The following is a 54,110-nucleotide window of genomic DNA, read 5'->3' as shown; positions in this document are numbered from 1 at the left end:
GGCCAGCCGACCCTCGGCATGGTGTCGCTCGGCTGCCCCAAGGCGCTGGTGGACAGCGAGCGCATCCTGACCCGGCTGCGCGCGGAAGGGTATGGCATCTCGCCCGATTACGCCGGCGCCGATGCGGTGATCGTCAACACCTGCGGCTTCCTCGACAGCGCCAAGGCGGAAAGCCTGGAGGCCATTGGCGAGGCGCTGAAAGAAAACGGCAAGGTGATCGTCACCGGCTGCCTCGGCGCTGAGCCGGACTACATCCGCGAGCATCACCCGCGCATCCACGCGGTGACCGGCCCGCACCAGTATGAACAGGTGCTGGACGCGGTGCATTCGGCGGTGCCGCCCAGCCCGAACCCTTACGTGGATCTCTTGCCCGCGGCGGGTGTGAAACTGACCCCGCGCCACTTCAGTTACCTCAAGATTTCAGAGGGTTGCAACCACAAGTGCAAGTTCTGCATCATCCCGGACATGCGCGGGCTTCTGGCCTCACGCCCGGTCCACGCGGTGCTGCGCGAGGCGGAGAAGCTGGTGGAGGCAGGGGTGCGCGAACTGCTGGTGATCAGCCAGGACACCTCTGCCTATGGTCTTGACCGCAAGTATTCCGGCCACCCCTGGAAGGGGGAGGACGTGCGCAGCCATATCCTCGACCTCTCCCGCGAGCTGGGCAGGCTGGCGCCGGCGGATGAGCTGTGGGTGCGGCTGCACTATGTCTACCCCTACCCGCATGTGCGCGAGCTGATCCCGCTGATGGCGGACCCTGAGAACGCGCTGCTGCCCTATCTGGACATCCCCTTCCAGCACGCCCACCCGGATGTGCTGAAGCGCATGGCCCGCCCCGCCGCCGCTGCCAAAACGCTGGACGAAATCCGCGCCTGGCGCGAGACCTGCCCCGACATCACCCTGCGCTCCACCTTCATCGTCGGCTTTCCGGGCGAGACGGAGGCGGAGTTCCAGCATTTGCTCGATTGGATGGACGAGGCGCAGCTGGACCGAGTGGGTTGTTTTAAATACGAAAACGTCGACGGCGCCCGCTCAAACGACCTGCCGGACCACGTGCCGGAAGAGGTGAAACAAGAGCGCTGGGAGCGGTTCATGGAGAAGGCCCAGGCGATCTCCGAGGCCAAGCTGGCGGCCAAGGTCGGCCAGACGATGCAGGTCATCGTGGACGACATCGACGAAGACGGCATCGCCACCTGCCGCACCAAATCGGATGCGCCGGAGATCGACGGCAACCTGTTCATTGATGAGGTAATCGACGGGTTGCAGGCCGGTGATTTGGCAACCGTTGAAGTTGATGAGGCGGGGGAGTATGACTTGTGGGGACGCGCAAAATAGCTTTTTGGAGAAATGTTTGCTGTACTCAGTAGTTTATGGATTTGAAATCCTGCACACTTACTCCCTAAGAAAATCAACTATCTACCCTCTCTTTCAAGACACAAAGGCTCTTAAGGAGGCGTCAAAATCCACTTTCGATGCCCCAGCCACGGCAGTCATTGAAGTTCCATCAGAAAACCGAGAATATTTATTCTGGCTGGAGGTTGTTTTTAGCTTCATTGATGGGCGCCAGTCGAAAGTCACTCACCCTTTTCAAGCAGAATCAATAGACGAAGCCGTCTCAGAGGCGATGAATGATCGCTGGAGTTTCGAAAGGCCTTTAGGGACTGGAAAAAGGATACAATCTGATATTTTTCAGCCAACATCTAGGGCGCAGTTTATTGATTTGGCGTTAAACGTAATTGAGGACATAGCCTCACCTACTAACAGCGAGTTTCGCCAACTTCTCCATAAAGTGTCACTCTGCTTCTCAGGCGGCTCATCACAATTTATTGATGTTCAATATTACCTTCTTTTCTCTGGCCTCGAAGCACTGGCAAGAAAAGAATTGAACATTTCAGGCTCGAGCGACACCGCGAGAGCTATAGCGGAGTTTTCTCAGCTTCACGGTTTTGACATTGCTCAACAACGTGACGTCGACCTTTTCAGAAGTGCACTCACTTACACGTTCCTAAGAAACTCTTCTTTTCACAATGGGGAACTTGAGGCGATCTACAAGCCGACTGGCGAGCTACTCAAATTGACGAAATACAAAGCCCAGTTCGAACGCTTGGTTTGCCTACTAATTCTTAAGCACGTAGGTTTCGACGACGGGCATACTAACTGGAACTCGTGGTTAAGCCGAACCCCATTCAAGTAACTTGCAACCCAGCGCCTGACCCTGGGTGGGTGCGAAGCGCCCTCCCGTGGGGAGGGTCGGGCGCTAGCCCGCGCTTTGCGCGGGCTACATTGCAACTTACAACCCAACCAGCACCACACCCCACGCAACGCCTGCAGCAACCGCTGTCACTGCCACACCGGCGCTGCCTGCATCCTTGGCACGGCAGGCCAGTTCGTGGTGGTCCTTGGAAATGTAATCCACCGTCCGCTCAATTGCAGTATTCATCAGCTCTGCCGCCAGCACCAGAATGCCCAAGGCCAGGATCAGCGCGCGCTCAGGCCCCTCCAGCGGCAGCCACAGGGCCAGGGCGGCGGAGGCCAGGTTGGTCCAGACCCAGGTGCGGAAGGAATGCTCATTGGCCCAGGCGTCGCGGCAGCCGGCCCAGCTCCAGATGGTGCGCCGTTTCAATTGGTTCAGAAAATACGTCATCGCGGCACTTTGGCGGCAGCACCGGCGGGGTTCAATAGGCGATGGCGACGGAAATGCCGCGGCGGATGGCCGGGCCCGGACTTGACCGCCTCGTGCGCGGAGGCCACCCTTTGCGGGAGACACCAGCCAGGGGGAGCGCCCAGCCATGCCAAGCGACAACACAGACACTCCGGACATCGCCCAGAAAGCCCCCTTCCCCGTCGAGGTGACCGAGGGAAAGACCTATTTCTGGTGCGCCTGCGGCAAGTCGCAAAAGCAGCCGTTCTGCGATGGCTCGCACAAGGGCACGGAATTCGCGCCGGTGAAATACACTGCAGAAAGGGACGGCAAGCTGTTCTTTTGCGGCTGCAAGCACTCCGCCAAAAAGCCGCTCTGCGACGGCAGCCATTCCAAGCTCTAGGGTCAGGAACCGGGCATCAGTTGCTTGATCACCTGGGCGCTGGGGCAGAATTCCGGCACCGCGGGCGCATTTTCGCGGCGGGCGGAGAGCCACAGGGCGCAGGACTTGCTGCAGCCGGCGCCGCGGCAGGTGGTGACCATGCGGGCATAATCCAGGCCGCTGAGGCGGCCGGCGCGCATTTCCTGGTCCAGATCGACGCCCGCGGCCTGAGCCACGGCGCGCAGCAGCCACAGGTGGCGGAAGATATTGCCGAGGCCCTCTGCCTCCGCTGCCATGTCCTTCATGCGCGGCAGCCCTTCAGCTGCATCAGCTGATCCGCATTGCGGCAGCCGGGCATCGGCGTCTCTGCACGCTCATGGGCGGCCAGGAAGGCCTCGCACTGCTGCGGCGCATCGCAGCCGCGGCAGCGGGTGATCATTGCGGCCCAGTCCTCGTGGCTGATCTCGCCCGCAGCAAAGGCGGCGGAGAGGTCAACGCCGGTGGCCTTGCCCATCCGGGCCATCAGGCGCAAGTGGTAAAGCGGGTCGCCCAGCGGCTGCATGGTTTACGCTCCTGTTATGCCGTCTGCTCGTTCAGAAAGCCGAGCAGGTCGCGGTTGCGGCAGAAATCGGGGGCCTCGGCACCGGGGCGCGGGCCCTCAGCCAGCCATTTGCGGCAGGCGCCGACACCGCCGCAGCGGGTACAACGCAGCACCGCCTCGGCGATCTCGTCAAAGCGCAGGGTGCCGGTGACCGCCTGCTCCTCCAGGTCCAGGCCGACAGTAGTGGCCATGCGGTCGAACAGTTCAGCATGTTTTTTCAGATCGGCATGGGCGGTCATCGCGCGGTCCCCCGGAATCATTCATTTCCGGTACAGCTTAGCCGCAGCCGCCGCCGCCCTATTTGACACAGGTCAAACGGTATTGATTTCAGGCGGATTTCCCGCTCAGGTGGCCGGTATACGCACGCACTGCATCCTGAACGCGCCGGAAGCGGTCGCCGCCCAGCTTCTTGCCGCCATACCAGCGCGTGACGATGATCACGTGATCCGTCAGGCCCTCGCGCTCCATCATCCGCAGGATCACCATGCCGGCGCCGGGCTCGCCGTCATCAGCCTTGAGGCCGCCGGTTGGCAGCACCGCCGCCCAGGTGTTGTGGGTGGCCTTGGCGTAAGAGCGGTCTGTCTTGAGGTCCGCCAGCACCGCATCCACCTCCTCCCGCGAGGTGACACGGGCGCCGGTCACCGCGTATTTCGAACCGCGGTCGGTCAGCACCACGCCGAGCATGGTCAGCGCCGGAGCGCCCTGGTCCTTGGCGGCCATGCCTCAGTTCAGCCCGTGGCGGTCGATGGCGGCCTGCACCACCCGCACCCGGTCCGGGTTGGCCGGGTGGGTGCCCAGGAACCGGTCGCCGGGATCCGGCAGCCGGTTGAAGAAGCGCACGCCGACGCTGGGCCGGTAGCCGGATTTATGGGTGATGATGGTGCCCAGCTCATCCGCCTCCAATTCGAAATCCTTGGAATAGGTGCGGGCGCCGACAAAACCGCCGACATCCTGCGCAGTGGAGACGGTGGCGGCGCTGCCGCCCGCCAGCGCGGTGATCAGCCCGGCGCCGACGCTGACCAGGGCAGAGTTCTGCGCCTGCCGCGCCAGGTGGCCGCGGATATGGTGGGCGGCCTCATGCGACATCACAAAGGCCAGCTCATCGTGGTTTGCGATCTGCCCCAGCATCCGCCGGGTAAAGGTGATCACCGGGCGGCCATCGCGCTGCAGGCTTTGATAGGCGTTGGGGGCGGCGTTCGGATTGGGGTCGATGCGGATCAGGAAGTCGCAGTTCAGGCCCTGGGTGCGGCTGCGGCATTCGCGTTCGGCGACCGGCTCCACCCGCCGGGTCACGGAGGCAAAGGCGTTTTGCGCCTCCCCCGGCGCCATGCCCTGCACCCGCGGCGTTTGCACGGCCGGCGCAGATTGCGGCGCAGGCTCAATCGCCACGTCACAGGCGCTGACGGTCAGGGCAAGCAGGCACAGAAAACGGCGCATGGCAGATCCTTTTGCAATTCGGCGGCAGTTTACCGTGCTCTTTCAGGGGAAAGCAATCGCCGGGCAGCGGAAGTTTGCCGGATCCGCGCGAATGAACCTCTGCAATTGCAAGGCCTTGCCAGCAGGCGGGCCGCAGTGCAGGCTGGCCTTATGTTTACCATCGAACATGAATTCGACTCGACGGTCATCACCCTGGTGGACGAGGACGGCACCCCGCTCCAGGAGGATGTGACCATCAATTCCTTTGCCGAGTGCGTCACGGTCGAGCAATACGACCCGCGCACCGACAGCGTGCAGAAAATCACCCTCTCGCACCTTATGGTGCGGGATCTCGCCGCCGCTTTGGACCTGCCCGAAGGCGTCTACCGCTTGGTGGGCGAAGACTAGGGTCAGGATCCAGTATAGGCAAACACCTTGTCGCGGGAGGTAGCGCCGCGGCGCAGCTCCAGGTTCGACGCTGCGGTGCCCATCGCCATGGCCAGAAGGCTTCGGATGGCCTCGGTTGCCTTGCCGTTTTCCGGCGCCGCGGTGACAGAGATCTTCAGCACGCCCTCTGCCTGCACGATGGCATTGCGTGCCGCCTTGGGCGTGGCGCGCACCGCGATTTCGGCGCCCGGCACGCACAAATGGCGCAGATCCGGCAGGTCTTTCTTCCTTGGCTTTCCCATATGGCCACACATGCCCTGTGCAGGCTGCGAAAGCCATAGACTTTGGCCGCCTCCCTTGGCTATCACCCTGCCAGCGAAACCCAAGCCACCGCCGCCTGCTGCATTTCCGGCACACCCGGCGCGCCAGGCCCTTTGGCTCTTGAAAAGACACCCATGGCCGCCGAAATAGGCGGCACCAGATGTAAAAAGGTTTCACATATGCCTGCACGCAATGACGCCGCCCTTGAATTCCTGCTGTCGCGCCGCTCGCGCCCGGCCAAGACGCTGGTGGCGCCCGCACCTTCGCGCGCGGAGCTGCTGCCGATCCTGACCGCCGCTGCCCGCACCCCCGATCATGGCAAGCTGGAGCCCTGGCGTTTTATCGTGGTGGAGCAGCCCGCGATGGCGCGGCTGGCAGCGCTGACAGAAGAGACCGGCCAGCGCCTCGGCAAATCCCCGGAGGATATTGCCAAGGGCCGCAGCCAGTTCGATCAGGGCCAGCTGGCCGTGGTGGTGGTAGAGGTGCAAAAAGACAGCCCCAAAATACCACCGCTGGAGCAGACCTATTCTGCCGGCGCGGTCTGCCTGGCGCTGCTGAATGCGGCGCTGGCGGCGGGCTGGGGCGCCAACTGGCTCAGCGGCTGGGCCAGCCATGACCGCAGCTTCTGCGATGCCGCCTTTGCCCTGGCGGAGAACGAGCGCATCGCCGGCATCATCCACATCGCCACCGAAAGCTCCGCCCCGCCGGAGCGGCCGCGCCCGGACCTTGAGGCCATCACAACCTGGATGAGCGCATGATCTTCACCGCCTTTTTCAAGACCCTCGGCCAGACCGGCGACCCGCGCTTCCGCAAGGTGCTGTTCCTTGGGCTGGGGCTGACCATCGCCCTGCTGATCGCGGCTTATGCGGGCTTCCTGATGCTGATCCAATGGCTGGTCGGCCCGGAGGCCACGCTGCCGGTCCTGGGCGAAGTCACCTGGCTTGACGATCTCCTGTCATTCGGATCGCTGTTCTTCATGCTGTTCCTGTCGGTGTTCCTGATGGTGCCGGTGGCCTCTGCCATCACCTCGATGTTCCTCGAGGAAGTTGCCCAGGCGGTGGAGGACAAGCATTACCCCGCCCTGCCCCCGGCGGCCAAGGTTCCGTTCTGGGACGCGGTCAGGGACACGGTCAACTTTCTCGGCCTGTTGATTGCCGCCAACATTCTGGCACTGTTCCTTTACGTGCTGTTCCCGCCTGCGGCGCTGTTCATTTTCTGGGGGCTGAACGGCTTCCTGCTGGGCCGGGAATATTTCACACTCGCCGCCGCCCGCCGGATCGGCACGGCGGAGGCCAAGAAACTGCGCCGCCGCCATTCCACTACCATCTGGGCCGCAGGCACGCTGATGGCGGTGCCGCTGTCGGTGCCGCTTTTGAACCTGGTGATTCCGATCCTGGGCGCAGCAACCTTCACCCATATCTACCACGCGCTGGTCCGCAGATAGGCCCCCACCCCGGCCTTCACCGGGTCAAGGCCGGCGCCAGCCGCCGCGCCCCCCCGCGCGGTTCAGCCTTGACGCGGTGAATGCTGGGATACGATCGAAATGGCGCCTTGAGGGGCAAACCTGCACCTCAAGCGCTTCTCAGCAATACACATTTGGAAACGGACCCCACCCCGGCCCATTCCAGCCCAGCGGGCTGGCCGCAACCGCGCCGCGCAGCCGCGCGGCGCCACGCCCAACCGGTCCCGAGGCATCATAATGCTTCCCGGACCGGGCGGGAGACCCTGTTGTCTTGCTGGTCGGATGCGGAATCGGATCACTGCCGTTCCGGCAGCATGCCCATCCAATCGAAATCACGCACCGAGACCGCACCGGAGATGACGATCCCGCAGATCACCGCCCACAGCACCGCGGCAACGCCGGTGGTGATCCAGGCCTTCTGCTTCAGGAAATGCTTTTCCGGCGCGCCGGCATGGGTGCCGGGCACCACTTCGCCCTTGTCGCCCTGGGTCTGCAGCCGGATCGGAATCACCACCAGGAAGGTCAAGAACCAGATCACCGCATAAAGCACGATCGCTGAGGTAACACCCATCTTGCTGCTCTCCCGGAGTTGCCCTGCCCCGCATCGGGGACAGGGTGCTCATAGCCTCAAACTTCCTCGAGTTCCACCAGGCAGCCGTTGAAATCCTTGGGATGCAGGAACAGAACCGGCTTGCCATGGGCGCCGATCTTCGGCTCGCCGGTGCCCAGCACCCGCGCGCCTTCCGCCTGCAGGTGGTCGCGGGCTGCCAGGATGTCCTCCACCTCATAGCAGACATGGTGGATGCCGCCGGCCGGGTTCTTCTCCAGGAAGCCGTTGATGGGCGAGTTTTCCCCCAGCGGATAGAGCAGCTCAATCTTGGTGTTGGGCAGTTCGATGAACACCACGGTGACGCCGTGATCCGGCTCATCCTGCGGCGCGCCCACCTTGGCGCCCAGCGCGTTGCGGTACTGCGCCGAGGCCGCCTCCAGGTCCGGGACAGCAATGGCCACGTGATTCAAACGTCCGATCATCTCTGTTGTGCTCCTCTCACAAATAGTCCTCCGCTGCGGTTATGGGGGCTTTGCTGCGCCGCGGCAAGTGCGCCAATGCGCACGGGCCGGGCCGCGCGGCAGCGGCGGGCGCGGCGTTAACGAGTAATTAGCCTCGAATCCCTAGCGTCGAACCATATCCCGCAAGGAGCTTGTGTTATGGACGATTCGGAACTGTTTGCTGCTGCCCAGCGCCTGCCCACCACCCGGCGCCCGCTTCTGGGGCTGACCATCCTGGTGGTGGAGGACAGCCGCTTTGCCTGTGAAGCCTTACGCCTTCTTTGCCTGCGCAGCGGCGCACGGATCCGCCGCGCCGACTGCCTGAAATCCGCCCGCCGCCACCTGCAGGTCTACCGCCCCTCGGTATTGATCGCAGACGTTGGCCTGCCGGACGGCTCCGGCCTTGACCTGATCCGCGAGCTGGCAGAGGCCAGCCCGCGCCCCAGCGTGATCCTGGCCACCTCCGGCGACCCCAGCCTGGAAGAGGCCGCGCTGGAGGCCGGCGCCGCAGGCTTCCTGGAAAAGCCGATCACCTCGCTGGCCGCCTTCCAGCAGAAAATACTGTCGAACCTGCCGGCCGACCGCCAGCTGCCCGGCCCGCGCGCGCTGCAAGATGAAACGGTGGAGCCCGACCTGCTGGCCTACCGCGACGACATGGCCCATGCCGCCGATGTGCTCAGCATGAGCCAGGAGGAAAAGACCCTGGCCTACCTGGCGCAGTTTCTGGGCGGTGTGGCCCGCAGCGCTGGTGACAGCCCGCTGGCAGAGGCCGCAGATCAGCTGGCCCGGTCCCGCCGCAAAGGCAAGCCGCTGACCCGGGACACAGCCGCCCTGGCAGGGCTGGTGCAGGAGCGGCTGGAACGCCGCGCGGCGATCTGACATGCTCGAAGCCTGCCTCATCGCCCTCGCCACGCTTGTTATCGTACTCTACGGCCAAACCCGGCTGGAGGCCCGCGCCATCCGCCGCAACCGGTGCAGCGATACAAACGGCCGCGCCCTGCTCCTGCACCGCAGCAGGCACTAGGCGCAAACAGTACACGGCTCCTGACCGCCCTTTTCGGGGCCCCAGCCCAAACTTGCCCAGCCGTGCGCTGAGGCCCTGCCGCCCGCTGAGACCCTGCCGCCTGCCGCGCCTGTGCCGGCTGCTGCACCCGGAGCCCGCGCACCCCGCGCCCCGCGCCCGGCGGCCTGCACGGCCGGCCCCTTCTTCCCTGTCTATTCCCGCAGTTCTCCCGCGCCCGCAGAGGCACGGCTTGCGCCGCCCCTCCTCGCGGCCTTGGGCCCGGCACCGCCTGCAAGGCGGTGCCGGGCCCAACAGAACGGACCGTTCACTGAACGGGCCGGGCTGGCGGGAGCTCCCTCGCTCCTTTGCGAAAATCTCAGTCCGGGCGGGAGGGGGCCTGCGGACATCAGCATGGGAAACACTGCCGCTAGAGGCAAAGCCCATTCCCCGGCACTGCCGACGGAACTGGCTTGCCCATGACGCTGCTCAGCTCCGCAGGGCCAGCAGTGCTGGCTCAAACGGACGGAAGCACTGCTCTAGCGCAAAGCCCGCCGCAGCCTGCAGACGCGCAAGTCGCAGCAAACCGGCAGTTTTGAGAAAACGGAACCGGCGACTCTAGTCCCGGCGCCTACCCCTTCACAGATCCGGTGCGCGCCTGGGCAGCGGCACAAGAGAACCGCCCCGCCTTGGGGTCAGGACCCATTCATCCTGCAAGGCTGGCACACAAATAGCAAGGAAACAGGGGTTTTGAGCGCACCGGGACTGGCGGTGTCATTTCCAAACGGTCAAAACCGCTGCTTTGCAGCGGTGTTCGCGTCCGCAGTTCAGGATGAATGGGTCCGGCGCCTAAAGCAGCAGCCCGGGGTCGCCGCCCATGGACAGCCCGGGGAACACAGCGGTTTCCAGGCTGCTTTTGCTGGCGCCGGTCAAACCGTGCAGCAGCCAGGCCAGATGGCTGCGGACGTCGCCGGTCGGCATCAGGTCGCGCCGGTCATAGAGATCCGCCTCAGCCAGACCCGGCCATTGCCCCAGGACCCTGCCGCCGCGGATCGCACCGCCTGCCAGCAGCATGGCGCCGCCGGTGCCATGGTCGGTGCCGCCGGTGCCATTCTCCCGCACCGTGCGGCCGAATTCCGTGACCGCGGCAATTGCGGTCTTGCTCCAGGCCGCCTCTCCCAGCCCTTTCTTCAGCGTCAGCACCGTGTCAGAGAGCCGCCCCAGGGCCGCGTTCAGGCTTCTGGCCTGTCCGGCATGGGTGTCCCAGCCGTTGATCGAAAATGCCGCAATCCTGGTGCTGCCGCGCAGCTGTTCTGCCGCATAGGCCGCTACTTCCCTATGCGCTTTTCCCTTCGGCTCCGCCATCATCGTGGCCATCATGCCGCCGCCGTCCCCGCCGCTGCCTTCAGCCGGGTCCGCATTCCCGCCGCCCGCCAGCGCGCTGTCCTGCCGGGTCAGTTCCAGGGCATCGTTGAGGGCGGCATGGAACAGCGGGTCTTCCTCCATCAGCAGGCCCGCCAGCCGCTCTGCCTGCGGGCTCATCGCCAGCCCCGCCCCCGGCGCCCATTGCGACACCGGCGCCGCGCCTTCCAAGAGCAGCATCCGCTCCTGGCCGATGGCAAAGGCGGTGCGCGCCTCTGCCTCCGGCATCTGCTGCAGCAAGCGGTTCAGCCAGCCGTCCCGCGCCTCGCCCAGCGCCGCGGTGCCCGCCTCCAGCAGGTCCTGGCCGTCGAAATGGCTGCGCCGGTCCCGGTACGGGGTGGACACCGCCTGGACAAAGCCCAGCTCCCCCTTGCGCCACAGGGTCATCAGCGGCGCCAGGCCCGGATGCAGCGCATAGAAGCCGTCCAAATCCTCCGCCCCGGTGCCAGGCCCGCCCGCCAGCTTCCGGCGCAGACCCGTATAAGCGGGATCGCCATAGGGCTGCACCGCATCCAGCGCATCCATGCCGCCGCGCAACAGGATCACCACCAGGCGGGTGTCCCAGGGGGCAGCGGCCAGGCTAACCGGCGTGACCAGCGGGCTGGCCGCCAGGGAACAGCCCAGCACAGCAGAACGGGCCAGCAGAGAGCGGCGGGTTAACGGCATCTTCCTATCCTCCCTTCAGCGGCGCTGAAACGCGGGCGCGGCAAGCACCAGCCCAACCGCCTCGGCTCCGGTTTCGGCCGCGCTGGCTGCAAATCTTACGCGTTCATTGGCAAACCGGCCCAGCGCCGAACCGGCAAAGCTGCGCGGGTCCGGCAGTGGCTGCGCCAGCTGCCGCGGCGCCGCCATTGCCCAGCGCAGCCGCGCCGCCAGCGCCTGCGGCGTGACCCAGGTTGTATCTTCCTCCGGCCAGCCGTCCGGGCCGCCGGCAAACTCCCATCGCTGCCCCATCGGCGCCAGCGGCGCCAGCAGCAGCCGGTTCAGCTTTCCGGGTTTGAAGCCCGACAGCCTGTCCTGCGGCACTGCCAGCGCCCGGCAGGCCGAGGCGACATAATCAAACGGCGGCTTGACGTTGCGCAGCTCCGGCTGCCAGGCCGCAGGGTGTTCCAAGAGCGCCCCATAAACCGCCATCAGATCACCGCCGCTCTGCTGCCAGCGCTGCGCCAGATGGGCCACCAGGCCGGGATCGGGTGTGTCTGCGGTGAAATGCACCGCCAGTTTCCAGGCCAGATGCCGCGCCGTTGCCGGGTGGCGGGCCAGATCCCGCAGCGCCGCCAGCACTTGCTCCAGCTCCGGCTTGCCGCCGCCATAGGTCTTGCCCAGCACGGTCTCGGCGCCGGGCTCTGCCATGCCGGGGCGGAATACAAACCCCTTCTCCCGCGAGACCGACATGCCGGTGAACAGCTCTGCGAGCTGCCGCACGTCCTGCTGCCCGTATGGCCCGTCCACCCCCAGGGTATGCAGCTCCAGAACCTCCCGGGCGAGGTTCTCGTTCAGCCCGTCCAGCCGCTTGCGGCGCTTGGCGGCCCGGCTGCCTGGCCCGGCAGAGCGGGCCTGATCCAGGTAGTGCAGCATCAGCGGGCTGGTCACCGCGGCAATCAGCAATTCCTCAAACCGGCCCGCCACATGCGGCCGGATCACGCTCTCGGCATAGGGCGCGGCCATGATGCGCAGCGCGCCGTTCTTGCCCTGAGCGGTGAAATGGTCGGCCCAGAACAGCACCAGCCGCTCGCGGAACCCATCACGGGTATGGATATGGCGCTGCAGCCGCTGGCCGTTCCACCGCAGGCGCGTCCGGTTGTGGTCCCGGCGGTAGCCCTTGAACGCCTGATCCGCATCCGCATAGCCGGATTTGCCCTCCAGCTTCTTGCGCGCTCGCCGCAGCCTGCGGAATTCCCGGGCGCGGCCATAAGCCTCCTCCAGGCTGCTGACCGGGAACCGCAAAGCCATCTCATCGGCGCCGCGGAGCCGGGCCAGCATGTCCTCAGCAGAGGCCGGAGCCGGATGCTGCGGTGACAAGCCCGCACCGAAACGTATCTCTGCCAAATCTCCGTCGAATTGCATCGTCTTGATCCCTTTGGACGCGCCGCATCCCCTGCAAACTAGCCCATCACAGCACAAGTCCACAGCTGAATTTAAGGTGATACGCAGGTCCCGGCGGTCTCCGGCGCCAGGCCGGCAGATTTTTGCAGCCGTTTCCCGGCACGGGAAGCGGCCAGGAAACCACATGTTTTCCTGGCCGGAATTTTCGGAAAATTCCGGCCCCGGCAGCAACGGAAAAGGCCCGGGGCAAGCCCGGGCCTTTTGCAAAAAATCCGTGAAGCGGTTACTGATCCTGCGGGATCACGCGCAGGCCCAGCTCCATCAGTTGCTCGCTGAGCGGCTCGGAGGGGGCCGACATCATCAGGTCCTCGGCGCGCTGGTTCATCGGGAACATGATGACCTCGCGGATGTTGGCCTCATCAGCCAGCAGCATCACCATGCGGTCGATGCCGGCCGCGCAGCCGCCGTGCGGCGGGGCGCCATACTGGAAGGCGTTGACCATGCCGCCGAACCGCTTTTCGACCTCTTCCTTGCCATAGCCGGCAATCTCGAAGGCCTTGAACATGATTTCCGGCTTGTGGTTCCGGATCGCGCCGGAGACCAGCTCATAACCGTTGCAGGCCAGATCGTACTGGTAGCCCTTGACCGCCAGCGGATCGGACAGCAGCGCGTCCATGCCGCCCTGAGGCATCGAGAACGGGTTGTGCTCAAAGTCGATCTTGCCGGTTTCCTCGTCCTTCTCGTAGATCGGGAAGTCGACGATCCAGGCAAAGGCAAAGCGGTCCTTGTCAATGAGGCCCAGCTCTTCGCCGATGACAGTGCGGGCCTTGCCTGCGACGCCTTCAAACGCTTTCGGCTTGCCGCCCAGGAAGAAGGCCCCATCGCCGACACCCAGGCCCAGTTGCTGGCGGATCGCCTCCGTGCGCTCGGGGCCGATGTTCTTGGCTAGCGGGCCTGCGGCCTCGATGCCTTCGCCCTGGTCGCGCCAGAAGATATAGCCCATGCCCGGCAGGCCTTCGCCCTGGGCAAACTTGTTCATCCGGTCGCAGAACTTGCGGGAGCCGCCGGTAGGCGCCGGGATGGCGCGGATTTCGGTGCCTTCGTTTTCCAGGAGGTTGGCAAAGATCGCAAAACCCGAGCCGCGGAAATGCTCGGAACAGTCCTGCATCTTGATCGGGTTGCGCAGGTCCGGCTTGTCGGTGCCGTACCATTTGGCCGCGTCCTTGTAGGAGATCTGCGGCCAGTCGGCTGCGGCGTCCACCTTGCGGCCCTGCCCGAATTCCTCGAACACGCCTGCCATCACCGGTGCGATGGTGTCAAAGACGTCCTGCTGGGTCACAAACGACATTTCCATGTCAAGCTGGTAGAAGTCCGCGGGCGAGCGGTCGGCGCGCGGGTCCTCGTCGCGGAAACAGGGTGCGATCTGGAAATACTTGTCAAAGCCCGAGACCATCATCAGCTGCTTGAACTGCTGCGGCGCCTGCGGCAGCGCGTAGAACTTGCCCGGGTGCAGGCGCGACGGCACCAGGAAGTCGCGCGCGCCCTCGGGAGACGACGCGGTGATGATCGGCGTCTGGTATTCGTTGAAGCCGATGTCCCACATGCGCTTGCGGATCGACTGGATCATGTTGGCCCGCAGCACCATGTTCTTCTGCATCTTCTCGCGGCGCAGGTCCAGGTAGCGGTAGCGCAGGCGGGTTTCCTCCGGGTATTCTTGCTCGCCGAAGACCATCAGCGGCAGCTCGTCGGATTTGCCCAGGATCTCGATGTCGCGGATGAAGACCTCAATCTCGCCGGTGGAGATTTTCGGGTTCACCAGGCTCTCGTCGCGGGCCATGACGTTGCCGTCGATGCGGATGCACCATTCGCTGCGGACCTTCTCGATCTCGGCAAATACCGGGCTGTCCGGGTCGGCCATCACCTGGGTCACGCCGTAGTGGTCGCGCAGGTCGATGAACAAGAGGCCGCCGTGGTCACGGACGCGGTGGACCCAGCCCGACAGGCGGACGGTTTCACCGACGTTGGATTTGTTCAGTTCGGCGCAGGTATGGCTGCGGTAGGCGTGCATGGCTCGGCCTTTCGTTATGCGGGTCGCGGGTCCTTGGGGACCGTCATTCGGGAAATGCGCTAAGGGCGCGGAATTCGTCCGGGGTGGTACACAAGGTTGCAGCCCGCTTGTCAAGCAAACAGGGGTATTTCCGCGCGGTCTGACGTCTGAAATCGGCGGTTCCCGGTGCCAGCGGGGATCTCCCGCCCCATCGCTGGCGCGCTGGGGCCTCCAGCGTTGGGCCGGACGCCGCGCCTGCGGCGCGGCGCGCAGCGCACCCTAGGGTGCGCTGCCGGGCCCAAAGGGCAACGACCCGCTGGCGCCAGCCAGCGGGCCTGTTGTCCGCGGGAGCGCCCCGCCTGGGTCTGCCTCCGCTACACCAGCCGCGCCGGGATCAGCCCGCGCAGGGAGTTGCCCATATGGATGGCCTGCGCGCCGTGCAGGTCTTCAAGCCGCAGCACCGCTTCCACGCATTGACCGCTCTCCAGCATCACCTGACGCAGGATGCCCGGCAGCAGGCCGCTGGACAGCGGCGGCGTCACCACCTGCCCGCCGCCAAGGGTGACGAACAGATTGGTGATCGTGCCCTCGCAAACCTCGCCGCGCTGGTTGAGGAACAGCAGTTCCTCCACGCCCTCCGGCAACTCAGCCCGAGCGGTGTCGTAGAGCGCCCGGCGGGTGGTCTTGTGCTGCAGCCAGAGGTCGTCAGCCTCCAGCCGGGCCTCCGCGATGCCCAGCCGCCATTCAGAGGGGCTGTTTCCCAGCGGTGCCGTGGTCAGCTCCAATTGGCCGGCCGCGTCCAGCGTCAGGCGGCAGCGCAGAGCACAATCGCCTTCAGCAGCTGCAAGCGCGGCCTGCGCCTTGTCAGGATCAAAGGAAATGGCAAACGCCGCCGCACTGCGCCCCATCCGTGCCAGATGCGGCTGCAAATGCCGGACCCCTTCGCCCGGATGCCAGCCCAGCGTCTCGATCAGGCGGAAAGCGGGATCGTTCTGGATGGCGTCACGCGGGCGAACCGGGCTTTCCATAGGGCTTCCTCATATTCCAATTCCGCGGTGCTGTCCCAGACCACGCCGCCGCCCACATTGAGCGTCGCGCGGCCGTCTTCCAGCATCAAGGTGCGGATTGCCACATTGAACTCCGACGCGCCGTCCGGCGCCGCCCAGCCGATGGAGCCGCAATAGATGTCGCGCGCCCAGGGCTCCAGCTCCGCCAGGATCTCCATCGAGCGGATCTTGGGCGCCCCGGTGATCGAGCCGCAGGGGAACAGTGCCGCAAAGATCTCTGCCAGCCCTGCATCGGGCCGCAGTTTTGCACGGACCAGCGACACCATCTGATGCACAGTGGCATAGCTTTCCACTGCAAACAGCTCCGGCACATGTACGGAACCGGTCTGCGCCACGCGGCTGATGTCATTGCGCAAGAGGTCCACGATCATCAGGTTCTCGGCCCGGTTCTTCTCATCCTGGCGCAGGAAGTCGCGGCGGCGGGCGTCCTCGACGGGATCGTCGCTGCGCGGCTGGGTGCCTTTCATCGGCCGGGTCTCAATCACGCCCTCCGCATCGGTGCGGAAGAACAGCTCCGGCGAGCGCGACAGCAGGTCCGGCAGCCCGTCCTGTTCGACCAGCACCCCGTGGCCCACCACCTGTTTGGCTTGCAGCGCGGCATAGAGTTCTTCGGCAGTGCCATAGGCCTGCGCATCAATCGGGAAAGTCAGGTTGGCCTGATAGATGTCGCCTTTGCCGATGTTGCGTTTCACTTCAGCGAAGGCCTCGGAGTAGCGCTCATAGCTCCAGCGGGGGGTAATGCCCTCAAGCCCCGCTTCGCCCCCCCGCGGCCGGGCGCCGCCCTCAGCGTTCTGCGGTAGCGGTTCCTCATAAACGCCAAAACACATCAGCGGCAGCCGCCGCTCCTTCGGCATCCGCCCCGCCAGTTTCGGCTCCAGCGCATAGCCCAGTTCATAGGACGCATAACCTGCCAGCCAATGCCCCGCGTCCCGCGCCGCATCCAAAGCGGCCAGCGCAGCGGGCACCTCTTCGGCCCCGTCCGCCCGGATCACACGCAGCGGCTGGTCGAAACATGTGCCGGCCCCCTTGGGCCCCCGGTCAAAGCAAATCCGCACTGGAATTGACTCCATAAGGTCTTGGACCCCACATATATCTGTTCGCTATGCGAACAAAAGGGGTGGATGCGGCATTTTCATTTCCGTTTCCGATCCCCCTTGAACCTTTCTGCGCGGTCCCTATAACGCAGGACAATTTGGGCGCACGCCAGCGCCCGTGATTCAAAGCCTGCCCGCGCGAAAACCGAAGGAAGCCTGCCATGCCCAAAAGAACCGACATCCAGTCGATCATGATCATCGGAGCGGGGCCCATCGTCATCGGGCAGGCCTGCGAATTCGACTACTCCGGCGCCCAGGCCTGCAAAGCCCTGCGCGAAGAGGGCTACCGGGTCATCCTGGTGAACTCCAACCCGGCCACCATCATGACCGACCCGGGCCTGGCGGACGCGACCTATATCGAGCCGATCACCCCGGAAGTGGTCGCCAAGATCATCGAGAAAGAGCGCCCCGACGCGCTGCTGCCCACTATGGGCGGGCAGACCGGCCTCAACACCTCGCTGGCGCTGGAAGAGATGGGCGTGCTGGACAAATTCGGCGTTGAAATGATCGGCGCCAAGCGTGACGCCATTGAGATGGCCGAAGACCGCAAACTGTTCCGCGAAGCAATGGACCGTCTGGGCATTGAAAACCCCAAGGCCACCATCGTCACTGCGCCGAAGAAAGACGACGGCAACGCCGACCTGGACGAAGGCGTCCGCATCGCACTGGACGCGCTGGATGAGATCGGCCTGCCCGCGATCATCCGCCCCGCCTTTACCCTGGGCGGCACCGGCGGCGGCGTCGCTTATAACCGCGACGACTACATCCACTTCTGCCGCTCCGGCATGGATGCCTCGCCGGTGAACCAGATCCTGGTCGATGAAAGCCTGCTGGGCTGGAAAGAATACGAGATGGAAGTGGTGCGCGACACCGCCGACAACGCCATCATCGTCTGCTCCATCGAAAACGTCGACCCGATGGGCGTGCACACCGGCGACTCGATCACCGTGGCCCCGGCGCTGACGCTGACCGACAAAGAATACCAGATCATGCGCACCCACTCGATCAACGTGCTGCGCGAGATCGGCGTGGAAACCGGCGGCTCCAACGTGCAATGGGCGGTGAACCCCGCCGACGGCCGCATGGTAGTGATCGAGATGAACCCGCGCGTGAGCCGCTCCTCGGCGCTGGCGTCCAAGGCCACCGGCTTCCCGATTGCCAAGATCGCGGCCAAGCTGGCAGTGGGCTACACTCTGGACGAGCTGGACAACGACATCACCAAGGTCACGCCCGCGTCGTTTGAGCCGACCATCGACTATGTCGTCACCAAGATCCCGAAATTCGCCTTTGAGAAATTCCCGGGCTCCGAACCTTACCTCACCACCGCAATGAAATCGGTGGGTGAGGCCATGGCCATCGGCCGCACCATCCATGAGTCGCTGCAAAAAGCGCTGGCCTCGATGGAATCCGGCCTGACCGGCTTTGACGAAGTGGAAATCGAAGGCGTCAACGCAGGCACCTGGGAACCGGCCGGCGACAAGGCCGCCGTCATCAAGGCGATCGGCCAGCAGACCCCCGACCGGATGCGCACCATTGCCCAGGCGATGCGCCATGGCCTCAGCGACGATGAAATCCAGGCGGTCACCAAATTCGACCCCTGGTTCCTGTCCCGCATCCGCGAGATCGTCGAAGCCGAGGCAGAGGTCCGCGAAAACGGCCTGCCAGGTGACGAAGCAGGCCTGCGCGCGCTCAAGATGCTGGGCTTCACCGACGCCCGCCTCGCCAAGCTGACCGGCAAGAAAGAAGCCGAGGTCCGCAAGGCCCGCCGGGTGCTGGGCGTCAACGCCGTGTTCAAGCGGATCGACACCTGCGCGGCCGAATTCGAAGCGCAGACCCCCTACATGTATTCGACCTACGAGGCCCCGGCCTTTGGCGACGTCGAATGCGAGGCACGCCCCTCGGACAAGAAGAAAGTCGTCATCCTCGGCGGCGGCCCCAACCGGATCGGCCAGGGGATCGAGTTCGACTACTGCTGCTGCCACGCCTGCTTTGCGCTGACCGACGCGGGCTATGAGACCATCATGATCAACTGCAACCCCGAGACCGTGTCGACCGACTATGACACCTCGGACCGGCTGTATTTCGAACCGCTGACGTTCGAACATGTGATGGAAATCCTGCGCACTGAGCAGGAGAACGGCACCCTGCACGGTGTCATCGTGCAGTTCGGCGGCCAGACCCCGCTGAAACTCGCGAACGCGCTGGAGGCCGAGGGCATCCCGATCCTGGGCACCTCGCCCGACGCCATCGACCTGGCCGAAGACCGCGAGCGTTTCCAGGCGCTGGTCAACCAGTTGGGCCTCAAGCAGCCGAAGAACGGCATTGCCTCCACTGACGAGCAAGCGCTGGAAATCGCGGGCGAAATCGGCTTCCCGCTGGTGATCCGCCCGTCCTATGTTCTGGGCGGCCGGGCGATGGAGATCGTCCGCGACATGGACCAGCTAAAGCGCTACATCGCTGAGGCAGTGGTGGTCTCCGGCGACAGCCCGGTGCTGCTCGACAGCTACCTGGCCGGCGCGGTTGAGCTGGACGTGGACGCGCTGTGCGACGGCAAGGACGTGCATGTGACCGGCATCATGCAGCACATCGAAGAGGCCGGCGTGCACTCGGGCGACTCTGCCTGCTCGCTGCCGCCCTACTCGCTCGACAAGGCCATGATCGAACAGATCAAGGAGCAGACCAACGCCCTGGCGCTGGCCCTGAACGTGGTTGGCCTGATGAACGTGCAGTTCGCCATCAAGGACGATGAAATCTTCCTGATCGAGGTGAACCCGCGCGCCTCGCGCACCGTGCCGTTTGTGGCAAAGGCCACCGACAGCGCCATCGCCTCCATCGCCGCCCGTGTGATGGCCGGCGAGCCGCTGTCGACCTTCCCGATGCGCGCGCCCTACCAGCCGGATGCAGGCTATGACGTCAACACGCCGATGGCCGATCCGATGACCCTGGCGGACCCGGACATGCCCTGGTTCTCGGTCAAGGAAGCGGTGCTGCCCTTTGCCCGTTTCCCGGGTGTCGACACCATCCTCGGCCCGGAAATGCGCTCCACCGGCGAAGTCATGGGCTGGGACCGGTCCTTTGCCCGCGCCTTCCTGAAGGCGCAGATGGGGGCCGGCATGGTGCTGCCCTCCTCCGGCCGTGCCTTCATCTCGATCAAGGACGCCGACAAGGGCCAGCTGATGCTGGATGCGGCAAAGATCCTGGTGGAGCAGGGCTTTACCCTGGTCGCCACCCGCGGCACCCAGACCTGGCTGGACGGCCAGGGCGTGGCCTGCGAGCTGGTGAACAAGGTCTATGAGGGCCGCCCGCATGTGGTGGACATGCTGAAGGACGGCGACGTCCAGCTGCTGATGAACACCACTGAAGGCGCCCAGGCGGTCGAGGACAGCAAGGAAATGCGCTCCGTCGCGCTTTACGACAAGATCCCCTATTTCACCACCGCCGCCGGCGCCAACGCCGCCGCGCGTGCGATCAAGGCACAGGCTGAAGGGGATGTTGAGGTGAAATCGCTGCAGGGCTGATCCCTTCGCCCGAAGCACAGAACAACAGAAGCCCCGGGAATTCCCGGGGCTTTTTTCATGCCGCCGGCCTGCCGGGACCCTGCGCCCAGCGGCTCCCTACCCCGCCTCGCGGATCAGCGTCTGCAGCGCATGACCCAGCGGCGCTGCCAGCGATACGCCTCTGCCGCCCATCTCCGCCTTGGAGGAGATCACCGAAACCAGCCGCGGCGCCCGGCCCGGCCGGGTCTGCAGCACCGGCGAGCCCGAAGCCCCCAGATCCACCCGGCATGAGGTGATCAGCGCGCTTTGCCGCGACACCAGCACCTGGCAGGCCGTTTGCAGCCGCGGAGAGCGCACATGCCGGTGGGAATAGGACATCACGTCAACCCGCGCACCGCGCTCCGGCGCGCCGGCCAGAGCCAGCGGGCGGATCATATCGCCGCTGATCGGCCGCTCCAGCCGCAAGACGGCAATATCGGAGCCGGCCTGGAACTGGCCGGTCTGCCCATGCCGGTAGCCCGGATGGATCACCGCCTTGGCCACCCGGCGCGACGCCTTGGCCCGGCGGCCGTCCAGCCCGGCCTCAAACTTGATGCTGCGCGGGTTCACCGCCCGGCCGTCGCGGATCCCATACATACAATGCGCCGCCGTCAGCACAATATCCGGCCCGATCAGGGTGGCCGTGCACATGGCCTTGCCGCCGATGTTCAGACGGCCCACCGCCTCCCATCCCGGCACCGATTGCACCGGTGCGGGCTGCCCGGCGCTGACCGGCCCGGCGCTTGCGCTGATCAAAAGGGCGGCAGCAATTCCTAGCAATCGTCTCATAACCCACTCCATGTTCCCACACCGCCAAACTGGGTGACGGCTGCGGCTGGAATGGGGCCTGCTGCGGTGCCGCGCTGGCAGAAAGATGGGCAGAATGAGACAGGATTAACAAAGGGTTAACGCAGCCTTTCCGGGTCAGGGCCAGACTGCCCAAACCCCTTATTTCCTTAACAGGCGCAAACAGGTTTCGGAAAAAACCGCTAAAAACCCGGAAAAATCCTCCGTTCTTCGTTAGGAACCCGGTCCGGTTTTTCCCCGGTTTCCCGGCAAAAACAGCCCCCGGTGGTAACGTCACGGTGCAAATGAGGCGGAAATGAGCCTTAACAAATGCCTAAACAGCCGGAATCCGGCCGCCCAATTGCTTAACCGCCCCCTCCCCTTTTGCGGCAAAGGGCAAAAAAGCCGCTCCTGCACCGCGTGTTTTCTTGCGGCAGCGCTGCGGGCCGGGCAAGATCAGGCCATCGAGCAATCAACCCGGAGCCAATAATGCGCCTGCCCCTGTTTCTGACCGCCCTGCTGACCCTGGCGGCCTGCGACGTGCCGCTGATCCCGCTGATCTGAAACAACAAAGCCCCGGCAGCGCTGCCGGGGCTTTTTCTGATAAAGCTGAGGCGCCCGCCCCGCCTATTTCTGCGACACCCGCTTGTGGACCTCTTCCGCGCTTTCCACCCGTTCCGAGTAGCGGTCCACCAGATACTCCTTGCGGCCGCGCACCAGCCAGGTGAATTTCACCAGCTCCTCCATCACATCCACCAGACGGCGGTAGAACGGGCCGTCCGGCAGGCGGGCGCCCTCTTCGAACTCCAGCCAGGCTTTGGGGATCGAGCTTTGGTTGGGGATCGTCACCATCCGCATCCAGCGGCCCAGGATGCGCATCTGGTTGACCGCGTTAAAGCTTTGCGAGCCGCCCGAGACCTGCATCACCGCCAGCGTCTTTCCTTGCGTGGTGCGGATGCCGCCCTGCAGCGACAACGGCAGCCAGTCGATCTGCAGCTTCATGATACCGGTCATTGCGCCGTGGCGCTCCGGGCTGGACCAGACCATGCCCTCGGACCAGACTGCCAGCTCGCGCAGCTCTGCCACCTTGGGATGCTCCGCCGCACCCGCATCATCGGGCAGCGGCAGGCCGGAAGGATCAAAGATCCGCGTCTCGCAGCCCAAGGCGCGCAGCACCCGCGCCGCTTCCTCCGCCGCCTTGCGGGAATAGCTCACCTCGCGCAGGGACCCGTACAGCAGCAGGATCCGCGGCGGGTGGCGCGGGTCGCCGGGCGCGGCCAGCAACTCCACGTCGGCCGGGTGCAGCTGCCCCTCGGCAATTCCGGGCAGATCGCCCAGATCAACTGTCTCAGGCACTTTCTTCTTCCAGGTGCAGTTTCATGTCCAGCAGCACCTGCTGCAGCAGCACGGTTTCGCGCAGCAGCCGCTTGGCCTCATTGACAGTGATGATGCCGTCCTCGATCGCTTCCTGGTATTCGCTCATCAGCTGCGCAAAGCGCTGGCTCAGCGCGATCACATCCGCATTCACCCCGCCGCTGCGCCCGGTCTCCTCGGCGCTGCCGTTGCCGTTGTAGGACAAGGTGATGTTTTTCAGATCCGCCAGCGCGGAGGTGACATGCGGGTAAGACGCCGCGCCCTCCAGCTTGGCCACCGCATCCACCGGCATGAACCGGTCCGCGTGCTCGGCATTGTCCGAGTAATAGCGCCCCAGCGTCGCCTTGGATTTACCGGTGATCTGGCAGGCGGCCTCGATGCCGACATCCTTCACCAGCGCCTCGGTGTGTTTCTTCAGATACGTGCCGATTTCAGCCATATACGTCCTACCTGGCTTGACCGCCGCCCCCTGCCGGGGAACGAACTGGTTAATTTCCCATGTCCGAGTTGTAGAGGAATTGCGATACCTTATCCATCCCTTTGGTTTTCTGGGACTTAGCGAGTGGCATGGTGCAATTGGCATCTGTTGTCCAGTGCAAAGCGGGATGGGTGAGTGACGTTCCGCGTTTTGGGTAATTGGTCTGCCCGGAACTTGTGCTCTCCGGGGCGTTTGGCGCGGTTTTTAAACGGGGTTTGTTCCACCCTTGCCGCGCTGGCCCCGGTGAGCCTTCCTTTTCCCCTGCAAACCTGCCGCAAACCGGCAAATTCCGCGCGAATCCGGTTCCACCCGCGGCCCTGCCCGGATAAAACCCGGCGCCATGGCCAAGCTCTATTTCAACTATTCCACCATGAACGCGGGCAAGTCGACGGTGCTGTTGCAGGCGTCGCACAACTACCGCGAAAACCGCATGGACACTTATCTGCTGACCGCCCGGCTCGATGACCGCGCCGGCAAGGGCAGAATTGCTTCGCGCATCGGCATCGGCGAAGAGGCGGATATGTTTGCCGCGGGCGACGATCTCTTTGCCCGCATCAAGACCCGCCTCTCCCGCGGGCCGGTGGCCGCGGTTTTCGTGGATGAGGCGCAGTTTCTGGAGCCGGATCAGGTCTGGCAGCTGGCCCGGGCGGTGGACGACCTGCGGGTGCCGGTGCTGGCCTACGGCTTGCGGGTGGATTTCCAGGGCAACCTCTTTCCCGGCTCCGCCACACTTTTGGCGCTGGCCGATGAGATGCGCGAGGTGCGCACCATCTGCCATTGCGGCAAAAAGGCCACCATGGTGGTACGCCAGGACGATCAGGGCCGGGTCATGACCAAGGGCGACCAGGTTCAGATCGGCGGCAATGAGACCTATGTCTCGCTCTGCCGCCGCCATTGGCGCGAGGCCGTGGGAGACCTGCGCAAAGGCAAAACAGCAGCGGAATAATCCGCTGCCGCTTCTTTCTGGTTGAAAATACTCCCGGGGCCCGGGGCAGCGCCCCGGTTCCGAAGGCCGGCCTCAGACCCGGTTCGGCAGCTCTGTTCCGGCCAGATAGGCGGCGACATTGTCCAGCGCCATATGGCCCATGTTGCTGCGCACCTCCTCGGTGGCGGTACCCAGATGCGGCAGCAGGGTGGCGTTATCCAGATCAATCAGCGCCTGCGGCACCTTGGGCTCGAACTCGTAGACATCCAGACCTGCGCCGCCGATGCGGTTGTTCTGAAGCGCCTCGATCAGCGCCGCCTCCTCCACCACTTCGCCACGGGCGATGTTGATCAGATGCGCGTGGGGCTGCATGGCGTTCAGCACTTCTGCGTTGATCAGGTGATAAGTCTCAGCCCCGCCCGGCACCGCCACCACCAGGAAATCAACCTCGCCCGCCAGTGCGGTCAGGCTTTCGGCGCGGTCCGCCGGGAAACCCAGATCCTTGTCCGAACGCGCCACGTAAGACACATCCATGCCAAAGCCGAAATGGCAGCGGCGCGCGATTGCCTGGCCGATGCGGCCCATGCCGGCAATCCCGACGCGTTTGCCGGTGGCGTGCAGCCCCAGCATCTGGGTCGGGTGCCAGCCCGCCCAATCGCCCCGCCGCAGCATCCGCTCGCCTTCCGAGGCACGGCGCGCCGACATCAGGATCAGCGTCATCGCGATATCGGCGGTGGCATCGGTCACAGCACCGGGCGTGTTGGTCACCTCGACGCCCGCCGCGCGCGCGGCCTCCACGTCGATATGGTTGTAGCCAACCCCGAAGTTGGCCAAGAGCTTGCAGCGCGGGCTTCCCGCCTTGGCAAAGATCTCGGCTGAGAACTTGTCGCCCAGCGTCGGCACCACAATGTCGAAGTCGCTGAGTGCCCGCAGCATCTCCGCCTCGCTCATTACCGCATTGGTCTCACGGATTTCCAGGTCCCCGAACGCCTCCCGTGCCCGGGCCTCCACCGCGGCCGTCATCGGCCGCGCAATCCAGATTTTCATTTCAGTGCATCCTCCCGCCCAGCGGGACCTGTCCATCGGGACCCGCCAGGAATATTTCTCCATCCTCATCCGGCAGGCCCAATACCAGGACTTCTGACATGAACTTGCCGATCTGCCGCGGCGGGAAGTTTACGACGGCCAGAACCTGCTTGCCCACCAGCGTTTCCGGCATGTAATGCGCCGTAATCTGCGCTGAGCTCTTTTTTACGCCAATATCCGGCCCAAAATCGACCCAGAGCTTGATTGCCGGCTTGCGCGCCTCGGGAAACGGCTCCGCGCGGACCACTTCGCCCACCCGGACATCGACCTTCAGGAAGTCGTCAAAGGAAATCTCAGCCACGCGACAGCTCCTTGGAGCGGGTTGTTGCCGCCGCCACCGCCCGGTTCAGCAGCGCCGGGAAACCGTCATCGTCATCCATCAGGACCTCAAGCGCGGCCTGGGTGGTGCCATTGGGGCTGGTCACATTGATGCGCAGCTGGCTGGGGCTCTCGTCCGCCGCCTCGGCCAGCGCGCCGGCGCCTGCGACGGTGGCTTTGGCCAGCTGCATCGCCAGCTCTGTCGGCAGGCCCTGCGCCTCACCCGCCGTGGCCAAGGTCTCGATCAGGTGGAACACATAAGCGGGGCCTGAGCCGCTGACGCCGGTAACGGCATCCATCTGACCCTCATTATCCAGCCGCACAACCTGCCCCACCGCCTGCAGCAGCCCTTCGGCGCGGTCCAGATCGGCGGCGCCGGTATGCTCATTGCCGATAATCGCGGTGATGCCGCGCCCCACCGCAGCCGGCGTGTTCGGCATCGCCCGCACAATTGGCGATTGCGCCCCCAAAACATCCTCAAAGGTTGCAATCGAAGTGCCGGCGGCCACGGAAATGAACAGGGTGGAGCCGTTGCCATAGCTTTGCAGCGTGGGCAGCGCTTCGCCCATCATCTGCGGCTTCACCGCAATCAGCACGATGCCCGGCGCCGCCGGCAGCTCTGCATTGATATGGACGCCGGTGCCCTGCAGCCACTCCGAAGGGCGCGGGTCGATCACCCAGACCGAAGAGGCGGGCAACCCGCCCTCCAGCCATCCGGCCAGCATCGCTGATCCCATCTTGCCGCAGCCCAGCAGCACCAGGCCGCGTGCAGCAATATCCTGCATATCCATCTTTCGCCCCTCCCCAAATCTCAGGTTCAGGGCAAAGTCTTACGCCCGCCCGTAGGCCTCTGCAATGGCGACCTGCATCGCATCTTCCGGGCTGCGCTGGCCCCAGACCGCCAGCTGGATCGCCGGGTAATAGCGCTCCGCATTTGCGACGGCTGCATTGATCATCGCATCAATCTGCTGCGGGCTCGCCATCTGGCCGCCAGCCAGAACCAGCCCGTAGCGGAACAGCATCAGCTTGTGATCGGCCCAATAGGTAAAGGAGCCTTCCCAGCACTGGTCGTTCATCCGGTTGATCAGCTCGTAAAGCCGCGGCAGCTCCGCCTCCGGCGGCTCCATCTCAAAGCTGCAGACCAGCCGCAGGCATTCCTCATAGCCCGACCAGGCCAGCGTCAGCGAATAGGTGCGCCACTGCCCTTCGACCGACATCGCGATCTGATCGTCACCGACCCGGTCGAAGTCCCAGTCGTGGTGCGACGCCAGATGCTCAACAATGTCGATCGGATGGACGTCTTCTTCCAGGTGAAGCTCGGATAGTGCCATGATGCCACCTCTCTTTTTGCCTAGCACACCAGGCACAAGGACGCCCTACAGCTAGGTTTTTCTGCTATGGGCCGGGGAGGCATCCCCGCTCCCATACTAGATATGGTGGAGCTGAAAAGGTGATCTGGCAACCCTTTATTTTGGGGATATCTGCAATAACTTGTGGATGAACTATCCACAGCCCCCTAAATGCCGGCTGCGCGACTATGGGGCGGCGGCTGCCGCAGGTAAAGCCTGAATTGCCTGGCCAGCGTTGATTTCCTCACTCCCCGTCCCCATACCCTGCAAAGGAGGCATGCGCATGACGATCGAAGACATCTGGCCCAAGTACCAGGCCCGGCTGCGGGCCTTCCTGCGCTCCCGGGTGGCAAACCCGGAAGACGCCGAAGACCTGCTGCAGGACATTTCGATCAAGGTCTTCACCGGCCTGCCCGCGCTGCAGGACAGTGCCAAGCTGCAGCCCTGGCTGTTCCAAACCGCCCAGCGCACGATAATCGACCACTACCGCAAGAGGGGCCGCCAGGCGCCGCCGCACCCCGATGACCTGTGGTACGCCAAGGAGGATCCCGGGATCCGCCAGGATCTGGAAGCCTGCGTCGAGCCCTTCATCCAGTCGCTGCCGCCGGAAACCGCCCGCATCCTGATGGCCGTGGACCTCCAGGGGATCCCGCAGCGCGACTACGCGGCCGCGGCCGGCATCCCCTACTCGACCCTCAAATCCCGCGTGCAATCGGGCCGCGCTGAACTGCGCAAAGCCTTCGAAGCCTGCTGCGGCTTCACCCTGGACGCCCGCGGGGGCATTGCTGAATACCACCCGAAATCAGACAGTTGCAAAAAATGCTGAACCAATCCCCGTCTTTTCCCTTTGCCGCGCGTCTTACAGGGCGAACCATCGGAAAAAGGAAAACACGATGATCCGGATAATCAGCTTCAAGATCTGCCCGTTTGTACAGCGGGTGACGGCCCTCCTGGAAGCCAAAGGCGTGCCCTACAGCATCGACTACATCAGCCTCAGCGACAAGCCGCAGTGGTTCCTGGACCTCTCCCCCACCGGGCAGGTGCCGCTGCTGGTGGCTGAGGACGGAACCGCGCTGTTTGAGTCCGACGCCATCACCGAATACGTGGATGAAATCACCGCCCCGCTGCAGCCCGGCCTGACGCCCGAGCAGCGCGCCCTCAACCGCGCCTGGAGCTATCAGGCCAGTAAGCACTACCTGGTGCAATGCTCAGCCATGCAGAGCGCGGACAAGGCCATTCTGGACGAACGCATAGCCAAGCTGAGCAAAGCCTTTGACAAGGCGGAAGAGCAGCTTGGCGACGGGCCCTATTTCTCCGGGGCGGAGCTTGGCAATGTGGACGTCGCCTGGCTGCCGCTGCTGCACCGCGCCGCACTCGTCCGGGCGCACAGCGGTTATGACATGCTGGCAGGCCGCCCCAAGCTGCAGGCCTGGCAGCAGGCGCTGCTGGACACCGGCATCGCGCAGAAATCGGTGCCGGAGGATTTCGGGCAGAAATTCGCGGAGTTCTACCTGGCGGAGCGCACCTGGCTCGGCCGGGGTGCCAATCTGAACGAGGCACCGGGCGAAGCGCCCGCAGCCGCCAAATCCGGCTGCTGCGGATAGAGATACAAATGCAAGGCAGGCAATTTGCCCGCCGCTGCCCTGGAACGCCCGAAACAGAAAAAGCCCGCTGCAGCATCAAGCTGCAGCGGGCCTTGCATCCACCTGGGCAGCACCGCTTACTTCTGCGCCGCCTCCAGCGCGTCCAGACGGGCCTTCAATGCCTCGTTCTCCTCCCGCGCCTTCTGCGCCATCGCCCGCACCGCATCGAACTCCTCGCGGGTGACAAAATCGCGGTCGGCCAGCCAGCGGTCGATCATGCTTTTCAGCGCCGTGTCCGCCTCATCCTTGGCGCCCTGGGCCACGCCCATCGCATTGGTCATCAGCTGGGAAATATCGTCCAGGATCTTGTTGCGGGTCTGCATGTTCTTCTCCGTCTCGGGGTTGATCCCTATATGGGGAAGCGCGCGCGCGGCTGCAAGCCGTTGACTTCCCCCGAAGAGCAGAGGCATTCAGACGCACATGCAGGCCATGATCCAATTCCCCGACCTCTCGCCAGAGATTTTCTCGATCTCCATCGGCAGTTTCGAATTTGCCCTGCGCTGGTATGCGCTGGCCTATATCGCGGGCATCGTCATTGCCTGGCGCCTGGCCGTGGCCGCCCTGCGCCGCCCCGCGTTGTGGCCCGCAAATCAGCCGCCGATGCAGCCGCAGCAGGTGGAGGATCTGCTGACCTGGATCATCCTCGGCGTCATCCTGGGCGGGCGCCTGGGTTTCGTGCTGTTCTACCAGCCCGCCTATTACCTGGCGCACCCTGCGGAAATCCTGAAGATCTGGCAGGGCGGCATGGCCTTTCACGGCGGCCTCATTGGCGTAATCGCCGCCTCCTGGATCTATGCCGCGCGCCACGGCATCCCGCGCCTGCAAATGGCCGATCTGGTGGCCCATACCGTGGCCCCCGGCCTGCTGCTGGGGCGGCTCAGCAATTTCATCAACGCCGAACTTTGGGGCCGTCCGACCGGTCTGCCCTGGGGCGTGGCCTTCCCGGGCCAGGCGGCGCAGGACTGCGGCCAGGCGCTGGGAGAGATTTGCGCCCGCCATCCCTCGCAGCTTTACGAGGCACTGATGGAGGGGCTGATCCTCGGCGCGCTGCTCCTGTACCTTGCCTGGCGGCGGGGCGCCTTCCACACGCCGGGCCGCATCTTGGGCGTGTTCCTGGCGGGCTACGGCCTTGCCCGGTTCATTGTCGAGTTCTTCCGCCAGCCGGATGCCCAGTTCGTCACCCCCGGCAACCCGCTGGGGCTGGCCTGGCAGATTGACGGCATCGGCCTCACCCAGGGCCAGGCGCTGTCGCTGCCGATGATCGCCATCGGCCTCTGGTTCCTGATCCGCGCCCGCCACGCGGCCCGGAGCACCGCATGAGCCTGCTGGACCATCTCCACACACGCATCCGCGCCGATGGCCCGATGTCCGTGGCGGACTACATGGCCGACTGCCTGCTGCACCCGCAGTTCGGCTATTACACCACCCGCGACCCGCTGGGCGCCAAGGGCGATTTCACAACCGCGCCGGAGATCAGCCAGATGTTTGGCGAACTCCTCGGCCTCGCCCTCGCTCAGGCCTGGCTCGATCAGGGATCGCCTGCCCCCTTCACGCTCTCAGAACTGGGACCGGGCCGCGGCACCCTGATGGCGGACCTTTTGCGCGCCACCCGCGGCGTTCCGGGATTTCATGCGGCGATGCAAATCCGCCTGATCGAGGCCTCGCCCGCCCTGCGTGCGGCGCAAGCCAAAACGCTGCAGGGTTATGCGCCCGAATGGCTGGACAGCGTGGACGCCTTGCCGGACCAGCCGCTGTTCCTGGTGGCAAACGAGTTCTTCGACGCCCTGCCCATCCGCCAGTTCCTGCGCGCAGGTGATGGATGGAGCGAGAAACGCATCGGCCTCACGGACAACGCCCTCACCTTCGGCCTCAGCCCCGCCGCGCCGCAGCCTGCACTGGCGCACCGGCTGCAAGACACAAGGGACGGCGACCTGGTCGAGCTCTGCGAAGCCGCCGCCCCCGTCACCCAGGCCATCGCCGCCCGAATCGCTGCCCACGGCGGCGCCGCGCTGATCGTCGACTACGGCGACTGGCGGGCCCTGGGGGACACGCTGCAAGCCCTGCGCGCGCACAAACCCGCCGATCCGCTGCAGCACCCGGGCCAGGCCGACCTGACGGCGCATGTGGATTTCGAAGCCCTGGCATTGGCTGCAAAAACCGCAGGTTGCGCCCACAGCCGCCTCACCCCGCAAGGGGTCTTCCTGGAACGGCTCGGCATCACCGGCCGCGCCCGCGCCCTGGCCGCCCCCCTCCAGGGCGGAGGTCTGGAAACCCTGATCGCCGCACATCGGCGGTTGACGCACCCCGATGAAATGGGAAACCTGTTCAAAGTTCTCGGCCTCTATCCTTCGCAGGCCGCCCCTCCGCCAGGATTGAACCCATGATGGTTAACAATGACGCTTGAAATTCTCACGTCCGATCTGCTTGGCCCGGTGCGGCACGGGTTTTTCACCCGCAAGGGCGGCGCCTCCTCTGGCATCTACCACGGCCTGAACTGCGGCCTTGGCTCGACCGACCAGCGCGAGGCAGTGCAGATCAACCGCAACCGTGTCGCCGCCGCGATGGAGGTGCCGCCGGAGCACCTCAGCGCCGTGCATCAGGTCCACAGCGCCGATGTGCAGGTGGTCACCGAACCCTCACCGGAACGCCCCCGGGCCGACGCGATGGTCACCAATGTGCCAGGGCTGGCGCTGTCGATCCTGACCGCCGACTGCCAGCCGGTGCTGTTCTGCGACCCGGAGGCCAGCGTCATCGGCGCCGCCCATGCGGGCTGGCGCGGCACCCTGGACGGGGTGCTTGAGGCCACGCTGGAAGCCATGGAGAGCCTCGGCGCCAGCCGCGAGAACACCGCCGCGGTGATCGGCCCCACCATCTCCCAGCGCGCCTATGAGGTCGGCCCCGAGTTCTTTGACGACTTCATGACGCAGGACGACGGCTACGCCCGCTTCTTTGCCAATGGCGAAGGCGACCGCTACCTGTTCGACCTGCCGGGCCTCGGCCTGCACAAACTGCGCCAGGCCGGCATCGGCGCCGCGGAGTGGAGCCGCCACTGCACCTATTCGGATGCGGAGAAATTCTTCTCCTACCGCCGTGCCACCCACGCAAAAGAAGCCGACTACGGCCGCCTGATCTCCTGTATCCGGCTTTAAGCCCCTGTTAACCAGCGCAATTGTGGCGGATTTTAATGAATTGCGCCGCAATCTGGGCTTTCCCCTGGGTCAACTCCACGGCGAAGTCAAAAAATCCCACTAAATAACAACGTCCTGCAGCGATTTACTCCCGGCAGCCCTGCACGGTTCCGCGGCCCGGAACCACCGGCAAAATGCCCCCTGCCGGTCACATTCGCGGCGCAATGATTACCCATGATCAGGTCAGAACATAACAAACAGCAGCAGCCCGGCGCAGGGCGCAGCTGCCGGGCGAAGGACAGACCAGACCATGAAGATGAACAAGCGTTTCATTGCCTCCATCATCCGCTCCGCCAAGAGCGAAACCGTGATCCTGCCGTGGACCGCCGCACGCCGCCGGGCCAGCCAGGCACAGGCTGAAGCACCAAAACGGAAACTGGGTTAACGCCGGGGACGGGTGCCCGGGCAGCGGCTTACCCCTGGCGCAGCAGCGCCAGCCCGGCCGGCCGCTGCCTGGGCATCTGACCGGGGTTCCAGGGGTTCTGCGCCCCTTCCGAACACATCCTGAGCCGCCCCGTCCGGGCAATTGCGGCCGTTGGCCCTGCATCCTGCCAGGGCCGCGCGCCCGGCTTCAGGCCCCGGATTCAGACCCGCCTTCTGTTAACCAGTTTGCCTCAGTTTTTTTGACAATTCGAATTAAATCCCGCCTTATCCATCGCATACATATCGTTCAAGCGCGTCTGTGTTGCCGGTGGGGGCCGATGCAAACGGGCAGTTTGAAAGGAGAGGTCCGCCGATGACCATTCCCCAGTCGCTGCAAAGGGCAGCTGCCAATGCTGTTGAAGCCAACGCCTTCCTGCAGGATCCGGCGGCGCTGCGCAGCGCCAGCAAGCCGCAGCTGCGGCGCTATGAGGTTGCCAGCCTGCTGCCCAGCGGCGCCATTTCCGAAACCCGCCATATCGCCCCGGCGCTGCCGCTGTTCGAGGATGCCTTCTGCGCCTTCTCCCGCGGTTCGCTGGTGGAAACCGCCCAAGGGCCGATCGCGGTTGAGGACCTGCTGCCCGGCGATGAGATCCTGACCAGCGACGGCGGCAGCCAGCCGCTGATCTGGGTCGGCCGCACCAGCCTGCTGCCGTCCCGCCCGGACAGCCGCGGCCGCAGCCACCGGCTGACCAGCTTTATGGCCGACAGCCTGGGCCTGCAGAAACCCGCCTCCAGCCTGGTGGTGGGCCCCGCCGCCCGCCTGTTGCGCACGCCGCCGCAAATGCAGGGCGCCGCGGACGGGCCGCTGCTGACGCCGGCCGCGGAATTCCAGGACGGGATGAGCATCTTTGAAACCGCGCCGCCAACGCCGGTGGACATGTACCACCTCTGCCTGCCGCGCCATGCGGTGATCACCGTGGGCGGCCTGGCGTTTGAGACCTACCACCCGGGCCCTGACGCGCTGAAGCTGGCCAGCTATGCAATCAAGACGCTGTTTTTGAACCTGTTTGCCCATACCGACAGCATCCAGGGCTTTGGCCCCCTGGCGCATCCCCGGGCAGACAGCGGCACGGCGCCTGGGCCTGCGATTTTGTAAGATTGTGCTAACCGGGCAGCGGCGGGCGGAAACGCCCGCCTTGCTATGGCACGATCACAGGATCGGCAGTTGCGCCCGCCACTGCCGGCGCTCAGGCCTCGCGGGCCAGCCGCTCTTCCAGCACCTCAAACGGCACACCCGGCTCATCCTTGGCGCCGCGGATCACCAATGAGGTTTTCACACTGGCCACATTCGGGGTGGTCAGCAGCTCACCGGTCAGGAAGCTTTGGAACGTGCTCAGGTCCGGCGACACGCATTTGAGGATGAAATCCACCTCGCCGTTCAGCATGTGGCACTCGCGCACCAACGGCCAGCTGCGGCATTTCTCCTCAAAGGCGCTCAACTCCACCTCGGCCTGGCTTTCCAGGCCCACCATGGCAAAAACCTGCACCTCAAACCCCAGCTCGCGGGAATTCACATCCGCGTGGTAGCCGTGAATCAGCCCGGCCTCCTCCAGTGCCCGCACCCGGCGCAAACAGGGCGGCGCGGAAATCCCAACCCGCTTGGCCAGCTCCACATTGGTCATCCGCCCATCGGCCTGAAGCTCCGACAGAATCTTGCGATCAATCGGATCAAGACGGGTTGTGACCATGCCGGAAACTCCTGTGATTTTTGCGTTTCTTATAGCACTGCCGCCGGGCCGCGCAATAATCTTTCATCGCCGCGCAATATTCTTTGCGCCGCAAGGGCGCAAGACGCAATGCGCAGATCGCGGGCAAATTTGCATCCCGCCGCATACCGGGCCTAGGGGGTTTAAGCCTGCGGGACCTGCCGCTATATGCATTGCCTGACGGCGGCACGCCCGCCAGGCTGCATTACGTGGGGAACACACATGAGCGAGACGCGCCACACCAAGGTTCTGATCATCGGCTCCGGGCCTGCCGGCTACACCGCGGGGGTCTACGCGGCCCGTGCCATGCTGGAACCCGTCCTGGTCCAGGGGATTGAGCCCGGCGGCCAGCTGACCACCACCACCGAGGTCGAGAACTACCCCGGCTTCACCGAGGTGCAGGGCCCCGACCTGATGATCAAGATGCAGGAGCACGCCCAGGCGATGGGCTGCGAAGTGATCGGCGACTACATCACCTCGCTTGACACCTCCGCCCGCCCCTTTGTGGCCAAGGCCGACAGCGGCACCACCTTCACCGCTGACGCGGTGATCCTGGCGACTGGCGCACGCGCCAAATGGCTGGGCCTGGAATCGGAAGAGAAGTTCAAGGGCTTCGGCGTCTCCGCCTGCGCCACCTGCGACGGCTTCTTCTACCGCGGCCAGGAGATCGTGGTGATCGGCGGCGGCAACACCGCTGTGGAAGAGGCGCTGTTCCTCACCAACTTCGCCTCCAAGGTGACCCTGATCCACCGCCGCGACGAGCTGCGTGCGGAAAAGATCCTGCAGGACCGCCTGATGAAGAACGAAAAGATCGAGACGCTGTGGTTCCACACCCTGGAAGAAGTTGTCGGCACCGACAACCCGCTGGGGGTTGAGGGCGTCGTGGTCAAGAACGTGCAGACCGGCGAAGTTAAGGAAATCCCCTGCAAGGGTGTCTTTGTCGCCATCGGCCACGCGCCGGCCAACGAGCTGGTCAAGGACGTGCTGGAGCTGCACAACGGCGGCTACGTCAAGGTCAAGCCCGGCTCCACCGAGACTTCGATCCCCGGCATCTATGCCGCGGGCGACCTCACCGACCATAAGTACCGCCAGGCGGTCACCTCGGCCGGCATGGGCTGCATGGCGGCGCTGGATGCGGAACGCTTCCTGGCAGAGCAGGAGTAAACCTGATGCCGCATGATTTCGAAACCCAGCGGGCTGAAACTGTTGCGGCATTCAACGACCTGCAGGCCAAGCACGGCCTGCCTGAGGTGGCGGACGTGGATTACTTCTTCGTCCCCGCCCGCGACGGCGCCGACTGGCGCCCGCTGGCTGAGGAACTGAGCAAGGAAGGCTATTCCTGCGAGTTCTTCGTGGCCGAAGGGCAAGACCCGCCTTATCTGAGCGCCACCCTGCCGGAGCAGATCATCTCTGCCACCGGTATCTGGATCGGCGAGGAGCTGGCCACCCGCGCCGCCCTCTCCCACGGATTTGCACCCGACGGCTGGGGGCTGGAGAGCTGATCCCCCCCGCCCCGCCTGCAGCCGGCCATTGACCCGGGCCGCGCTGCCCCGCAGTCTGCACCCCAAAACCGCGAACAGGAGAACCGGGGTGGCAAGCGCGCTCTGGCAAGGCAACTGGATCACCCGCACCCGGATCATCACCGGGCTGGTGCTGCTGACCTTCGCCTTCTTTCATTTCCTCAATATCGGCCTCGGCCTGATCTCCCCCCAGTGGATGGACGAATTCCAGGACGCCCGCCAGGTGATCACCCGCAGTTTCCTGGGCAGCCTTATCCTGGGCACCTCGCTGCTCCTGCACGCAGGGCTTGCGCTGTGGAACCTGGCCCGCCGCCGCACCCTGAGGATGCGCTGGGGCGAGGCGCTGCAGACCGTGCTCGCCCTGCTGATCCCGCTGCAGCTCATCGCGCATCTGGTCTTCACCCGCTACTCGCACGAGGTCTACGGCACCAATGACGAGATGCCCTACCAGATCATCCTGATGTGGGCCTCGCCCGAGGTCTGGCAGCAAAGCCTCCTTTTGCTGGCGGTCTGGATCCACGGCTGCATGGGTCTGCACTACTGGCTGCGGCTCACCCGCTGGTGGCGCCCGCTGATCCCCTGGATGACCGGTGTCGCCGTCTTCATCCCCGGCTTCGCCTTTGCCGGCCTGTTGACAGAGGGCCGCCGCATCTACGGCCTGTTTGTCGAAGGCACCGAGCGCGCCGCGCTGATGGAGGATTTCAACTGGCCCAGCCGCGAGGCCTTTGCAGAGATGTTTGCGGTCGAACAGCTCTGGCTTTCGATCTTTTATGCCCTGCTGGGCCTCACTGCCGCCGCCTACCTGCTGCGCAAGCTGATCCGCCGCCGCCGCGCTGTCACCATCCGCTATGCCTTCGGCCCCGAAATCCGCGCCGAACGCGGCATGACGCTGTTGGAAATGTCGCGCGCGGGCGGCGTTCAGCATACCTCGCTTTGCGGCGGCAAGGGCCGCTGCACCACCTGCCGCGTGGTGGTGGACGAGGGCGGCGAGCATCTGCCGCCGCCAGAACCGCCCGAGGCCCGCAGCCTGGAACGCGTCAAGGCGCCCGCCAACATGCGGCTGGCCTGCCAGATCCGCCCGCAGGCGCCGCTGACCGTGACCCGTCTTTTCCGTTCCGACGGCCAAATGGGCCGCGCCCACGCCAGCCAAGGCAGCGAGCAGCAGCTGGCTATCCTGTTCCTCGACATGCGCGGCTTCACCGCCCGCACCGCGGCCCAGCTGCCCTACGACGTGGTGTTCCTGCTGAACCGCTTCTTCGACGCCATCGTGCCCGCCATCACCGGGGCCGGCGGCACGGTGGACAAATACCTCGGCGACGGCCTGCTGGCCCTGTTCGAGGCCCCCTCCCCCGCCCTCTCCGCCCGTGCCGCGCTGGAGGCTGCCGCCGCCGCCGGCGCTGCGCTGCAGGACTTCAATGCCCAGCTGGCCAGGGACGGCGAGCCGGAAATCCGCATCGGCATCGGTATCCACCTGGGAGAGCTGGTGCTGGGCGAGATCGGCAGCGCAGGCCACGCGCCCCGCACCATCATCGGCGGCAGCGTTAACACCGCCAGCCGCCTGGAGGCCAAGACCAAGGAACTGGGCGTCGAGCTGCTGATCTCCGCCCGCGTGCTGGAGGCCGCAGGCTATGATTCGGGCCATCTGCCGCTCGAAACCTTCCAGTTGCGCGGCGTCTCCCGCCCGCTGGCCGCCCTGCCAGTCGAACACGCCGCCGCCCTGCCGCGCACCCTGGCCGGAGAACAGCGTTAGGCGATCTGGCTGCCGCGCAAAACACCTGTTTCCCCCGCCGCCCATACCGCACGCCGCCCATCCGGCCCGGCACGCAGCAGGAGAACAAGCCGCCCCGCCACCCGCACCCGTTGCAACACGGCAACGCAGCAGAAAATCGCCAATTCAAACCAGTTTGCTCTTTGCATTGCAGCCGAACCATGCAATGCGTTCACGCGTGAACACACTTTTGACCTGCTGACTGGCCTGCTGACCCGTGACCGAAACCCTGACTGCATCCACCCCGGACGGCGAAGACCTGCTCTTCCGGCTCCTGCGCCAGCTTGATGCGGCGCCGGATGCATCGCAGCGGGCCACCGCCGCGGCCCTGGGGATTTCGCTCGGGCGGCTCAACACTCAGCTGCGGCTGGCCGCAGACAGCGGCCTGATCACCATCAGCAGCCGCCCCGGCCCCGACAAACGCCAGCGGTTCGCCTACTCGCTGACCACCCGCGGCGCCGCGGAGAAAATGCGTCTCACCGATCAATTCCTCGCCCGCAAGCTCGCAGAATACAACGCGCTGCACGCGGAACTCACCGGCACCGCCAGCGGCCTGCCGCCCCTCAAACACAGGACCCATCCAATGCAAAGCAACCTGGCTCCGATCCCTGAGCTCTATGTCTCCTACGAAAGCGCCCAGAAACTTAAGGTCGAAGCGGCCGATCTGGTCAGCCACGACCTGACCCCGCGCCAGATCTGCGACCTGGAACTCTTGATGAACGGCGGCTTCAACCCGCTCAAGGGCTTCCTGTCCGAGGAAGACTACAACGGCGTCGTTGAAAACATGCGCCTGGCCGACGGCACCCTGTGGCCGATGCCGATCACCCTGGACGTCTCCGAAGATTTCGCAGGCTCGCTGGAAATCGGCCAGGACATTGCCCTGCGCGACCAGGAAGGCGTGATCCTCGCCACCATGACCGTGACCGACCGCTGGGAGCCGAACAAATCCCGCGAGGCCGAAAAGGTCTTTGGCGCCGATGACGACGCCCACCCGGCGGTGAACTACCTGCACAACAGCGCAGGCAAGATCTACCTGGGCGGCCCTGTCACCGGCATCCAGCAGCCCGTCCACTATGATTTTCGCGGCCGCCGCGACACCCCGAACGAGCTGCGCGCCTATTTCCGCAAGCTGGGCTGGCGCAAGATCGTCGCCTTCCAGACCCGCAACCCGCTGCACCGCGCCCACCAGGAGCTGACCTTCCGCGCCGCCCGCGAAGCCGAAGCCAACCTGCTGATCCACCCGGTGGTCGGCATGACCAAGCCGGGCGATGTCGACCACTTCACCCGCGTGCGCTGCTACGAGGCGGTGCTGGACAAATACCCGGCCGCCACCACCACCATGTCCCTGTTGAACCTGGCGATGCGCATGGCCGGCCCGCGCGAGGCGGTCTGGCACGGCCTGATCCGCAAGAATCACGGCTGCACCCATTTCATCGTCGGCCGCGACCATGCAGGCCCGGGCAAAAACTCCGCAGGCGAAGACTTCTACGGCCCTTACGACGCGCAGGAGCTGTTCCGCGCCCATGAGGACGAAATCGGCCTCAAGATGGTCGACTTCAAGCACATGGTCTATGTGCAGGAGCGCGCCCAGTACGAGCCCAACGACGAGATCGCCGACAAGGATAACGTCACCATCCTGAACATCTCCGGCACCGAACTGCGCCGCCGCCTGGCCGAGGGCCTGGAGATCCCGGAATGGTTCTCCTTCCCCGAGGTGGTCGCCGAGCTGCGCAAGACCAAGCCGCCGCGCTCCAAGCAGGGCTTCACCGTGTTCTTCACCGGCTTCTCCGGCTCCGGCAAGTCCACCATTGCAAACGCTCTGATGGTCAAGCTGATGGAAATGGGCGGCCGCCCGGTGACCCTGCTGGACGGTGACATCGTGCGTAAGAACCTGTCGTCTGAGCTGGGCTTCTCGAAAGAGCACCGCGACCTCAACATCCGCCGCATCGGCTATGTCGCGTCCGAGATCACCAAGAACGGCGGCATCGCCATCTGCGCCCCGATCGCGCCTTATGCCACCACCCGCCGCGCCGTGCGCGAGGACGTGGAACAGTTCGGCGCCTTTGTCGAAGTGCATGTCGCCACCTCGATCGAGGAATGCGAGCGCCGCGACCGCAAGGGCCTGTACAAACTGGCCCGCGAAGGCAAGATCAAGGAGTTCACCGGCATCTCCGACCCCTACGACGTGCCGCAGAACGCCGAGCTGGTGGTTGAGACCGAGAACGTCGACGTCGACAACTGCGCCCACCAGGTTCTGCTGAAGCTGGAAAGCATGGGCCTGATCACGGGCTGATCCGGACGGCAAAGTAAAACAAGGACGGCCCGCCATTGGCGGGCCGTTTTTTTACTTTGTTGCGCGAGCCTTTTGCGCATTTCCCACACGCCTTGCCAGTCAGAATAGCCGCCGCAACCCACCTGTGAAGCTCAGAACAGAAAGTTGTCAGCGTCCATCATCTCAGCCAGGCTGGTGTCCCGGATCAGCATATCCGCGCCGGCTGCTTTGATCACAACATTTTGCCCCGCTTTCCTGAACCCCAGGCCGTCAAAGTCCAGCCCAGTGCCGCTTAAGTCGATCCGGTCCTGCCCGATTCGGAAATCCTGCACCACATCCCGGCCCTTTGACTGCGAGAACACAAAAACGTCCGCCCCTTTGCCGCCGGTCAGCTTGTCCTTGCCGCCCCCGCCGTCCAGCCGGTCTGCACCGCCGCCGCCATCCAGCCGGTCCCGGCCATCGCCGCCGGACAGAAAGTCGCGGCCACCGTCACCATTCAGGCGATCGCCGTCACTGCCGCCGTAGAGCGTGTCCGCCCCCTTGCCGCCAAAAATCCGATCCCGCCCGCCGCCACCCAGAACCTGATCCGCACCGCCAGCAGCGCGGATAATGTTGTCGTGATGCGCACCGTCAATGGCGTCCCCCCGGCGCGTGCCTTCGATCTCAAGAGCAGACTTCCTTACGCTCCAGAACGCCTCAAGCGATGCGTCGCTGTTCCCGTACAGATAGGTCAGCGCCTCAACATCCGCCCAGCCCAGGCTGACTGCCGCAGCCGACCGGTTGTAAGCCATCACGGTCACTGACCCATTATTGCTTGCAGCCGGTATCAGCGGCTCCCCCTCAAATGGATGCTTGAACCCCAGTGCATGACCGATTTCGTGCAGAAGAATGGAATACCCCCGGACACCGGGTGCCAAAGATCCATCGCTGCCAGCAAAAAATCCGGCATGCATAAAAATATCCCCTCCCCATCCGTCATGTTCACTGTGCTGCACGCCCTCGCTGCTGAAGACCGCATCAGAGATCCAGGGAAGGTAGCCGAAACCACTTACCTGCCCCCCAACCGCGTTTGTGTACCCAGTCAGATCAACCATCGAAAAGCGGATATCCCCGACCGCGCTGTCCGGCACTTCGACAAAGGTGATCCCTGCCACCGCTTCCCAAGTGTCCAGCGCAGCGCGTACGTGTGCTTTTTGCGTATCGGAATAGGCCGTATAGCCAGTGTATCCGCCCTCAGCATAGTCCGCCTCCTCAGTGGCAAAACTATAGCTGATCACAACCGGCGTGCCTGGCTCCGCGTGCCCATTCCAACGGTTGTCCGGTGCGGTGCCGATCAATGATTGAGCTTCTGCTGAAAGCGCCATCTCAAACCCCATAAAATAAATTGCAGCAGCCGGGGCAGAGGCCCTGGCGTTTCTTATGAATCAGAACCTCACCTTAAGAATTAGGCAGCTCAAATCAACACCCGCATAACGGGCAAAACTAGAATAGCTGGCGAAATCTGCAAAGCATCGCTACCAGCCAAAGCGGCAGGCGTGTGGCAAACCCGCCGTGCTGCGCATCAGCACCAACCCCTTGACCGGCAGCCCCGCCCGCCAAGCCTGCTGAAGCTTCACAGCACGGATCTCTGAGCCTGACGGCAGCCAGGAACGGATGCGGCGCGCCGGAAAAAAGAGCCGGAATTACCTTAAAATTCCAGCGCCAGCAGTCCGGGTTAGTGCAAAGATGGCATCTGCGGTGCCGCCCCTGCCTCTGCCGGGGTCCAGACCGCCTCTGCCGGTGTTTCCGCGTCCGGCAACGCCGCTGCCCCGCCGCGGCCGCGCAGATCGCCGCCGCCGCTCCAGGCCGGCGTCATCCACAGGGCAGCGGTGCCCGCAGCCTCAGCCGCCTGCGGCTGCAGCCCCTGCACCGCGAGGCTCAGATGCTCCGTATCATGCTGGGCGGTGACGCGCAGACGGTCCCCCGCCGCCGCAGCCGCCGGCTGGTTCATCAGGAAGGCCGTGCGCCCCCAATGGCCGCCGGACTGCAGCCCGTTGGACACTCTGATGCCCGGTGCCAGCTCCATCGTGAAGCTCACCAGCACCGCATGAACAGCGCCCGCCGCGGCACAGGCCAGATCCTGCACAGCCCGCCCCGGGGTCAGCTCCGGCCGGGTGAAATCAAACCGGAACAGCTCTGCGGCCGGCCCCAGCGGCCGCATCCGGCAGGCGTCCAGATCGTTGGGCGTCAGCTGCGCCACCCGGGCAAAGCGGTGAAACGCACTCAGATCAAATCCTTCCGCCTCCTGCGGCCGCCACTGGTTCAGCAGGTCAGCGCTTTCTACTAGTTCCGCCAGCAGCCTGCCCGTTTCCGGCACCGCCCGCGCGCCCGGCTTGGCCAGCGCCGCCATCGCATGGGTCAGCGTCGCCAGCGCTCCCTCGCCCAGCAGCACCGTGTCGACGATCTCCGAGATCACCACATCCGCCGGCTCCGGCATGTCCTGCCCGATCACAATCTCATGCGACCATTTGGGGATCACCGTGATCCGGCTGCTCAGCCCGTTTGCGGCAATCACCCGCTCCGCGGCCTGCGCAATCAGCGGCTGCTGCTCGCAGGTATAGACATGTTTGGCACCCGCCCGCGCCGCCAGCATCGCCGTCAGCCCGGCGCCGCAGCCGATATCCAGCACCACATCGCCCGGGCGCACCTTGGCGGCAATCGCTTTGGCATAGGCCCGGTTGCGCGCGGTATCCGCCAGCATCGGGAAATGCCAGCGCGGCACAAAAGCCTGATGCAGCCGCTCCTGCAGCAGCTGCGCCTGGTGATGGCAGGGATCTTTCTCCAGCGCCGCCGCAAGCAGCTCTGCCGTCCGCAGGCCGCCATCGGCCAGGGATTGGGATTTTGCCTGCAGGACAAGCTGCTCCGCCTCCAGGCCAGCAGTATGAGACAGGTCTTGCGCGGGATCAGAGGTCTGATTTTGAAGCAATTCTTACTTTCCCTTATTTTCCGAAAATGCGGTTTACCGGTATATTCACGGACCGCTTCTAAAATTCGGTAAAGGAAAGCCCTGCAAAAACGCCGCCAGGGCGGCCTGTGCCAGCCGCCGCCCCGCTCCCCGGCTACAGCGCGCCCGGCAAGTCCACCGTGCCGCGCATCAGCACAAAACCCTCGCCGGCAACCCGCACGCCTTCTATGGCGTCCGGCGCGCCAACCCGCGCCACCCGCGCCTGGCCCGGGCGGCCCAGCCCATGGCCCTGCTCCGCGGTGAATTCCGCCTTCGCCATCAGGCCATGCTTCCACAGGTAAGAGGCCATTGCCCCGGTGGCCGACCCGGTAAAGGGATCCTCCGGCGGGCTCGGCGGCGCCATCAGCAGGCGCGAGAACGTGTCACCCGCCGCCGTCGCACCCTCCAGCGTGACCAGGAACGGTTCCATCATGTCGATGCCATCGGCGCCCAGCGACTGGCCCAGACGCTCCAGCGCTGCCAGGTTCAGCACTGCCGCCTCCAGCGCCGCACGGTCGCGCAAAACGGTCACGCAAAACGGCAGCCCGGTGGACACCTTCTGCGGCTGCCCCACGATCGCCTCCGCCGGCAGCGACACCGCGGCCGCCACCAGTTCCCGGTCGGCAAAAGGACCGAACTCCGGCGCCACCTGGGTCATCTCGATCAGATCGCCGTCCAGCCGCACCGGCACGATCCCGGCGCCTGTTTCCAGGGTGATGCTTTCGCCCTGAAACAACCCCCGGTCCCGCATCGCCGCCACCGTGGCGATGGTCGGATGGCCGGCAAAGGGAATTTCGCGGCTGGCCAGGAAATAGCGCACCTTGACGTCCGCAACCTCAGACGGGCCGGTAAAAGTGCATTCCACCAGCGAAGTCTCCCGCACGTAAGCAGTGCAGACCGCTTCCGGCAGATGCGCAGCCCCATGCACCACGGCACAGCCGTTGCCGCCGAACGCGCGGTCCGAGAACGCGTCCACCCAGTCGAAATCATAGCGCGCCATTTGCATCTCCCGGCATTGAAAGCATCAAAAAAGGCGGGCCCGTGCCCGCCTTCCCAATACTGGCCGCCGCCAGCGCAGTGTCAATGCGCTGGCCTGCAAGGCGGCGGCGTTCTGGACTTAGGGCCAGGCCCTTAATGCACCGGCACCGGCGTCATGTCGTTCTGCCGCGCCAGCACAAAGGCCAGGCGCCGGTCCGCAACCAGCGCCAGCTGGCCGCCCTCGGCATCGTGAACTGCATAAAGCTGCTCATAGCCGTCCGCGCTTTGCTGCACGTCCTCGGGAAGATCTGCCACCGCGACCGCCTTCACATAGACGGTCCGGTCAGCGCCATCCTTGAAGTCAAACGGTGTATGCATTGCTCTTACCCCTTTTTGATGCTGATTGTCTGAACCACGGTTTCGGGCCGCGCACGGGTAAGATCCACATGCAAAAGCCCGTTTTCCATCACCGCCTCACCCACTTCGACGCCGTCGGCCAGCACGAACATGCGCTGGAACTGGCGCGCCGCGATGCCGCGGTGCAGGAACACCCGCCCCTCGCTGTCGTCGCGCTGGCGGCCGCGGATCACCAGCTGGCGGTCTTCGACGGTGATCGCCAGGTCCTCTTCGGCGAAACCGGCCACAGCCAGGGTGATGCGGTAGGAATGGTCTGATGTCTGTTCGATATTATAGGGGGGATAGCCCTCATTGCCCGACTTGGCCGAGCGTTCCAGGAGGCGTTCCAGCTGCTCGAACCCCAGCATATGCGGGTAGGAGCCCAAGGTTAGTTTCGACACGTTGTACGTCCTTTTGCCAAAGCGACGGATGCGCGCGGCCCCGGTCCCGGCAGCCGCTTCCAGAAGAATATGGGAAGTTCCTGCTGGATTCACAAGAGCATGTGCCCATAGGTCTAGCGGAAAAGCCGTTAACGAAGTATCTTCACCCTCACTTCATTCATCAGCCTGATTGAGTTGCCCATGAATGCACCCACTGATGTGTCGATGAAGACCGATGAGGTCCTGAAGGTTGAGCTGGAGGTTTTCCGCAGGCAGCACCGTGATCTGGACGAAGCGATTGGCGCGCTGGAAGAGCGCGGCACCGCCGACCAGCTGACCATCCGCCGCCTGAAGAAGCAAAAGCTCATCCTAAAGGACAAGATCGCCTTGATCGAAGACCGGCTGACGCCGGATATCATCGCCTGACACGGTAACCAGTTCCGGCACCGGACCGTTCCGGCACGCCGCCCGCTGCCAAAGCTGCAGCGGCCCCAGCTGCAGAAAGCAGCGTTTCACAAGTTCCCCGGGCACTCCCGCCCCTCCTCCGCGCAGGCCAGCTGCGCCGGACGGCGTTGGGCGTGGCAGCGCGCCTTGCGGCGCGCTGCGGGCCGGCACGCGGTCAGCCGCGGCTGGCGCCCTGCCCCGCGCGGGTTTTGCGGTATCCGGCCGGCGTCAGCCCATAGACCCGCTGGAACTCGCGGTAGAAATTGGACCGCGACAGGAAGCCTGACCGGGCGGCAATCTCCGTCACGCTGCCGCCGCTGCCCGCCAGCAGCTCTGCGGCATGGGTCAGGCGGAACCCGTTCACATATTGCGAGACATTTTTGCCCTGGGTCCGGTTCACCGCCGCCGACAGCTCCCGCGCGGGGACGTGCAGACGGCGGGCCAGCCGCTGCACGGACAGGTCTGGATCCAAATACAGCTGCTCCTTCAGCAGCAACTGCCGCAGCCGCGCTTCTGTTGCCGCAGCCGCCTCATCGCCGGGCGTTGCGGCTGCCAGCGGCCGCTGCCGCGCCGCAAACACCGCGGGCAGCACGCACAGCGCAGCCAGCAGCATGATCAGCAGCGGCACCGTCCCCGCCGCGATCAGCGCCGGAACATGAGCACCGCCGAACAGCGCAAAATCGGCGGCAATCGCGGTGTCGAGCAGCAGCACAAAGACCAAAAGCCCAATCGCCCGCAGCATCCACCGGTGCAACGGGGCCGCGCGGTCCAGCCGCGCCTGCGCCAGCGCGTCAGGCCCCTTGCGCCACAGCCGGGCCAGGGCTGCGGCATAGGCCAGATAGCTGGCGCTGATCAGCCAATCCAAATACCGAAGGTCCGCAACCAGCAGCCAAAACAGGGCCAGCGCCGCAGCTGGCCCTGCCAGATGCAAGGCCGCCCGGCGTTGCAAAGACCACTCCCCCGGCGCCAGCGCTGCAAAGCCAAGGTACAGCAGTGGCCCGAAATACACCGGCAGGATGCGCTGCAGCGGGATCAGGCTGCTGATGCCGTAGCCGAACCGCAAGCCGACCAGCAGCGCGGACAGCGCGCACAGACCGAAAAAGGCGGCAAACAGCAGATTCGCCCGGCGGCAGCCAAGCTCCGCCCGCCAGATCAGCACCGCCAGCGCGCAGCACAGGGCCGCGGTCATCACCGGCAGCGGAAATGAAAGCACTGCGCCGCTGTCCATCTGTCCTCTATCCCTGCTGTCCTGTCCTGCATCAGGTTTCAGGACAGCTATAAGCCGCTGAGGCCATTGCTGCAATTACGCGCACCGCCCAGGGTCAGAGGTATCGGAAACACACCCCGGAGACCCTCATGAAATCTCTTCTTTTTGCCCTGGCCTTCATCTGCACCGCCACCGCCGCCACGGCGCAAGCCTACCTGCCCGGCCTGCAGGACCTGAAGATCCCCGCCACCGAAGACCACCGCCCGCTGGAAGGCCTGCTGTGGTACCCCGCAACAGGCGCGGCCCCGCTCACCCCGCTCTATGACAGCAAGGTTTGGGAAGCGCCGCTGGCAGCGCGGGACGCAGCGCCGGCCCCGGCCCGTTCCCGCTGGCGGTGCTGTCGCATGGCCTGTACGGCAACGCCCTGAACCAGGCCTGGCTGGCGGAGGCGCTGGCCCGGCAGGGCTTTGCCGTGGCGGCCATCAGCCATCCCGGCACCTCCACCTGGTCGCGCGAGCCCGCGCTCAGCCGCCAGCTGTGGCAGCGCCCGCGCGATATCTCCCGCGTTATTGACCACCTGCTGACCGCGCCGGAGCTGGCCGGCCTTGCCGACCCGGACCGCATCTATATGGCCGGGCACTCGCTGGGCGGCTTCACTGCGGCGCTGCTGGCAGGGGCGCGCTATGATGCAGAGAGGGTTGCGCAAATCTGCAGCCAGCTGCCGGAAGAACTGGTCTGCGGCGTCCTGAAAGGCTGGAAGATCGCTGAAACGCCTGAGGACCGCGCCCGCATGGAGGCGGATCTGTCCGATCCCCGGATCAAGGGTTTTGCCCTGTTCGACCTGGGCGGCACCCAGAGTTTTAACAAGGACAGCCTGGCCCGGATCACCCGCCCGATGCTGGTCTACGGCGCGCCAATCATGAACTCCGGCCTGACACTGGACATCGAATCCCGGGCACTGGCCCAGGCCCTGCCCGGCAGCAGCCTGCGCTACATCGAACCGCAGACGCTCTCGCATTTCGATTTTCTGGGCGTCTGCACTCCCGACGGTGAGGCCATCCTGGCAGCCGAAGAACCCGGCGACGAGATCATCTGCCGCGGCGGCGGGGCGGAGCGGGCAGCCAAGCACAGGCAGATCATCACGGAAGTTGCAGCCTTCTTCCGCGGCAACTGAACCACCAGCCGGGTCTCCCGCCCCCTGGCCGTGCAGCAAAGCTGCGCGGCCGAGGCGTTGGGCCTGGCAGCGCGCCTTGCGGCGCGCTGCGGGTCCGCTGTGCCGCAGGTTACAGATCCTTGCAGAGCCGCAGCGCGTCATAGACGGCGGCATGGATATTGCGCCCCGCCACCGCATCGCCCGCGCGGGCCAGCCAGTATTTCCCTGCCGGGTTCACCTCCGCAAAGGGGCTCCGGCCCGCAATCATCTCCTGATGATCCAGCTGCCCTAGGTTGCGCGATCCGGGCTTCAGCGCGTGATACAGGTCCTCAGCCGGCACCACCCCATGTTCCGAGACCACGTGATCCACGGTCCTTTCCTGCACCTCTCCGGTCAGCACATGACGCAGAGTGATGCATTTGCGGTTGCCCTCGGCAGCCACAGACACCGGTTCCAGCAAGCTCTCGAACACCACCCCCTGCCGCGCCAGATCGCGCAGGACCACGGCTGAATTGGTCGGCCCCAGATCATGCCCCGCCATCCGGTCCGGCGTTGCCAGCGTGACGCTGCAACCTGCGCGCGCCATCACATCCGCTGCCACCAGCGCCGCGTGGTCGCCGACCTCGTCCAGCAGCAGCACCTCACCCGCGACCCGCGCCTCACCGCCCAGCACCTCCCAGCTGGAGGTGATCAGATGCCCGCCGGGAATGTCCAAACCTTCCGGCCAGCCGCCAGTGGCCACGATCACCGCATCCGGGTTTTCCGCCAGCACATCTCCCGCCTCAGCGTAAGAATTGAGACGCACGTCCACACCCAGCCGTTCAACCTCCGAGATCAGCCAGTCCGCAACACCCCAGATCTGCCGCCGGGTCATGCCCTTGGCCGCCAGCGCAATCTGGCCGCCCAGGCGCCCGCTGGCCTCAAACAGCACCACCTGATGACCGCGCTCCGCCGCCACCCGCGCGGCCTCCAGCCCCGCCGGGCCGCCGCCGATCACCACTACTTTGCGCCGCACCTCTGCGGGCGCGATCACATGCGGCATCACCGCCTCGCGCCCCGTCGCCGCGTTATGGCCGCAGACCGCGGGCTTGCCCTGATTGACCCGGTCGACGCAATAGCCCAGCGCCACGCAGGGGCGGATGCGCTCCTCCTCCCCCTGCCGCAGCTTCTGCACCAGATAGGGATCGGCCATATGCGTCCGGGTCATGCCGATCATATCCGCCTGCCCCTCGCGGATGGCATGGCGGGCCGTGGCGATATCCGCCACCCCGCCTGCATGGAACACCGGCAGATCCACCGCCGCGCGGATTGCGCCTGCCACATTCAGATCCGGCGCCGCGGGCATCCCCATCGGCGCCACCCAGCCGGCCAGCCCCAGATCATCATAAGGCGCGCCCGCCAGCACGTTCAGGAAATCCACCGCGCCCGTCGCGGCTATCTTCTGCGCCGCCTCAATGCACTCGGCAGCACTGAGCCCGCCCTCCGCCAGCTCATCCCCGGTGACCCGCATCCCCAGGATCAGATCCGGCCCCACCGCCGCGCGCACCGCCTCCAGGACCTGCAGCGTCAGCCGTAACCGGTTGTCGAGCGAGCCACCGTAATCATCCTCCCGGCAGTTCACCAGGGGCGACAGGAACTGCCCCAAGAGATGCGAGTGCGACAACAGCTCAATCCCGTCAAAGCCACCCTCCCGGCAGCGTTCTGCCGCAGCCGCGAAATCCTTGATAACGCGGGAGATATCTTCCATCTCCATCACCTTGGGAAACGCCCGGTGCGCCCGCTCCCGCCGCCCTGACGGCCCCAGCACCGGCAGCCAATGGCCGTCGTCCCAGGCGGTGCGCCGCCCCATATGGGTGATCTGGCACATCACCGCCGCGCCATGCTTGCGCACCCCGTCCGTCAGCCGCTGGAACCACGGGATGATGCTGTCATCGCCTGCATAAAGCTGCCCGAACACAGACGGGCTGTCCGGCGCGATATTGGTCGAGCCGCCAATCATCGTCAGCGCAATGCCGCCCCGCGCCTTCTCCTCGTGATAGAGGCGATAGCGGTCGCGCGGATGCCCCCCTTCCTGGAACGAGGGCGCATGGGCCGTGCTCATGATCCGGTTGCGCAGGGTCAGATGGCCCAGCTGCAGGGGCTGGAGGAGCGGATCGGTTTGCTGGGTCATGGGAAGGCTTTCCGGGCATAATTTCCCCGCCAGCACAGCCGCCCGCCCCCCGCTTGGCTTGCAGAAAACCGGCATCTGCCTCCCCCTGTTGCGACACCCTGCCCACAGGCACAGAAAACGCGCCCTGACCGGATGGTCAAAGGAGGCTTTTCCGTTTAGGAGCACTGCAATTTTGCCCGCGGCGCCGGCAGCTGCCTGCCCCGGGCCGGAATGCAGACCAACGATACGAGCGAGAAGAATGACCGCCACAAGCGACCACACTGACGCGCCTGCCGCCCAGAGCGCCGACTACAAATTCACTCCGAAACAGGCCCTTATCGGCGCCCAGATGCTGTTTGTCGCCTTTGGTGCGTTGGTACTGGTGCCGCTCTTGACCGGCCTCGACCCCAGCGTGGCGCTGTTCACCGCAGGGCTTGGCACGCTGATCTTCCAGATCGTGACCCGCGGCCAGGTGCCGGTGTTCCTGGCCTCCTCCTTCGCCTTCATCGCGCCGATCATCTACGGCGTGCAGACCTGGGGCATGGCCGCCACCACCGGCGGCCTCGCTGCTGCGGGCCTGCTTTACGTGGCGCTCTCCTTCGCCATCCGCGCCTTTGGCTCCGGTTTCCTGCACCGGCTGCTGCCGCCCGTGGTGGTCGGCCCCGTGATCATGGTGATCGGCCTGTCGCTGGCGCCGGTGGCGGTCAACATGGCCACCGGCCTGGCGGGCGATACCCAGATCATGCCGCGCAATACCGCCCTGCTGCTGGCCGCCATCGCACTTGGCACCACCATGCTGACCGCCATCCTGGGCCGCGGCATCATGCGCATCGTGCCGATCCTGGCAGGCGTCGCCGCAGGCTATATCGCCGCCCTGGTGATCGGCGCCGTGACCGGCGAGAGCCTGATCAGCACCGCCGCCATCGCAGACGCCCCCTGGTTCAAGATCCCCGGCTTTGTCGCGCCCGAGTTCAACCTCGCCGCCATTCTGTTCGTCCTGCCGGTCGCCATCGCCCCCGCGATTGAACATTTCGGCGACATCCTGGCGATCTCCAACGTGACCAAGCGCGACTACATGGAAAAGCCCGGCATCCAGAACACCATGCTGGGCGACGGCCTCGCCACCACCGCCGCGGGCCTTTTGGGCGGGCCGCCCAACACCACCTATTCCGAGGTCACCGGCGCCGTCACCCTGACCCGCGCCTTCAACCCGGCGATCATGACCTGGGCGGCGCTCTTTGCCATCGCGCTCTCTTTCGTGGGCAAGCTCTCAGGTGCGCTCTCGACCATCCCGATGCCGGTGATGGGCGGCATCATGATCCTCTTGTTCGGCATGGTCACCGTAGTTGGCCTGTCGGTGCTGGCAAAACTGGGCGAGGCCCTGTCCGAGGCGCGCAACATGGTGATTATCTCCACCGTGCTGATCATCGGCCTCGGCGGCCTCACGCTGCAATTCGGCGAAGGCTTCACCCTGGCAGGCATCGGCCTGTCGGGTGTTGCAGGCCTGGTCTTGAACCTGATCCTGCCGCAGCAGCGGGATTGATCACGAACCAGAGCGGAGCCGCCAGACCGGCGGCTCCGATTGCCTCTTCCCCCTTTGCCCCCTGCCGGCTGCCCTGCCATCGGCGCCCCAGCCGGAACCAGCCAGGATCACCCATGCCGCGTTATTGTCGGGCGCGTGTCAGGGAAGTGTCGTGGCCGGATCTTCGCTCCGGCGACACTGTCAGCATGTGAACAGCAGGATTACTTACAGTGATTGTCAGAAAGCTACGCCTCGAAAAAGGCCTGTCCCAGGAGCAGCTTGCCGGCATGGCAGGCATCAGCACCCGCACGCTGCAGCGTATCGAACGCGGCGCCAAGGCCAGCCCTGAAACCCTGAAGTGCATTGCCGCTGTTCTGGAAACGGAGTTCTCCAGTCTTCGAAAGGAACAGGACATGCAGACCACCCCAGCAGCAGCCGCGCCGGAACTGAGCCACGAGGAACAGGACGCCATGCAATACGTGCGCGACATCCGCGCCTTTTACACCCATGCCATCCAATACGCTGTGGTGATGGCCGGCCTCCTGGTGCTGAACCTGCTGACCAGCCCCGGGTATTTCTGGGTTGTCTGGCCCGCGCTCGGCTGGGGCATCGGCCTCGCCACGCACGGGCTCAGCGTCTATGAGGTGGTCGATCTGTTCGGCCAGGACTGGGAAAAGCGGCAGATCGCACGGCGCCTGAAATCCCGCCGCGGCCAGGGCTGAGCCGGGGCCGAGCAGCGCCCTAGCGCTCCTCCGGCTTCAGGTGACGGATGCGCGCCACATGCGCCGCGATATCCTCGCGTGTGAATTTCGAATGCACCCGTTTACTACTGGCCGGCTGGTTCGCCCGCCCCAGCTTCAGCGCCTCCCGCCAGGCCCGCTTAGGCCGGATCGGCCGCGGCGCAAAACCGCCGCCGCAGGTCGGGCAGACATTGTGCAGCTCCCGCTCAACGCAGTCCGTGCAATAGGTGCACTCATAGCTGCAGATCCGCGCATCCGCAGCCTCCGGCGGCAGATCCTTATCGCACAGCTCGCAATTGGGGCGCAGTTCCAGCATCTTATCCTCCCTGGTCCAGCTGCCACCCTGCCCGCGGTTCTGCCCCGGCACAAGCCTCTCCGGAACAGCCCGCGCCGCGCCTGCGTGCGGCGCCACGCCCAACGGCAAGGCGGTGCAGCCTGCCTGCATCCCCGCGCGGGCGGGAGCCGCCCCCTGCGGCATAGCGGCATCGCCCGCAAAACAAGGCAAACCGCGCTGGAATCCGGCCCAACCCGGATTGCACCATTGCCCAATTTCCCTATAGTGCGCGCTCCACAAGCCGCGACAGGAGCCACCATCCATGGGTGACATCAAAGTGGGCATCATCATGGGCAGCCAATCCGACTGGCCCACCATGAAGGAAGCCGCCAATATCCTCGATGAACTGGGCGTTGAATACGAGGCCAGGATCGTCTCCGCCCACCGCACCCCGGACCGGCTGTGGAGCTACGGCAAATCCGCCGCAGACCGCGGCTTGCAGGTGATCATCGCAGGCGCCGGCGGGGCGGCCCACTTGCCCGGCATGGTCGCCTCCAAAACCCGCGTCCCCGTCGTGGGCGTGCCGGTCCAGACCCGCGCCCTCTCGGGCGTCGACTCGCTTTATTCCATCGTGCAGATGCCCAAGGGCTTCCCGGTTGCCACCATGGCGATCGGTTCCGCCGGTGCCGCCAACGCAGGCCTGATGGCAGCGGGCATCCTGGCGCTGCAGGACCCCGCCCTGGCCGAACGCCTGGACACCTGGCGCGACGCCCTCTCCGCCTCCATCCCTGAGGAACCCTCCGATGACTGATGTGCTCGCCCCCGGTTCCACCATTGGCATCCTCGGCGGCGGCCAGCTCGGCCGGATGCTCTCGGTTGCAGCCTCCCGCCTCGGCTTCAAGACCCATATCTTCGAACCGGGCGCCAACCCGCCCGCAGGCCATGTCGCCGACCGCGTGACAACCGCCGGCTATGAGGACGCAGAGGCACTGGCCGCCTTTGCAGCCTCTGTCGATGTGATCACCTATGAGTTTGAGAACATCCCGACCTCCGCGCTGGACCTGCTGGAATTGCAAAAGCCGATCCGCCCGGGCCGCGAGGCGCTGCGGATCAGCCAGGACCGCCTGACGGAAAAGACCTTCCTGCAGGACCTCGGCCTGCAAACCGCGCCTTTTGCCGACATCACCGACCAGGCCAGCCTCGACGCGGCGCTCGCAGACATCGGCGCGCCCTCGATCCTGAAAACCCGCCGTTTCGGCTATGACGGCAAGGGCCAGGCCCGCATCAAGTCCCCGGAAGACGCCGGCGAAGCGCTCGCCGCCATGGCAGGCGCCCCCTCGATCCTGGAAGGCTTCGTCAATTTCAGCCACGAGGTCTCCGTGATTGCCGCCCGCGGCGTGACCGGCGAGATCGCCTGTTTCGACCCCGGCGAAAACGTCCACCGCGACGGCATCCTGCACACCACCACCGTGCCCGCCAAGCTGACCACCGGCCAGCGCATGGATGCGGTGCTGATGGCGGGCAAGATCCTGAACGCGCTGGAGTATGTCGGCGTGCTGGGGGTTGAGCTGTTTGTCACACCCCAGGGCCTGATCGTCAACGAGATCGCGCCCCGGGTGCACAATTCCGGCCACTGGACCCAAAACGGCTGCACCGTGGATCAGTTCGAACAGCACATCCGCGCCGTGGCGGGATGGCCGCTGGGCGACGGCCAGCGCCATTCCGACGTGGTGATGGAAAACCTGATCGGCGACGACGTGGACCGTATCCCGGAGCTGGCGAAAGAGGCGGACTGCGCCATCCACCTCTATGGCAAGGCCGAGGCCAAGCCGGGCCGCAAGATGGGCCATGTGAACCGGGTGGTTCGGGCGGAAGGCTGACGGTTTGGGGCGCAGCCCCAAACCCATCCTCGACTTGGGGCTCTGCCCCAAACCCCGGGATATTTCCAGCCAGAAGAAACAAGCCCGGTGAAAGCGGCCCCGCCGGTTTCACGCGCCGCAAGGGGGGTCTTTTGGCCTGACGCGCGGCGCAGCTACCCCAGGAACCTGGACGCAACCTCGCCGGACAAATAGCTCACACGCCCGCCGGACAGTGTCGCCGCAACCCGCAGGCTCTCCTTGTCCAGCACCACGATATCGGCCCGTTTGCCTGCCTCCAGCCTGCCGCGGTCCGCCAGCCCCAGCACCTGCGCAGGGCCCTCTGACACCAGCCGCCAGGCCCCCGCCAGATCCAGCAGGCCGGAACGTTCCAGCATCAGCGCCGCACGGCGCGGGCTGGGGTAGTGATAATCCGAGGCCAGCGCATCGCACAGCCCCATGGCGATCAGCTCCACGGCAGAGGCGTTGCCCTTGTGCGAGCCGCCCCGCACCACATTGGGTGAGCCGAGGATCACCGGATCACCTGCCCCCCGCGCAGCTTCCGCCGCCGCCAGCGTCTCGGGGAATTCGGCAATCCGCGCCCCGCGCTCGCGCCAGACGGCACGGTCCTCAGCGGTCTGGTCGTCATGGCTGCCAAGGCGCACATCCAGCGCCGCCAGTTCGCGGCACAGCGCATCCAGCCTGCCCGGCACCTCATCCCGG

At 65.2% G+C, this 54,110-nt stretch carries 59 protein-coding genes (2 of these 59 only partly in view); 27 read left to right on the top strand and 32 right to left on the bottom strand.

The features are described 5' to 3' along the window. A protein-coding gene (gene rimO / locus ACXAEK_RS11340) for a 30S ribosomal protein S12 methylthiotransferase RimO (protein ID WP_475041992.1) crosses the window boundary here: on the top strand, positions 1-1,332 show its 3' portion. It extends 84 nt beyond the left edge of the window; only the last 1,332 of its 1,416 coding nucleotides appear in the window; its start codon lies off the left edge, out of view; it ends in the stop codon at positions 1,330-1,332. A 16-nt stretch (positions 1,333-1,348) separates the two neighbouring features. Next, positions 1,349-2,191, top strand: coding sequence for a hypothetical protein (locus ACXAEK_RS11335; RefSeq protein ID WP_475041990.1), 843 nt, complete (start codon positions 1,349-1,351; stop codon positions 2,189-2,191). Positions 2,192-2,287: 96 nt separating this feature from the next. Here ACXAEK_RS11335 and ACXAEK_RS11330 read toward each other — a convergent pair whose 3' ends face one another. After that, positions 2,288-2,641 (bottom strand): diacylglycerol kinase, encoded by a 354-nt coding sequence (locus tag ACXAEK_RS11330; RefSeq protein ID WP_475041989.1) that lies wholly within the window; start codon positions 2,639-2,641, stop codon positions 2,288-2,290. Between the two features lie 145 nt (positions 2,642-2,786). On the opposite strand from ACXAEK_RS11330, the gene ACXAEK_RS11325 reads away from it, so the two are divergent. Next, positions 2,787-3,041, top strand: a complete 255-nt coding sequence (locus ACXAEK_RS11325; protein ID WP_475041988.1) for a CDGSH iron-sulfur domain-containing protein — start codon at positions 2,787-2,789, stop codon at positions 3,039-3,041. A gap of 2 nt (positions 3,042-3,043) precedes the next feature. On the opposite strand, the gene ACXAEK_RS11320 is transcribed toward ACXAEK_RS11325, so the two are convergent. The 5 genes from ACXAEK_RS11320 to ACXAEK_RS11300 form a co-directional block, all read right to left on the bottom strand. Beyond that, positions 3,044-3,325 carry a DUF6455 family protein gene (locus tag ACXAEK_RS11320; RefSeq protein WP_475041986.1) on the bottom strand — a complete coding sequence of 94 codons (282 nt, stop codon included), beginning with the start codon at positions 3,323-3,325 and terminating at the stop codon, positions 3,044-3,046. Beyond that, positions 3,322-3,582 (bottom strand): DUF6455 family protein, encoded by a 261-nt coding sequence (locus tag ACXAEK_RS11315; RefSeq protein ID WP_475041985.1) that lies wholly within the window; start codon positions 3,580-3,582, stop codon positions 3,322-3,324. Before ACXAEK_RS11315 ends, ACXAEK_RS11320 begins: the two co-directional genes overlap by 4 nt. Positions 3,583-3,596: 14 nt before the next feature. After that, a complete protein-coding gene (locus ACXAEK_RS11310; RefSeq protein WP_475041983.1) occupies positions 3,597-3,860 on the bottom strand; it encodes a DUF6455 family protein in 264 nt (87 codons plus the stop codon). Positions 3,861-3,948: 88 nt separating this feature from the next. Beyond that, on the bottom strand, positions 3,949-4,341 hold the full coding sequence (locus tag ACXAEK_RS11305; RefSeq protein ID WP_475041981.1) for a YigZ family protein: 393 nt from the start codon (positions 4,339-4,341) through the stop codon (positions 3,949-3,951). Positions 4,342-4,344: 3 nt separating this feature from the next. Then, complete coding sequence (locus ACXAEK_RS11300; protein ID WP_475041979.1) at positions 4,345-5,058, bottom strand: M48 family metalloprotease; 714 nt, start codon at positions 5,056-5,058, stop codon at positions 4,345-4,347. Positions 5,059-5,208: 150 nt separating this feature from the next. On the opposite strand from ACXAEK_RS11300, the gene ACXAEK_RS11295 reads away from it, so the two are divergent. Then, positions 5,209-5,445: a hypothetical protein gene (locus ACXAEK_RS11295; RefSeq protein WP_475041977.1), complete on the top strand. Its 237-nt coding sequence runs from the start codon at positions 5,209-5,211 to the stop codon at positions 5,443-5,445. Between the two features lie 2 nt (positions 5,446-5,447). On the opposite strand, the gene ACXAEK_RS11290 is transcribed toward ACXAEK_RS11295, so the two are convergent. After that, complete coding sequence (locus tag ACXAEK_RS11290) at positions 5,448-5,726, bottom strand: DUF167 domain-containing protein (protein ID WP_475041976.1); 279 nt, start codon at positions 5,724-5,726, stop codon at positions 5,448-5,450. A 198-nt stretch (positions 5,727-5,924) separates the two neighbouring features. Here ACXAEK_RS11290 and ACXAEK_RS11285 point away from each other — a divergent pair, with 198 nt between their 5' ends. Beyond that, positions 5,925-6,503: a nitroreductase family protein gene (locus ACXAEK_RS11285; protein ID WP_475041975.1), complete on the top strand. Its 579-nt coding sequence runs from the start codon at positions 5,925-5,927 to the stop codon at positions 6,501-6,503. Beyond that, positions 6,500-7,189 carry an EI24 domain-containing protein gene (locus ACXAEK_RS11280; protein ID WP_475041974.1) on the top strand — a complete coding sequence of 230 codons (690 nt, stop codon included), beginning with the start codon at positions 6,500-6,502 and terminating at the stop codon, positions 7,187-7,189. Before ACXAEK_RS11285 ends, ACXAEK_RS11280 begins: the two co-directional genes overlap by 4 nt. A gap of 313 nt (positions 7,190-7,502) precedes the next feature. Here the strand turns inward: ACXAEK_RS11280 and ACXAEK_RS11275 are convergent, their stop codons facing one another. Together ACXAEK_RS11275 and mce are read right to left on the bottom strand one after the other, a co-directional pair. Then, a complete protein-coding gene (locus tag ACXAEK_RS11275) occupies positions 7,503-7,778 on the bottom strand; it encodes a DUF1467 family protein (RefSeq protein ID WP_475041972.1) in 276 nt (91 codons plus the stop codon). Between the two features lie 56 nt (positions 7,779-7,834). Next, positions 7,835-8,239 (bottom strand): methylmalonyl-CoA epimerase, encoded by a 405-nt coding sequence (gene mce / locus ACXAEK_RS11270; RefSeq protein WP_271907013.1) that lies wholly within the window; start codon positions 8,237-8,239, stop codon positions 7,835-7,837. 177 nt (positions 8,240-8,416) lie between these two features. Between mce and ACXAEK_RS11265 the strand changes: the two genes are divergently transcribed. Beyond that, positions 8,417-9,136: a response regulator gene (locus tag ACXAEK_RS11265; protein WP_475041971.1), complete on the top strand. Its 720-nt coding sequence runs from the start codon at positions 8,417-8,419 to the stop codon at positions 9,134-9,136. Positions 9,137-10,106: 970 nt separating this feature from the next. Here ACXAEK_RS11265 and ACXAEK_RS11260 read toward each other — a convergent pair. The 5 genes from ACXAEK_RS11260 to ACXAEK_RS11240 all read right to left on the bottom strand — a co-directional run bounded on the left by ACXAEK_RS11260 (position 10,107) and on the right by ACXAEK_RS11240 (position 16,894). Next, a complete protein-coding gene (locus tag ACXAEK_RS11260; protein WP_475041969.1) occupies positions 10,107-11,345 on the bottom strand; it encodes a DUF1501 domain-containing protein in 1,239 nt (412 codons plus the stop codon). 15 nt (positions 11,346-11,360) lie between these two features. Beyond that, complete coding sequence (locus ACXAEK_RS11255; RefSeq protein ID WP_475041968.1) at positions 11,361-12,746, bottom strand: DUF1800 domain-containing protein; 1,386 nt, start codon at positions 12,744-12,746, stop codon at positions 11,361-11,363. 262 nt (positions 12,747-13,008) lie between these two features. Next, positions 13,009-14,793, bottom strand: coding sequence for an aspartate--tRNA ligase (gene aspS, locus ACXAEK_RS11250; protein ID WP_475041966.1), 1,785 nt, complete (start codon positions 14,791-14,793; stop codon positions 13,009-13,011). A 353-nt stretch (positions 14,794-15,146) separates the two neighbouring features. Then, a complete protein-coding gene (locus ACXAEK_RS11245) occupies positions 15,147-15,800 on the bottom strand; it encodes an aminotransferase class IV family protein (RefSeq protein ID WP_475041965.1) in 654 nt (217 codons plus the stop codon). After that, complete coding sequence (locus ACXAEK_RS11240) at positions 15,743-16,894, bottom strand: aminodeoxychorismate synthase component I (protein WP_475041964.1); 1,152 nt, start codon at positions 16,892-16,894, stop codon at positions 15,743-15,745. The genes ACXAEK_RS11245 and ACXAEK_RS11240 overlap by 58 nt, the downstream gene beginning before the upstream one ends. Before the next feature lie 200 nt (positions 16,895-17,094). On the opposite strand from ACXAEK_RS11240, the gene carB reads away from it, so the two are divergent. Further along, positions 17,095-20,451 carry a carbamoyl-phosphate synthase large subunit gene (carB, locus tag ACXAEK_RS11235; RefSeq protein WP_475041963.1) on the top strand — a complete coding sequence of 1,119 codons (3,357 nt, stop codon included), beginning with the start codon at positions 17,095-17,097 and terminating at the stop codon, positions 20,449-20,451. Between the two features lie 96 nt (positions 20,452-20,547). Here the strand turns inward: carB and ACXAEK_RS11230 are convergent, their stop codons facing one another. From ACXAEK_RS11230 to ACXAEK_RS11220, 3 genes are all read right to left on the bottom strand, one after another. After that, a complete protein-coding gene (locus ACXAEK_RS11230; RefSeq protein ID WP_475041961.1) occupies positions 20,548-21,258 on the bottom strand; it encodes a trypsin-like serine peptidase in 711 nt (236 codons plus the stop codon). A 624-nt stretch (positions 21,259-21,882) separates the two neighbouring features. Then, positions 21,883-22,611, bottom strand: a complete 729-nt coding sequence (gene arsH / locus ACXAEK_RS11225) for an arsenical resistance protein ArsH (RefSeq protein ID WP_475041960.1) — start codon at positions 22,609-22,611, stop codon at positions 21,883-21,885. Further along, a complete protein-coding gene (locus tag ACXAEK_RS11220; RefSeq protein ID WP_475030644.1) occupies positions 22,604-23,068 on the bottom strand; it encodes a hypothetical protein in 465 nt (154 codons plus the stop codon). Before ACXAEK_RS11220 ends, arsH begins: the two co-directional genes overlap by 8 nt. A gap of 379 nt (positions 23,069-23,447) precedes the next feature. Between ACXAEK_RS11220 and ACXAEK_RS11215 the strand changes: the two genes are divergently transcribed. Further along, positions 23,448-24,053: a thymidine kinase gene (locus ACXAEK_RS11215; protein ID WP_475041958.1), complete on the top strand. Its 606-nt coding sequence runs from the start codon at positions 23,448-23,450 to the stop codon at positions 24,051-24,053. Positions 24,054-24,125: 72 nt separating this feature from the next. Here ACXAEK_RS11215 and ACXAEK_RS11210 read toward each other — a convergent pair whose 3' ends face one another. From ACXAEK_RS11210 to ACXAEK_RS11195, 4 genes are read right to left on the bottom strand one after another with little or no spacing between them, the layout of a single operon-like run. Further along, complete coding sequence (locus tag ACXAEK_RS11210) at positions 24,126-25,079, bottom strand: 2-hydroxyacid dehydrogenase (RefSeq protein ID WP_475041957.1); 954 nt, start codon at positions 25,077-25,079, stop codon at positions 24,126-24,128. A gap of 1 nt (position 25,080) precedes the next feature. Beyond that, a complete protein-coding gene (locus tag ACXAEK_RS11205) occupies positions 25,081-25,419 on the bottom strand; it encodes a tRNA-binding protein (protein ID WP_039129067.1) in 339 nt (112 codons plus the stop codon). Next, positions 25,412-26,227, bottom strand: a complete 816-nt coding sequence (gene proC / locus ACXAEK_RS11200; RefSeq protein ID WP_475041955.1) for a pyrroline-5-carboxylate reductase — start codon at positions 26,225-26,227, stop codon at positions 25,412-25,414. The genes ACXAEK_RS11205 and proC overlap by 8 nt, the downstream gene beginning before the upstream one ends. 39 nt (positions 26,228-26,266) lie before the next feature. Continuing rightward, positions 26,267-26,767 (bottom strand): type III secretion system chaperone family protein, encoded by a 501-nt coding sequence (locus tag ACXAEK_RS11195; protein ID WP_475041954.1) that lies wholly within the window; start codon positions 26,765-26,767, stop codon positions 26,267-26,269. A gap of 301 nt (positions 26,768-27,068) precedes the next feature. On the opposite strand from ACXAEK_RS11195, the gene ACXAEK_RS11190 reads away from it, so the two are divergent. Both ACXAEK_RS11190 and ACXAEK_RS11185 read left to right on the top strand, forming a co-directional pair. Beyond that, positions 27,069-27,611 (top strand): sigma-70 family RNA polymerase sigma factor, encoded by a 543-nt coding sequence (locus ACXAEK_RS11190; RefSeq protein WP_475041953.1) that lies wholly within the window; start codon positions 27,069-27,071, stop codon positions 27,609-27,611. Positions 27,612-27,678: 67 nt separating this feature from the next. Further along, a complete protein-coding gene (locus tag ACXAEK_RS11185; protein WP_475041952.1) occupies positions 27,679-28,389 on the top strand; it encodes a glutathione S-transferase family protein in 711 nt (236 codons plus the stop codon). Positions 28,390-28,505: 116 nt separating this feature from the next. On the opposite strand, the gene ACXAEK_RS11180 is transcribed toward ACXAEK_RS11185, so the two are convergent. Further along, a complete protein-coding gene (locus tag ACXAEK_RS11180) occupies positions 28,506-28,751 on the bottom strand; it encodes an accessory factor UbiK family protein (RefSeq protein ID WP_019296037.1) in 246 nt (81 codons plus the stop codon). A 97-nt stretch (positions 28,752-28,848) separates the two neighbouring features. On the opposite strand from ACXAEK_RS11180, the gene lgt reads away from it, so the two are divergent. From lgt to ACXAEK_RS11155, 5 genes are all read left to right on the top strand, one after another. Continuing rightward, on the top strand, positions 28,849-29,748 hold the full coding sequence (gene lgt, locus ACXAEK_RS11175; RefSeq protein WP_475041951.1) for a prolipoprotein diacylglyceryl transferase: 900 nt from the start codon (positions 28,849-28,851) through the stop codon (positions 29,746-29,748). After that, a complete protein-coding gene (locus ACXAEK_RS11170) occupies positions 29,745-30,812 on the top strand; it encodes a class I SAM-dependent methyltransferase (RefSeq protein ID WP_475041949.1) in 1,068 nt (355 codons plus the stop codon). The genes lgt and ACXAEK_RS11170 overlap by 4 nt, the downstream gene beginning before the upstream one ends. A 9-nt stretch (positions 30,813-30,821) precedes the next feature. Beyond that, a complete protein-coding gene (pgeF, locus tag ACXAEK_RS11165; protein WP_475041947.1) occupies positions 30,822-31,577 on the top strand; it encodes a peptidoglycan editing factor PgeF in 756 nt (251 codons plus the stop codon). A gap of 289 nt (positions 31,578-31,866) precedes the next feature. Continuing rightward, positions 31,867-32,001 (top strand): hypothetical protein, encoded by a 135-nt coding sequence (locus ACXAEK_RS11160; RefSeq protein ID WP_475041945.1) that lies wholly within the window; start codon positions 31,867-31,869, stop codon positions 31,999-32,001. Between the two features lie 351 nt (positions 32,002-32,352). Then, on the top strand, positions 32,353-33,135 hold the full coding sequence (locus tag ACXAEK_RS11155) for a Hint domain-containing protein (RefSeq protein ID WP_475041943.1): 783 nt from the start codon (positions 32,353-32,355) through the stop codon (positions 33,133-33,135). A gap of 91 nt (positions 33,136-33,226) precedes the next feature. Here ACXAEK_RS11155 and ACXAEK_RS11150 read toward each other — a convergent pair whose 3' ends face one another. After that, on the bottom strand, positions 33,227-33,727 hold the full coding sequence (locus tag ACXAEK_RS11150; RefSeq protein WP_039129096.1) for an Lrp/AsnC family transcriptional regulator: 501 nt from the start codon (positions 33,725-33,727) through the stop codon (positions 33,227-33,229). Between the two features lie 240 nt (positions 33,728-33,967). Here ACXAEK_RS11150 and trxB point away from each other — a divergent pair, with 240 nt between their 5' ends. The 4 genes from trxB (at position 33,968) to ACXAEK_RS11130 (ending at position 39,326) form a co-directional block, all read left to right on the top strand. Continuing rightward, positions 33,968-34,909, top strand: a complete 942-nt coding sequence (gene trxB, locus ACXAEK_RS11145; RefSeq protein WP_475041941.1) for a thioredoxin-disulfide reductase — start codon at positions 33,968-33,970, stop codon at positions 34,907-34,909. A 5-nt stretch (positions 34,910-34,914) separates the two neighbouring features. Beyond that, entirely contained in the window at positions 34,915-35,247 is a 333-nt protein-coding gene (locus ACXAEK_RS11140; protein WP_475041939.1) for a ribonuclease E inhibitor RraB, read from the top strand. An 88-nt stretch (positions 35,248-35,335) separates the two neighbouring features. Next, positions 35,336-37,015 (top strand): adenylate/guanylate cyclase domain-containing protein, encoded by a 1,680-nt coding sequence (locus tag ACXAEK_RS11135; protein ID WP_475041938.1) that lies wholly within the window; start codon positions 35,336-35,338, stop codon positions 37,013-37,015. A gap of 235 nt (positions 37,016-37,250) precedes the next feature. Further along, positions 37,251-39,326 (top strand): bifunctional sulfate adenylyltransferase/adenylylsulfate kinase, encoded by a 2,076-nt coding sequence (locus ACXAEK_RS11130; RefSeq protein WP_475041936.1) that lies wholly within the window; start codon positions 37,251-37,253, stop codon positions 39,324-39,326. Positions 39,327-39,457: 131 nt separating this feature from the next. Here the strand turns inward: ACXAEK_RS11130 and ACXAEK_RS11125 are convergent, their stop codons facing one another. From ACXAEK_RS11125 to ACXAEK_RS11105, 5 genes are all read right to left on the bottom strand, one after another. After that, positions 39,458-40,669, bottom strand: a complete 1,212-nt coding sequence (locus ACXAEK_RS11125) for a M10 family metallopeptidase (protein WP_475041935.1) — start codon at positions 40,667-40,669, stop codon at positions 39,458-39,460. A 350-nt stretch (positions 40,670-41,019) separates the two neighbouring features. After that, positions 41,020-42,270, bottom strand: a complete 1,251-nt coding sequence (locus tag ACXAEK_RS11120; protein WP_475041933.1) for a class I SAM-dependent methyltransferase — start codon at positions 42,268-42,270, stop codon at positions 41,020-41,022. A gap of 133 nt (positions 42,271-42,403) precedes the next feature. After that, a complete protein-coding gene (locus ACXAEK_RS11115) occupies positions 42,404-43,288 on the bottom strand; it encodes a PhzF family phenazine biosynthesis protein (protein ID WP_475041932.1) in 885 nt (294 codons plus the stop codon). A 131-nt stretch (positions 43,289-43,419) separates the two neighbouring features. Further along, positions 43,420-43,644: a DUF1150 family protein gene (locus tag ACXAEK_RS11110; RefSeq protein WP_475041930.1), complete on the bottom strand. Its 225-nt coding sequence runs from the start codon at positions 43,642-43,644 to the stop codon at positions 43,420-43,422. A 5-nt stretch (positions 43,645-43,649) separates the two neighbouring features. Further along, positions 43,650-44,063 carry an Hsp20 family protein gene (locus tag ACXAEK_RS11105; protein ID WP_027258134.1) on the bottom strand — a complete coding sequence of 138 codons (414 nt, stop codon included), beginning with the start codon at positions 44,061-44,063 and terminating at the stop codon, positions 43,650-43,652. A gap of 180 nt (positions 44,064-44,243) precedes the next feature. On the opposite strand from ACXAEK_RS11105, the gene ACXAEK_RS11100 reads away from it, so the two are divergent. Further along, entirely contained in the window at positions 44,244-44,468 is a 225-nt protein-coding gene (locus ACXAEK_RS11100) for a YdcH family protein (RefSeq protein ID WP_475041929.1), read from the top strand. 193 nt (positions 44,469-44,661) lie between these two features. Here the strand turns inward: ACXAEK_RS11100 and ACXAEK_RS11095 are convergent, their stop codons facing one another. Then, complete coding sequence (locus ACXAEK_RS11095; RefSeq protein ID WP_475041928.1) at positions 44,662-45,714, bottom strand: helix-turn-helix domain-containing protein; 1,053 nt, start codon at positions 45,712-45,714, stop codon at positions 44,662-44,664. Between the two features lie 128 nt (positions 45,715-45,842). Between ACXAEK_RS11095 and ACXAEK_RS11090 the strand changes: the two genes are divergently transcribed. Further along, positions 45,843-46,121 (top strand): hypothetical protein, encoded by a 279-nt coding sequence (locus tag ACXAEK_RS11090; RefSeq protein ID WP_475041926.1) that lies wholly within the window; start codon positions 45,843-45,845, stop codon positions 46,119-46,121. After that, positions 46,028-46,867, top strand: a complete 840-nt coding sequence (locus ACXAEK_RS11085) for an alpha/beta hydrolase family protein (RefSeq protein WP_475041925.1) — start codon at positions 46,028-46,030, stop codon at positions 46,865-46,867. Before ACXAEK_RS11090 ends, ACXAEK_RS11085 begins: the two co-directional genes overlap by 94 nt. A 109-nt stretch (positions 46,868-46,976) precedes the next feature. Here ACXAEK_RS11085 and ACXAEK_RS11080 read toward each other — a convergent pair whose 3' ends face one another. Beyond that, complete coding sequence (locus tag ACXAEK_RS11080) at positions 46,977-49,016, bottom strand: oxidoreductase (protein ID WP_475041924.1); 2,040 nt, start codon at positions 49,014-49,016, stop codon at positions 46,977-46,979. A 238-nt stretch (positions 49,017-49,254) separates the two neighbouring features. Here ACXAEK_RS11080 and ACXAEK_RS11075 point away from each other — a divergent pair, with 238 nt between their 5' ends. Together ACXAEK_RS11075 and ACXAEK_RS11070 are read left to right on the top strand one after the other, a co-directional pair. Further along, the gene (locus tag ACXAEK_RS11075) at positions 49,255-50,538 is read left to right on the top strand and encodes a uracil-xanthine permease family protein (RefSeq protein WP_475041923.1); all 1,284 of its coding nucleotides are present in this window, start codon (positions 49,255-49,257) and stop codon (positions 50,536-50,538) included. Between the two features lie 209 nt (positions 50,539-50,747). Further along, positions 50,748-51,239: a 2TM domain-containing protein gene (locus ACXAEK_RS11070; RefSeq protein WP_475041921.1), complete on the top strand. Its 492-nt coding sequence runs from the start codon at positions 50,748-50,750 to the stop codon at positions 51,237-51,239. A 19-nt stretch (positions 51,240-51,258) separates the two neighbouring features. Here ACXAEK_RS11070 and ACXAEK_RS11065 read toward each other — a convergent pair whose 3' ends face one another. Further along, the gene (locus tag ACXAEK_RS11065; protein ID WP_475041919.1) at positions 51,259-51,573 is read right to left on the bottom strand and encodes a DUF1272 domain-containing protein; all 315 of its coding nucleotides are present in this window, start codon (positions 51,571-51,573) and stop codon (positions 51,259-51,261) included. Positions 51,574-51,853: 280 nt separating this feature from the next. On the opposite strand from ACXAEK_RS11065, the gene purE reads away from it, so the two are divergent. Together purE and ACXAEK_RS11055 are read left to right on the top strand one after the other, a co-directional pair. Next, the gene (gene purE / locus ACXAEK_RS11060; protein WP_475041917.1) at positions 51,854-52,342 is read left to right on the top strand and encodes a 5-(carboxyamino)imidazole ribonucleotide mutase; all 489 of its coding nucleotides are present in this window, start codon (positions 51,854-51,856) and stop codon (positions 52,340-52,342) included. Further along, complete coding sequence (locus ACXAEK_RS11055) at positions 52,335-53,411, top strand: 5-(carboxyamino)imidazole ribonucleotide synthase (protein WP_475041916.1); 1,077 nt, start codon at positions 52,335-52,337, stop codon at positions 53,409-53,411. Before purE ends, ACXAEK_RS11055 begins: the two co-directional genes overlap by 8 nt. A 152-nt stretch (positions 53,412-53,563) precedes the next feature. Here ACXAEK_RS11055 and ACXAEK_RS11050 read toward each other — a convergent pair whose 3' ends face one another. After that, positions 53,564-54,110, bottom strand: the 3' portion of a protein-coding gene (locus ACXAEK_RS11050; protein ID WP_475041915.1) for an alpha-D-ribose 1-methylphosphonate 5-triphosphate diphosphatase. The gene runs 602 nt beyond the window's last position; 547 of the gene's 1,149 nt are visible here — the last part of the coding sequence; its start codon lies beyond the right edge, outside the window — the gene reads right to left on this strand; it ends in the stop codon at positions 53,564-53,566.

The sequence above is a fragment of the Leisingera sp. ABM4_101 genome, assembly GCF_056158725.1.
Note: the sequence above shows the minus strand (reverse complement) of the source record. Positions and strands in the feature narration are given on the sequence as shown.

What these genes read in the sequence shown, in the direction of transcription:
- ACXAEK_RS11330 (WP_475041989.1), bottom strand. Translation starts at nt 2,641, where the DNA reads ATGACGTATTTTCTGAACCAATTGAAACGGCGCACCATCTGGAGCTGG.
- ACXAEK_RS11325 (WP_475041988.1), top strand. Translation starts at nt 2,787, where the DNA reads ATGCCAAGCGACAACACAGACACTCCGGACATCGCCCAGAAAGCCCCC.
- ACXAEK_RS11320 (WP_475041986.1), bottom strand. Translation starts at nt 3,325, where the DNA reads ATGAAGGACATGGCAGCGGAGGCAGAGGGCCTCGGCAATATCTTCCGC.
- ACXAEK_RS11315 (WP_475041985.1), bottom strand. Translation starts at nt 3,582, where the DNA reads ATGCAGCCGCTGGGCGACCCGCTTTACCACTTGCGCCTGATGGCCCGG.
- ACXAEK_RS11310 (WP_475041983.1), bottom strand. Translation starts at nt 3,860, where the DNA reads ATGACCGCCCATGCCGATCTGAAAAAACATGCTGAACTGTTCGACCGC.
- ACXAEK_RS11305 (WP_475041981.1), bottom strand. Translation starts at nt 4,341, where the DNA reads ATGGCCGCCAAGGACCAGGGCGCTCCGGCGCTGACCATGCTCGGCGTG.
- ACXAEK_RS11300 (WP_475041979.1), bottom strand. Translation starts at nt 5,058, where the DNA reads ATGCGCCGTTTTCTGTGCCTGCTTGCCCTGACCGTCAGCGCCTGTGAC.
- ACXAEK_RS11295 (WP_475041977.1), top strand. Translation starts at nt 5,209, where the DNA reads ATGTTTACCATCGAACATGAATTCGACTCGACGGTCATCACCCTGGTG.
- ACXAEK_RS11290 (WP_475041976.1), bottom strand. Translation starts at nt 5,726, where the DNA reads ATGGGAAAGCCAAGGAAGAAAGACCTGCCGGATCTGCGCCATTTGTGC.
- ACXAEK_RS11285 (WP_475041975.1), top strand. Translation starts at nt 5,925, where the DNA reads ATGCCTGCACGCAATGACGCCGCCCTTGAATTCCTGCTGTCGCGCCGC.
- ACXAEK_RS11280 (WP_475041974.1), top strand. Translation starts at nt 6,500, where the DNA reads ATGATCTTCACCGCCTTTTTCAAGACCCTCGGCCAGACCGGCGACCCG.
- ACXAEK_RS11275 (WP_475041972.1), bottom strand. Translation starts at nt 7,778, where the DNA reads ATGGGTGTTACCTCAGCGATCGTGCTTTATGCGGTGATCTGGTTCTTG.
- mce (WP_271907013.1), bottom strand. Translation starts at nt 8,239, where the DNA reads ATGATCGGACGTTTGAATCACGTGGCCATTGCTGTCCCGGACCTGGAG.
- ACXAEK_RS11265 (WP_475041971.1), top strand. Translation starts at nt 8,417, where the DNA reads ATGGACGATTCGGAACTGTTTGCTGCTGCCCAGCGCCTGCCCACCACC.
- ACXAEK_RS11260 (WP_475041969.1), bottom strand. Translation starts at nt 11,345, where the DNA reads ATGCCGTTAACCCGCCGCTCTCTGCTGGCCCGTTCTGCTGTGCTGGGC.
- ACXAEK_RS11255 (WP_475041968.1), bottom strand. Translation starts at nt 12,746, where the DNA reads ATGCAATTCGACGGAGATTTGGCAGAGATACGTTTCGGTGCGGGCTTG.
- aspS (WP_475041966.1), bottom strand. Translation starts at nt 14,793, where the DNA reads ATGCACGCCTACCGCAGCCATACCTGCGCCGAACTGAACAAATCCAAC.
- ACXAEK_RS11245 (WP_475041965.1), bottom strand. Translation starts at nt 15,800, where the DNA reads ATGGAAAGCCCGGTTCGCCCGCGTGACGCCATCCAGAACGATCCCGCT.
- carB (WP_475041963.1), top strand. Translation starts at nt 17,095, where the DNA reads ATGCCCAAAAGAACCGACATCCAGTCGATCATGATCATCGGAGCGGGG.
- ACXAEK_RS11230 (WP_475041961.1), bottom strand. Translation starts at nt 21,258, where the DNA reads ATGAGACGATTGCTAGGAATTGCTGCCGCCCTTTTGATCAGCGCAAGC.
- ACXAEK_RS11220 (WP_475030644.1), bottom strand. Translation starts at nt 23,068, where the DNA reads ATGGCTGAAATCGGCACGTATCTGAAGAAACACACCGAGGCGCTGGTG.
- ACXAEK_RS11215 (WP_475041958.1), top strand. Translation starts at nt 23,448, where the DNA reads ATGGCCAAGCTCTATTTCAACTATTCCACCATGAACGCGGGCAAGTCG.
- ACXAEK_RS11210 (WP_475041957.1), bottom strand. Translation starts at nt 25,079, where the DNA reads ATGAAAATCTGGATTGCGCGGCCGATGACGGCCGCGGTGGAGGCCCGG.
- proC (WP_475041955.1), bottom strand. Translation starts at nt 26,227, where the DNA reads ATGGATATGCAGGATATTGCTGCACGCGGCCTGGTGCTGCTGGGCTGC.
- ACXAEK_RS11195 (WP_475041954.1), bottom strand. Translation starts at nt 26,767, where the DNA reads ATGGCACTATCCGAGCTTCACCTGGAAGAAGACGTCCATCCGATCGAC.
- ACXAEK_RS11190 (WP_475041953.1), top strand. Translation starts at nt 27,069, where the DNA reads ATGACGATCGAAGACATCTGGCCCAAGTACCAGGCCCGGCTGCGGGCC.
- ACXAEK_RS11185 (WP_475041952.1), top strand. Translation starts at nt 27,679, where the DNA reads ATGATCCGGATAATCAGCTTCAAGATCTGCCCGTTTGTACAGCGGGTG.
- ACXAEK_RS11180 (WP_019296037.1), bottom strand. Translation starts at nt 28,751, where the DNA reads ATGCAGACCCGCAACAAGATCCTGGACGATATTTCCCAGCTGATGACC.
- lgt (WP_475041951.1), top strand. Translation starts at nt 28,849, where the DNA reads ATGCAGGCCATGATCCAATTCCCCGACCTCTCGCCAGAGATTTTCTCG.
- ACXAEK_RS11170 (WP_475041949.1), top strand. Translation starts at nt 29,745, where the DNA reads ATGAGCCTGCTGGACCATCTCCACACACGCATCCGCGCCGATGGCCCG.
- pgeF (WP_475041947.1), top strand. Translation starts at nt 30,822, where the DNA reads ATGACGCTTGAAATTCTCACGTCCGATCTGCTTGGCCCGGTGCGGCAC.
- ACXAEK_RS11160 (WP_475041945.1), top strand. Translation starts at nt 31,867, where the DNA reads ATGAAGATGAACAAGCGTTTCATTGCCTCCATCATCCGCTCCGCCAAG.
- ACXAEK_RS11155 (WP_475041943.1), top strand. Translation starts at nt 32,353, where the DNA reads ATGACCATTCCCCAGTCGCTGCAAAGGGCAGCTGCCAATGCTGTTGAA.
- ACXAEK_RS11150 (WP_039129096.1), bottom strand. Translation starts at nt 33,727, where the DNA reads ATGGTCACAACCCGTCTTGATCCGATTGATCGCAAGATTCTGTCGGAG.
- trxB (WP_475041941.1), top strand. Translation starts at nt 33,968, where the DNA reads ATGAGCGAGACGCGCCACACCAAGGTTCTGATCATCGGCTCCGGGCCT.
- ACXAEK_RS11140 (WP_475041939.1), top strand. Translation starts at nt 34,915, where the DNA reads ATGCCGCATGATTTCGAAACCCAGCGGGCTGAAACTGTTGCGGCATTC.
- ACXAEK_RS11125 (WP_475041935.1), bottom strand. Translation starts at nt 40,669, where the DNA reads ATGGCGCTTTCAGCAGAAGCTCAATCATTGATCGGCACCGCACCGGAC.
- ACXAEK_RS11115 (WP_475041932.1), bottom strand. Translation starts at nt 43,288, where the DNA reads ATGGCGCGCTATGATTTCGACTGGGTGGACGCGTTCTCGGACCGCGCG.
- ACXAEK_RS11110 (WP_475041930.1), bottom strand. Translation starts at nt 43,644, where the DNA reads ATGCATACACCGTTTGACTTCAAGGATGGCGCTGACCGGACCGTCTAT.
- ACXAEK_RS11100 (WP_475041929.1), top strand. Translation starts at nt 44,244, where the DNA reads ATGAATGCACCCACTGATGTGTCGATGAAGACCGATGAGGTCCTGAAG.
- ACXAEK_RS11095 (WP_475041928.1), bottom strand. Translation starts at nt 45,714, where the DNA reads ATGGACAGCGGCGCAGTGCTTTCATTTCCGCTGCCGGTGATGACCGCG.
- ACXAEK_RS11090 (WP_475041926.1), top strand. Translation starts at nt 45,843, where the DNA reads ATGAAATCTCTTCTTTTTGCCCTGGCCTTCATCTGCACCGCCACCGCC.
- ACXAEK_RS11080 (WP_475041924.1), bottom strand. Translation starts at nt 49,016, where the DNA reads ATGACCCAGCAAACCGATCCGCTCCTCCAGCCCCTGCAGCTGGGCCAT.
- ACXAEK_RS11075 (WP_475041923.1), top strand. Translation starts at nt 49,255, where the DNA reads ATGACCGCCACAAGCGACCACACTGACGCGCCTGCCGCCCAGAGCGCC.
- ACXAEK_RS11065 (WP_475041919.1), bottom strand. Translation starts at nt 51,573, where the DNA reads ATGCTGGAACTGCGCCCCAATTGCGAGCTGTGCGATAAGGATCTGCCG.
- purE (WP_475041917.1), top strand. Translation starts at nt 51,854, where the DNA reads ATGGGTGACATCAAAGTGGGCATCATCATGGGCAGCCAATCCGACTGG.
- ACXAEK_RS11055 (WP_475041916.1), top strand. Translation starts at nt 52,335, where the DNA reads ATGACTGATGTGCTCGCCCCCGGTTCCACCATTGGCATCCTCGGCGGC.